Here is a 57,671-nt window from a genome sequence, read left to right on the forward strand (position 1 = left end):
CGAACACAGAAGTTAAGCTTCTAAACGCCGATAGTAGTTGAGGGATCGCCCTCTGCAAGGGTAGGACGTTGCCGCGCGTTATTCCGAATTAGCTCAGTTGGTAGAGCACCTGACTGTTAATCAGGTTGTCGTCAGTTCGAGTCTGACATTCGGAGTATATAAAGAGGTGCTAACATTTGTTAGCACCTTTCTTGTATATAATATATACATAACATTTGCCGGCTTAGCTCAGTTGGTAGAGCATCGGTATCGTAAACCGGCGGTCACAGGTTCAAGTCCTGCAGCCGGCATAAAAGAACTAGGATTTTGATGTCCTAGTTTTTTTATTTTTATATGATTAAATTTTGGTAAAATTGATAAAATTTTAATCAGAGCGTATAATAACCGTTGCTATGATTTTTAATTGTTTGGAGGAGTATTAATTGGATAAAGTTGATAATGATAATCAATCAAAAGGTCTAATTTCATTAACATTAACTGAGTCTCTTGAAAGATTTAGTTACTATGGTATGCAAGCTATTCTTTTGTACTATATGTACTATTCATTAAGTAAAGGTGGTCTGGGATTTAAACCATCCACAGCTGCATCATTATTTGCAATTTATGGATCGCTAAGTTATTTATCTGCTGCTTGTGGAGGGTACATTAGTGATAGAATTCTTGGAGGGAAAAGGACGGTTTCTCTCGGTGCCATTTTAATTATTTTAGGTCAGTTAATCTTAACGATTCCACTCCATAATACAATTTGGTTATTATTTATATCTCTTGTATTTTTAACAGTGGGGACTGGATTATTAAAACCAACAATCACAACGATGGTTGGAAACTTATATGATGAACGATATAACACAAGGGCATATCGTTTTACCATTTTCCTTTCAGGAATTAACATCGGTGCATTCTTAGCTCCAATTATCATTGGTTATATTGGTGTACACGTTAATTTCCATCTTGGATTTTTAATTGGTGCAATCGCAATGGCAATTGGTCTTGCCATTTTTGAAAAGCATACCAATGACTATAACCAAAACAATAGTATTTACACATTAAATCCAATTGAACCTTACGAAATTAAAAAGTTATTTGATCGAGTTATGCTATTCGTTGTATCAATTGCGTTAGTATTCTTATTAATGTATGTTTTTGATGCTTTGAATCTTGAAAATATTATTACGCTTTTAAGTGCAATAACTATTATAGTTCCATTTATTTACTTCTTTGTGATCATTAGTAGTAACCACACAACGCAAAAAGAAAGAAAGGGAATGGTAGTATATGTAATTCTATTCATTTGTGCATCTTTCTTTTGGGGAGTAGAGGAACAAGGACCAATCGTTTTAGCGATGATGGCCAGTGGTAGCACTGATAACGATTTCTATGTATGGAAATACGCCGTTTTATCATTCTTTATTGTTGTTTCATTGGTTATTGGTTACTTCGTACAAAAAAAGAATAGTAGTTCCTTATTAAAAGCATTTACTGCTGTAATTTTACTATTCTTTATCTTATTGGGTATTTTTCATAATGGTGATTTCCATGTTCATATTTCAAGAACATGGTATCAAGCAATCAATCCATTATTCATACTAATCTTTACACCATTATTCGCTAAGTATTGGCACCATAGAGAAAGTAATGCTTTAAAGTCATTCCCACTTGGTGTTATTTTAGCAAGTATTGGATGTTTAATTTTATTTATCCCAATCAAGTTTTTAGCAGGTAGTGAAGTTAATCCATTGTGGATCATTGCCACTGTTGGTATGGTTTGCTTAGGAGAAATGTTAATTTACCCAGTTGGATTATCAGTAACTTATCGTTTAGCTCCTAAGAACTTTCTTTCACAAATGATGGGGGTATGGTACTTGTCAGCAGCTACTGGTCAAGCTATTAACTCTCAAGTTGTGAAATATTTCTCTGTAGATAATGTTAATTATTTCTTAGTACTAGGAAGTATTGGAATTGTTTTATCAATTGTGATGGTAATCTTGTTACATCAAGTTCTACGTGATTTGCACATCAGTAGAAAAATTAAAAAAAGTGCTTAAAAAGTGTTGACTTAAACCGCGATTTTCGATATTATATTATTTGTTGATTGGTTGAGACATACCAATGACATCGCAGTTTTAACACTTGCGATTAGGTAAAAAAGTCATTGACAAGCATCTATGATTTTGCTATTATATTTCTTGTTGATTACATTTTATATCTTTTCGGAGGGGTAGCGAAGTCTGGCTAAACGCGGCGGACTGTAAATCCGCTCCTTCGGGTTCGGTGGTTCGAATCCACTCCCCTCCATTTTTTATTGGGCTATAGCCAAGTGGTAAGGCAACGGGTTTTGATCCCGTGATGCGCTGGTTCGAACCCAGCTAGCCCAACTACTTGAAATGACTAACTTTTATAGTTAGTCATTTTTTTTTATGTTATAATAAACACATCATTTTTTAGTTCTGGAGGTTGCTATGAAAATAGGTTTTATTGGTGTTGGAGCAATGGCAAAGGCAATGATTAAGGGATATATCAATTCTGGTAAAGTTAATGCTAGTGATATATATGTTCATGCTCCACATAAGGAAAAATATCAAGAATTCGCAAAGACTACAGGTATTAACTGTAGCGACAGTAATCAAGAAGTAGCAGCAAGCAGTGACTTGGTTATTTTGGCAACTGGACCAAAACAAGTTGTTGATGTTTTAAAGGATGTTAGAGAAAAACTAAATGGCAAGATTCTAGCTTCAATCGCATGGCAAATTTCTTTAGAACGTTTAGAAGAATTAACTAGTTATGATTTACCAATCATTCGTTTGATTCCAAATGTAAACGTAGAAGTTAACGAAGGAATGCTAATCTATAAAGCTAACGAAAACCTAGTTGATGAAAGAATGGCAGATACTGTTAGCAACTTAGAACTACTAGGTAAGATGATTGAAATTGATGAAGATAAATTCGATGTATCAGGATCATTAATGGGATGTACTCCAGCATACGCTTATTTATTTGCGGACATCTTCAGTCGTAGTGCAGTTAACCATGGCTTAGACAAACAAACAGCGACTCAATTAGCAGCACAAGCTATTTTAGGATCAATGAAGATGATTGAAAAATCTGACAAGTCTCCAAGTGACTTAATTGATGATGTTTGTTCTCCTGCCGGTGGAACTATCAAAGGATTATTAGCATTGAAGAAGAGTGGTTTCGAAAAAGCCGTAATTGATTGTTTTGATGCAACTCAAGAATAGTAATGAAGGGATAGTGAAATAATGGCTTTGCCAATTTATATCCAAATTCATAATGAAATAAAAAAGAATATTGAAGAAGGTAAATGGAAACTAGGTAGTCGTATTCCTTCTGAAAGACAACTATCTACTGAATTTAACGTTAGTCGAATGACTTTAAGACAAGCAATTCAAACGCTTGTTGATGAAGGCATCTTAGATCAACGTGTCGGTTCAGGTACATATGTTTCCAATGAAAAGGTTCAAGAAAAGATGTCAGGGGTTACTAGTTTCACTGACATCATGTTAGCGCAAGGCAAGCTTCCTGCTAGTAAGACCATTTCATATCACACACTAGAACCTTCACTAAGCGAAATCGAAAAGCTCAACATCTCTCAAAATGACAAGGTATTGAGAATGGAACGAATCCGTTATGGTGATGGTGTGCCCATTTGCTTTGAAATCGCCACAGTTCCGGAAAAGATTATCGACGGTTTAAGTAAAGGTGATGTGACAGATTCATTCTACGCATCATTGAAGGAAAAGAAGAACCTAGTGCCGAAAGTATCTAGACAAAACGTTTCAGCAACGCTTGCTTCTGAAAAAATTGCTGAATACTTAGATATTAAAAAGGGTGATGCCATTCTGTTATTAAGACAGGTGACATCACTACAAAACGGCCAACCGTTTGAATACGTTCGTACTCAATACGTGGGCGAAAGATTTGAATTTTATTTAGATAGTAAAAAAAGTACATTCGACTAATATCGATGTACTTTTTTATTTTGCTTCATTCTTCTTTTGTTTCTTTACTAAACGGATGAATTTTGGTAATGCCAACATACGTTTAAAACGGGTGGGTTCTTTGACTAAACGGTATAGCCATTCAATGTGGTGATTGATCCAAAATTGTGGGGCACGTTGAACATGGCCAGATAAAACATCAAAGCTACCACCTAAGCCGATCCATAGTCCATCGTTCACATGACGATATTTTTCGATTAAGTATTCTTGCTTAGGGAAACCTAGAGCTACAAATACCATATCGGGCTGATTTTGCTTTATTTCAGCGGCAATTTCATCACTATCGGTAAAATACCCATCATGATAGCCAGAAACGGTTAAATCTGGGTATTTTTGTGGAATAATCTTCTTCAAGTCAGCGATGACTTCTGGTTTGGCACCCAAAAAGTATGCTGATTTATGATTCTGATTACCCCAGCTTAATAAGTCCAATAGAATGTCGTATCCGGTAATTCTTTCGCTCATATCTGAACCCAAGATATGAGCACCCATAACGATACCAATTCCGTCGGCAACTAGGTAGTCAGATTTTTTAATTGTATCGGTGTATTTTTGATCGTTTAAAGCGTGAACAACGATTTCGGGATTAGCAGTGACGACAAAAGTATTTTCACGTTTATCGATTCTATGCTTGGTGTTATCCATGAAATCATTGAATGAACTGTTTAAAAAATCAAAACCTAAAATATTAACAGTTTTATTTTCCATTGCAATACCTTCAAATAAATTATTATGATTATTTCTTTAATTAATGATAAAATAAAAGACATTAAAATGCGACAAGTATTAGGAGGATTTCATAAAAAATGTCAAATGAATTTGATAATTTAACATTACATACTGATGCATATGAAATCAATATGATGCAAACATACTTCCAAGCAGGTTTGCAAGATCGTCGAGCTGTATTCGAAGTTTACTTTAGAAAAATGCCTTTTGAAAATGGGTTTGCCATCTTCGCTGGATTGGAAAAAGTAATTAAGTATATTAAAGATATCAACTTTACAGATGATGATATTGAGTTCTTACGTTCTCAAAACGAATATACCGAAGAATTTTTAGAATATCTTCGCAACTTTAAATTTACTGGATCAATTCGTTCTTTGGTTGAAGGGGAATTGGTATTCAATAACGAACCAATGCTTCAAGTCGAAGGAAATGTTTGTGAATGCCAACTAGTTGAAACAGCAATTTTAAACATCGTTAACTATCAAACATTGATCGCTACTAAAGCTGCTAGAATTAGAATGGCGGCAGGGGATGACCCATTACTAGAATTTGGTAGTCGTCGTGCTCAAGAAACTGCGGCGGCCATCTGGGGTACAAGAGCTGCTTACATTGGTGGTTTTAACGCCACATCAAATGTTTTAGCAGGTAAGAACTTTAACATTCCAATTAGTGGAACTCATGCTCACTCACTAGTTGAACTATTCCAAGATGACTACAAAGCATTTAAAGCTTACGCACAAAGCCATCGTGAATGTGTTTTCTTAGTGGATACTTTTGATACATTAAAGAGTGGTGTTCCTAACGCCATTAAGGTTGCTAATGAAATGGGCGACAAGATTCATTTCGCTGGTGTACGTATTGATTCCGGTGATATGGCATACTTATCAAAACGTGTCCGTGAAATGCTAGATGATGCTGGCTATCCAGACGCTAAGATTTTTGCCTCAAATGACTTGGATGAAAAAACCATTACTAGTTTGAAGATGCAAGATGCTAAGATTGATGTTTGGGGAATTGGTACTAAACTAATTACCGCATTCGATCAACCAGCACTAGGTGCCGTATACAAGATGGTATCCGTTGAAAATGATAACGGTGAAATGGTAGATACCATTAAGTTATCAAATAATGCTGAAAAGGTATCTACACCTGGTAAGAAGCAAGTTTGGCGAATTACCGAAAGAAAAGATGGTAAGTCAGAAGGAGACTACATCACACTATCTGATGAAAATCCAAATGATGAAGATAGTCTATACATGTTCCATCCTCAATACACTTACATTAACAAGACATTGACTGATTTTGATGCAAGACCATTGTTAAAGGACATCTATAAAGATGGTGAATTAGTTTATGATCAACCAGAATTAGCTGATATCAAACAATATTCAGAAGATGTATTATCATCACTATGGCCTGAGTACAAACGTGAGTTAAACCCACAAGAATACCCAGTTGATTTATCAACCAAATGTTGGAACAACAAGATGAGCATTATCAAGGATGTCCACGATAAAATCAAAAATAAGCAAGACAAGGGTGAATTGTAATGAGAGAAAAGCAAACAGAAATCATTGATGCATTAAAGGTAAAACCATCAATTGATCCAAAAGAAGAAATCAGAAACAGTGTTGACTTTTTAAAGAGCTATCTAAAGAAAAACACTTTCCTAAAGACTCTAGTTCTAGGAATTTCAGGTGGTCAAGATTCTACTTTGACTGGTAAGTTAGCACAAATCGCCATTAACGAAATGCGCGAAGAAACTAATGACGATGAATACAAGTTTATCGCCGTTAGATTACCTTATGGAACTCAAGCTGATGAATCAGATGCAATGGATTCAATTGATTTCATCGAAGCTGACAAGACTATCCGAGTAGATATCAAGCCAGCTGCTGATGCTGCCGTTGCTTCTGTTGAAGCTGATGGAATGGAAATTTCTGACTTCAACAAGGGTAACATCAAGGCAAGACAAAGAATGATTGCTCAATATGCAATTGCTGGTCAAACTCATGGTGCCGTTTTAGGAACCGACCATGCTGCTGAAGCCGTAACTGGTTTTTACACTAAGTTTGGTGACGGTGCTGCTGATATTACTCCACTATGGCGTTTGGACAAACGTCAAGGTAAGGCAATGCTAGCTGAATTAGATGCACCAAAGCATTTATACGAAAAGACTCCAACTGCTGACCTAGAAGATGATCGTCCTGCATTACCTGATGAAGTTGCTTTAGGTGTAACTTACGACGATATCGATAACTACCTAGAAGGCAGAGAAGTTTCAAAAGATGCTGCAGAAAAGATTGAAAACTGGTATATTAAAACAGAACATAAACGTCATCTACCAATTACTATTTACGATGACTTTTGGAAGTAAGAAGGGAATTTTTTAATTATGAAGAAAAACAAGATGGCAATCTATGCTCCATTTTTATCTGATTTAATCACTAACACTAATAAGGTTGGTGAAGAAATGAGTCATGATTACGATCCATTGGAAGAAGCTGTTGCTAACAACGATTACTCATCAATCGATTTAGCAAGCACAAAGGATACTTTCCAAAAGGGTACTGATAAGTACAAAGAATTCTTATCACAACTTGATAACGTAGACGTTCCTGCTAAGGAATTGGGTCGTCACTCAATCCTAAAGGAAGCTTATGCTGATTACGTTAAGGGATGCCAAGATATGGTAGACAGCATCAAAGCTGATACTATTGAAGCAGATGCTTTTAATAAAGCAGGTAAGCTACAACAAGACAGCATTGAACGAGTATTTAAGACAGCTCAAAAGATCATGATGTCAATGTAATAAAAACAAAAGATAGTTGGTAAATATTACCAACTATTTTTTTATCTAAAAATGCAATGATATAATTAAAGACAAACTCAAATAAGAAATGAGATGAACGATTTGGAACAATCAATCATTACAAAAATTAGAAAAGAACTAGGCAGTTATTCAGAAAAACAAATCTCTGCCGTTATTTCCATGTTAGAAGATGGCAATACAGTTCCTTTCATCGCCAGATATCGTAAGGAACGTACAGGCAGTTTGGATGAAGTGCAAATCAGAGAAATTGCCGATGCCAACACAAAAATTACCAATCTAGAAAAACGTAAAGAAGAAGTTCTCCGTTTAATCGAAGAACAAGGTAAGCTAACCGATAAACTAAAATCAGACATTGAAAAAGCCGAATCAATGCAAAGAGTCGAAGACTTGTACCTACCATACAAGAAAAAGAAGAAGACTAAGGCAATGATTGCTAGAGAACAAGGTTTAGAACCATTGGCGAAACTTGTTTTAGCTAACGATGATTCCTTTGTGAATAAGGCAAAAGACTACGTGGATGTAGAAAAAGAATTGAACAATGTTGAAGATGTCTTAAACGGTATTCATGAAATCCTAGCCGAAGATATCGGAAACGATGCCCATTTAAGAGAGTGGATTCGAGAAGATACCAAAAAGCACGGCCAAATTGCCAGCAAGGCCAAGAAGGATGCTGATGAAAAAGACAAAAAGCACGTCTATGAAGATTACTATGAATTCTCACAACCAATTAACCAATTGAAGAACCATCGTGTCCTAGCGTTAAATCGTGGTGAAAACGAAAAGATATTAACCGTCAGCATTGATGTCAATATCAATGTTATTTACAAGTTCTTGCAAGCGGAAACTAACCGTAAGCGTAACGGCAAGTCCGCTGAATTTGTGAAGGATGCTTATGAAGATGCATACGCTCGTTTTATGAAACCAGCCATTGATCGTGAAATCAGAAATGAATTAACCGATGAAGCTGATGAACACGCCATTAATATCTTTGGTCGTAACTTGTATAATCTACTAATGCAAGCACCAATCAAGGGCAAGGTAGTGATTGGTTTTGACCCAGCTTACCGTACTGGATGTAAATTAGCTGCAATTGACGATAACGGGAAGTTCTTGGATAAGTTAGTGATTTATCCACACAAACCAGCAAGTGATGCTAAACGCCAACAAGCAAAAAAACAACTGGTTGATTTCATTAAGAAGAACCATGCCGAAATGATTGCAATTGGAAATGGGACAGCTAGTCGTGAATCGGAACAATTTGTGTCTGAATTAATTAAAGAAAATAATCTACCGGTTTATTACGTAATTGTTAATGAAGCCGGAGCTTCTGTATACTCTGCCAGTCAAAATGCGCGTGATGAATTTCCTGATTTTCACGTTGAAGAACGTTCTGCTGTGAGTATCGGAAGACGACTTCAAGATCCGTTAGCAGAATTGATTAAGATTGATCCTAAGTCAGTTGGGGTTGGTCAATACCAACATGATTTACCCGCAAAACAACTAGATGCTCAATTGGATCGAGTTGTGGAAACTGCCGTTAATAAAGTTGGAGTTAATGTTAATACAGCTAGTCCTGAATTATTAACCCATATTTCTGGAATGACTAAGACTACCGCAAAGAATGTGGTTAAGTTTAGAAATGAAAATGGTGAATACAAGACACGTCAATCCTTATCTAAGGTACCTAGATTAGGACAAAAGACTTATGAACAAGCTATTGGTTTCTTAAGAATCTTAGACGGTAGTAATCCACTTGATAATACAGACATTCACCCGGAAAGTTACAAGATTGCTAACCAAATTGTGGATGAATTGAATTTTAGTTTGGATTCATTGGGAACCAGTGAAATTAATCAAGCTTTATCCACATTCGATGTTGATAAGTTTATTAATGAAAATGGGTATGGAAAGCAAACCGTATTAGACATCATCGATGGATTAAAACGTCCAGGAAGAGACTTCCGTGATAACATGCCAACGCCAGTCCTAAAGCAAGATGTATTGAAGATTGAGGACTTAAAAGAAGGGATGCAACTACAAGGAACAGTTAGAAATGTAATCGACTTTGGTGCTTTCGTTGATGTTGCTGTGAAGCAAGATGGGCTTGTCCACATTTCACAAATGAGTGACCAATTTATTTCAGACCCAAGCAGTGTTGTTTCCGTTGGAGACATTGTTGACGTATGGGTATTATCAGTTGATATTAAGCGTAATCGGATTCAACTAACGATGATTAATCCGGAGAAGTGATAAAATTTAAATGAATGATCAAGAATTACAAACATTGGTGGAAAAGATTTCACAAGAATCATTCGCCAAACCATTTAAGCACCGTGCTTACTTTAATAGTCGTTTAAGAACTACAGGTGGAAGATACCATGTGGCTAGTCATGATATTGATATTAATCCTAAGATGTTAACAGAACATTCGATGGAGATATTGGTAGGGGTGATAAAACACGAGCTTTGCCATTACCATCTACACCTTGCAGGGTATTCTGGTAAGCATAATACCTTGGCTTTTAAACGATTGTTGAAGACAGTGGGAGGATCAAGATTTGCACCGGCACCTGTGGACAAGCGTCCGTTTAAATATGTTTGTACACATTGTGGACAAACTTACCGCCGTAAGCGTAGAATTGACACTCACAAGTATGTATGTGGAAAATGTCGTGGAAAACTAAAACTAGACACTGGAGATGATTAGTTTGGATAAAAAAATAATTATCCGAGTACCTGCTACATCAACAGGAATCGGAGCTGGAATTAACTCAATCGGAATTGCTTTTGGCTTATACTACACAGTCATTGTTGAAGAAGAAATGCAACACTGGCAAGTAAACCATGCGTTAGGTGATGACGTTCCAAACGATGAAAATAACATTATTGTGCAAACCATCCTAAAGGTGGATCCAACAATCAAACCTCACCAATTAACTGTTATGTCAGATGTTCCAATTGGAAGAGGCCTTGGTTCAAGTACTACTGCAATTGTTGCTGGAATCAAGATTGCTAACGCATTAGGGGAATTAGACTTATCACTAGATGATGAGATTAATATTGGTAGTAAGATTGAAGGTCATGCTGATGGTGTAGCATCTGCTTTATTGGGTGACATTACTGTTTCTTACTTTAATGGTGAAATGGCTACAACAGTTAAGACCCAAATTCCAGAGGTTATTAACGCATTAGTATACCTAACTAAGGATGATGGTAGCGACAAAGCTATCTACAAGAACCAAGTTAGCTCTGTAGACGCCGTAAAAGCCAGCAGTGCAACCAATGTGCTAGTGGCCTCATTAATGAGCAATGAATGGACTAAAGCCACTGAAATGATGGAAAATGACGCTATTTACACGGATAACATCTATGAAGTGGTACCAGAACTTGAAACCATCAGAAAACGAGCCCATGAATTGGGAATCTACGGTACGTTCCTAAATCAATCACACCGTTGTGTAATTACATTTGGTACTGAATCTGAATTGAATCAATTACGTGATAGATTGAACGTTGGAAAACTCGATGGAGTGATGAGATTGATTAAGGTAGATCACAGTGGTGCCACTGTACGCGGTGAATAAAAAAATTTAAAACACCTATTGCAAAGTAGGGAAAAATCACATATAATAATATTTGTGATTTTTTATTGCGGCCATGGCGGAATTGGCAGACGCGCAAGATTAAGGATCTTGTCGGGATTAATCCCGGTGGAAGTTCGAGTCTTCTTGGCCGCATTAATGAGAAATCATTATCACATATAATAATATGGCGGTAGTGGTGAAGTGGTTAACACATCGGATTGTGGTTCCGACACGCGTGGGTTCGATTCCCACCTACCGCCCTTTTATTGGGCTATAGCCAAGTGGTAAGGCAACGGGTTTTGATCCCGTGATGCGCTGGTTCGAACCCAGCTAGCCCAACTACTTAAAAAGGAGACATCCAAATGGATGTCTCCTTTTTCTTTGCCTTCATCGATTAATAAAATAGGGGATACAAAAAAGGCTCTGGTATTAACCAGAGCCTTTTATTTTATTATCTGTCATTTGAGTAATTGATTTGAGTTGAAGAACTACTCATAACGCTGGCACCAACACTGTAGTCACTAGTTTGACTTTGTGTTGAGTTTAATGAAGTAAGTTTACTTAATCCAAGACTTTCTCTAATTGAGTTTGAAACGTTTAGAAGTGTGTCTTGAGTTGGTACTTCATAATCAATACCGTCAACAACAGCAGTTTCACCTTGAAGAGTTTGTGACTTGATGTGGTGAGTTGCATTTCCGTATCTTTCACGTAAAGCAACCATATCATCAAACTTCATATCAGTCTTAAGTTTACCTGAGATTGAATTTAGAATTGATTTGTATCTTGGTAATGAAGAAATATTCATACCCTTTAGAACAAGTTTTTGTAGTACTTGTCTTTGTCTTACTTGACGACCGTAGTCACCAGCAGGATCTTGATGTCTCATTCTTGAGTATGCAAGAGCTTGGGCACCATTCAATGTAACTGTCTTACCCTTAACAACGTTCGCAGCACCATAATGGAAAGTTAAAGGAGGAGTAACGGTAACACCACCCACAGCGTTAACCATCTTTTCTAGACCACCCATGTTAATAATTGCATAGAAGTCAATTGGAACGTTTAACAAGTTTTGTACAGTTTGTACGGCACTTGAAGCACCACCAATAGTGTATGCAGCATTAATCTTTTCGTAAGGTTGTGAATCGCCAGGAACAGTAACCTTAGTATCACGTGGGATACTTGTTAGGTAAATTGTTTCTTTTTTAGGATTAACAGTAGCTAGAATCATTGTATCTGTTCTACCTGTGTCATGACGTCCTAGGGCACCAGTATCAGTACCTAGAAGTAAGATTGAAACAGGTTTGTTTTGAGCGATGATGCTAGATACGTTTCTTTCTTTTGTGGATAAACCTGGTTGATAAGCCTTATCCGCAGCATTCTTCATGTTGACATAAACACCATGAGCAATGATTAATCCAGCAACTAGTAGAACTAATGTGACAATAAGAGTGATCCATGCACTCTTATGACTCTTCTTCTTCTTGAAGTGAGGTTGGTTTCCTCTAGTTCTGGAAGCTCTATCGATGTTTTGATTATTGTTTTGCATAAATCAAAAATAGCTCCTTTTTTCTGAATTTCCCCATTATACTACCTATAATTAAGATACGTAAATATAACTTTTATTATAAACTTATTTTTTTAAAAAGAATAATAGTTACGAGATATGTAATAAATTGTAATGTATTTGTTACATTTTTAATAAGGTCGGGGGATATGATATAATTCTGATGTTAATATAAAAAACATCACAACATGAACTTTAAGCTTGTAGTGTATCAAGTTTTTTATAATTTGTAAATTTAAAGGAGCGCGTTTAAAGTTGAAAAAGACTTTTCTGTATGTTTTAATTTCCACATTTATGTTTAGTTCAATGGAAATTGCACTAAAAAGTGTCCAAGGAGTTTTTAGTCCAATCCAATTGAATTTAATTCGATTCTTTATTGGGGGATTAGTATTAATTCCAATCGTGATGAAGAATGGAAAGCAAACATTATTGACGAGTAAATGGAAAAGTTTAGGTGTCTTCTTATTAACTGGATTTTTGTGTGTAGTCGTTAGTATGACGCTATTCCAATTGGCAATCATGTACGATGAAGCATCAACGGTAGCAGTGCTATTTAGTTGTAATCCAGTATTTGCATTACTATTCGCTTTCTTTATTCTAAGGGAAAAGATTAGTCGACTAGGATTTATTTCACTAGTTCTTTCTATTATCGGATTGCTTGTAATAGTTAATCCGGCCAACCTTACCAACCCATTGGGAATTTCATTAGCATTGGGTTCAGCACTAACATTTGGTCTTTACAGCATTGTATCCAGATGGGGTTCACAAGTTACCGGTCAAAATGGATTAGCAACTACTTGCTACACATTTTTAGCCGGATCTGTCGAACTTTTAATTTTAGTATCAATTACAAATATTTCTGCTGTTGCAAACTACATGAATAAGGTAGAATGGTTAAAACCATTCGCAAACACACCAATAATTCATAATATTTCCATGAATTATTTCTGGATTCTATTATTTATTTGTGTCTGTGTTACAGGTGGTGGATTTGCATTCTACTTCCTTGCTATGGAAAGAGCAGGGGTATCAATTGCCTCAATCGTATTTTTCATCAAACCAGGATTGGCACCAATTTTGGCAATGATTTTGTTAGGTGAAAAGATTGCAATTAATACTTGGATTGGAATTGTGATTATTCTAATCGGTTCTGTGATTACGTTTATTGGTAGTCAGATGGAACAAAAGAATGCTGCATTAGAAGAATAAAAAGAGATGATAATATGTCGTATTTAGTAATCATGCGTCATGGTCAAAGTGTTGCCAACGAAAAAAATGTTTTCACTGGTTGGAGTGATGTTGCCTTAACAGAAAAAGGTATTCAACAGGCTCACGATGCTGGTAAGAAGATTAATCAATTGGGAATTGATTTTGATCATGCTCATACTTCGTTTTTAAAACGCGCAATTGAAACGTTGCATATTGTGTTAAGTGAAATTAACCAACAATATATTCAAGAGACTAAGTCATGGCGACTAAATGAACGTCATTATGGAGCGTTGCGCGGTCGTAAAAAAGATGACGTTAAGTTACAATATGGGCCTGAAAAGTTTGCTGAATTTAGACGCAGCTATACAACGGTCCCACCATTGTTGGATCAACCCGATGAAGAGCATAAGTATGAAAAAATCGGTGTGATTGAACCACGTGGTGAAAGTCTAAAGATGGCCTATGAAAGATTGATACCATACTGGCAAGACTCGATTGCTCCTAAGTTATTAGACGGTCAAAACGAGTTGGTAGTTGCCCATGGTTCAACGCTAAGGGCATTAATTAAGTATTTAGATAATATTAGTGATGATGACATTGATCGAGTGGAAGTTCCAAATGGAAAACCAATCGTTTATCATTTCGATGATAAGTTGAATGTAATTAGTAAAAAGACAATATAAAAAGAGCTGATAATTTATCAGCTCTTTTTTTGTGATTTATTTTTCGTTAAATGCAAGTGTTCCCATTGGATCCCATGGATCTAATACAACTGGGTCTTGTTCTTGATTCTTCTTATCTTCTTCAGATAGGTATTTCTTGTTGATAACAACTTGGTAAGTGAAACGTCTGAACCATGACTCACTCATTACAAAGTATCCCTTTGAACCAACTTGGTTACCCCAAGAGTTTTCAATCTTCCACTTAGTAGGTTGACCATCAACGATATCAACACCAGTGATAACCATAGCATGGTTCATAACACTTTGGTGGTAGTCTAGTTGTTCATCTTTACTCATTAATAAATCAATGTCGAATAATTCATCCTTTGAGTATAGGTTGTCGTCCATGATTCCTTTTTTACGATCTGATTCCTTTGAAACGTCGCTTCCGAACCAAACGCTTTCACCGTTCTTTAATTGGGTGATGGTTAGTTCTTCCAGACGATCCATTTCAAGATTTAAATGCTTAACTTGGCGACCATCGATAACGTTACCTAACATATCAACGGTGTAAGTCTTTTCGTATGGTTTGTCTAATGTAGGGGAGTTAATGATTGAAACGTAATCTTCTAGGTTTAAGTTTACGTATTTATCAAAGAACTTCTTTGGAGTTAAATCAGTATCGATGTGGTATTCGTTTTTTTCATCACGGTATTCAAAGTTGAATTCCGAAACAGGTTCACCGAATGAATAGACTAAGACACGGTAAATTTCGCTTAACATTTCGTCTTTTACCTTTTCGATATCTGAACTGTTTTGTGAAACTAGTTCACGTAGTTGAATGGCATCCATTCTTAGCTTTTGGTTTAATACAACGTTTAATTCTGAAGTATCGTTACTTACGGCAGTTTCAACCATTGCTGATTGAGGAACAACACCGTACTTTTCGATTACCGCACATAACATGTCCCATTGACCACCATCTTGTTGTGGTGAATCTAATAGCCATGAAACACGGCGTGAAGTTAATGGTTCATCAGCAGTCTTGATAATGTTTTCTAAGAACCAGTTACATTTTTCAAACTTATCCCAGAAAGTAGTGTAAATTTGTGATAATTCAAAATCACCAGATAAGTTGAAGTTTTTAGCTAGGTTATGACGCATAGTATTTAGCGCTGCGAAAATCCAGCAACGGCCACTATGTTTTTGGTTGGCAACTTCACCAGTATCGATTTCAATTGAAAAGTTTGGCTTCATGTTACCTTCCGCTTCGAAGTTGGCAGCTGAAGAGTTGATACCATTATGGCTTATGGCTCTTTGCATTACCTTAGCTTCTTTACGATCTAATAAATCGTTATGATATTTTTGGATATTTTCATTACTAATACTTTTAGACATCATGATTCCTCCTTGCTTTTATAATATTATATCATTCAGGTCAAATGCTCTTAAGACACAAAAAACCGTGATAATAAGACCTGCTTACTATCACGGCTTTGATTAATTATTTTCTTTTAGCGTCGAATGTTTCTGAATGATCTTCATATCCGACAATTACCATGTCAACAACATCTAGGAACAGACCATGTTCAACGATTCCAGTCATGTTGTTTAGGATGGTTTCAAGTTCGTGGGGATGTTCAATATAACCTAAGTTTAAATCGATAATGTAGTTATCGGCGTGAGTTAATACGTGGCCACCCTTAGCGTTGGTTCTAAAAGTAGGATGGTAACCCATATCGTCTAAACGTTTGAATAGGTGAGTGCTTCCGTATGGAGTAACTTCCAAAGGAAGGGGAAAAGAGCCAAGGTTTTTGGCCATCTTTGTTGCATCGACAATCCAGATGTTTCGATCTGAGTTGATTGCGACAATTTTTTCACGAAGGTGGGCAACACCGCCCCCCTTGATACCTTGGAAATTTTCATCGATTTGGTCAGCGCCGTCAATTGTTAAGTCAATATGGTCAACGTCATCGATACTTTTAACATCAATTCCCAAGTCACGAGCACGCTTTGCTGAGCGGTTGGAAGTTGGAACACCAATAATACGTAATCCTTCTTTGGCTACTCGTTCTCCCAATGCATCCAACAAGTATTTCACAGTTGAACCTGTACCAAGACCAACTGTCATACCATCTTTAATGTATTTGACAGCTTCTTGGCCAGCAACTTTTTTCATTAATTCTTTATCCATAATCCTTTTCCCCTCTAAAATATTCGGTAAAACGACGTTAAATCGACTTTGAATGCATATACATTCAGACGAAAGGTTTCGAACGAAGGTATTAAATATACCTCAATAATACTATATTAATTTTCTATGGTTATCGTGAGTTTGTCAAATAAAATATTTGTATTTAATTGTTAACAGTTTTCATATAAAATACATAGTATAATAATACTAATAAATTAACAGGATGTGTAGATATGAAAAGAGGATTTGAAGTAGTTACAAAGTACAAGGATAAAGGCATCAATCTACCTTATCGTTCTACTAAACAAGCAGCAGGTTATGATATCGAAGCCGGTGTCGATTTTGTATTACCTTCAATTTGGAAATTAGGATTTTTAAAAGTTCTTTGGGCAATTAAGCATGAAAAAGACGTATCTGAAGATGAGATGCAACGTGCAAAGGATGTCTTACGTCCATTATTAGTTCCAACGGGAATTAAGGCTTACATGCAACCAGATGAAATGTTAGTAATTGCTAACCGTTCAAGTGGTCCATTAAAGAGAGGCATGGTTTTACCAAACGGAATTGGTATTGTTGATGCTGATTACTATGGTAATGAAAGCAACGAAGGTGAGTTGTTTGTTCAAATGACTAACTTTGGATTACTAGACAGAAAGATTAAGAAGGGTGATCGTATCGCTCAAGGTATTTTTGTACCATTCTTAACAACTGATGATGACTCCAACAAGGGTACTAAACGAATTGGTGGTTTTGGTTCATCAGGAGAATAAATAACGAATTAAAGAAAGGAAATTAATGTGGCTAAAGTAAAGACCCAATTTGTTTGCGAAGAATGTGGATACATTTCACCAAAGTACTTGGGACATTGTCCTAACTGTGGAAAATGGAACACATTTGAAGAACAAACTGTTCAAAAAGAAACATCGAGTTTGAAATCGACTCACCGAATGGATTTCAATGGTCAGCAAACAAAACCACAACTAATTAAAGATGTTAAGTTCGAAAAGGAATCACGTTTTGAAACTGAATCCCAAGAATTTAACCGTGTATTAGGTGGCGGAATTGTTCCGGGCTCATTAATTTTAATTGGTGGGGATCCTGGTATAGGGAAATCCACACTGTTACTTCAAATTTCTGGCCAATTAGGTGCTAAGGACCAACGCGTCTTGTATGTATCTGGGGAAGAAAGTGCCAGTCAAATTAAGCTAAGAGCGGAACGTTTATCCGTTAATGGTTCCAACATGTATCTATATCCAGAAACTGATATGGGTGCCATCAAGTCTGCCATTGATGAGATTAAACCAGATGCAGTGGTAATTGACTCTGTTCAAACCATTTCTGAGCCAGAGGTTGATTCCGCAATTGGTTCCGTTTCACAGGTAAGAGCAATTACCGCTGATTTAATGTCCATTGCAAAGACCAATGGAATTACAATCTTTGTGGTTGGCCACGTTACTAAGGGTGGTTCAATTGCCGGACCTAAGACTCTGGAACACATGGTTGATACTGTTTTATACTTTGAAGGGGACATGCATCATTCATATCGTATCTTAAGAGCTGTAAAGAACCGTTTTGGTTCAACCGACGAATTAGGAATCTTTGATATGCAAGAATCGGGATTACGAGAAGTCGCTAATCCATCAGAGGTCTTCTTGGAAGAACGTTTGAAGGACGCCAATGGTTCAGCAATTGTTGTTTCAATTGAAGGAACCAGACCAATCCTAGTCGAAATTCAAGCCTTGGTAACACCATCTGTATTTGGGAACGCCCAAAGAACAGCTACCGGGATTGACCGTAACCGTGTAGCCGTTTTAATGGCTGTGCTTGAAAAACGTGCCGGACTAATGCTACAAAACCAAGATGCCTTCTTGAAGGCGGCTGGTGGAGTTAAGTTAAACGAACCAGCGATTGACTTGGCCGTAGCAATTAGTGTGGCATCAAGTTACAAGAATAGGGGAACCGACCCTAGTGAATGTTACATCGGTGAAATTGGTTTAACTGGTGAAATTAGACGAGTTAACCGGATTGAACAACGTGTTTTAGAAGCTCAAAAACTGGGCTTTAAGCGCGTATTAATACCAAAACATAATATGTCAGGATGGACTGCACCAGACGGAATTGAAGTCGTTGGTGTATCCACACTGGCTCAAGCGATTAAAATCGCACTTAACTAACACATACTGAGGAAGATAATAATGAAAAAAATTGATCGATTTACGGTTATCCAATTTATATTTGTCATTTTAGGAGCAACGTTAGGGGTAATTTATCTACCCGTTATTTGGCATGCATTGTGGGAAAACCCTTCAATTTTATTAAATAATGCACTAGTTGATTCAGTAATTGGCGCCATTGTTTTCTATATTCTTTCATTGTTTGTTGTTAAACGAATCATGAATGCAATGAGTCAGGTTGAAAAACAATTGTCACAAAAGAATCCATTCTATATTTTGATGGGGACTTTAGGGATGATTATTGGATTGATTTTAGCGACTTTAATTTCAATCGTTTTATTTAGAACGCCTTATTTAATCACTAACTTAATCTTACCAGCTCTATTAATGATTACTTTTGGATACCTAGGTTTTCTATTGGGAACTACTAAGTTAAATGATTGGCGCAAAATTTTTAGAGTTAGTTTGAAAAAAGGTGGCAACGCCTTAACTAATTCTTCAAACCGCAATAACATTAAATCAATTAAAATTTTGGACACCAACATTTTGATTGATGGTCGTATCTACGAAGTAGCAAAGACTGGATTCATTGAAGGAACATTACTAGTTCCTAAGTTTGTCTTATATGAATTACAATACATTGCAGATTCAGCGGACAGTCAAAAGCGCATTCGTGGTCGTCGTGGTTTAGATATTTTAAATAAACTACAAACCGAAAAGATTATGCCAATTGAAATCACAGATCAAGACTATGACAATATTAAAGAAGTCGATAGCAAGCTAATCAGATTGGCTAAGGATTTCAATGGTTCAATCATTACTAATGATTACAACTTAAACAAGGTTATCCAATTCCAAAAGGTTAACGTCTTAAACATTAACGAATTGGCTAATTCACTAAAGCCAAGATTTGTTCCGGGTGAACATCTTGAAGTTATGATTTTGAAAAAGGGAACCGAAAGAAGCCAAGGGGTTGCATTCTTGGATGATGGAACTATGGTTGTTGTTGAAGAGGGTAAGAACCATCTAAACGAACGACTATCTGTTGAGGTAACCAGTTCAATTCAAACAGATGCTGGTAAAATGATTTTCGCTAGAATTGATGATAAATAAAAGGTTATAGATACCTTTAGATTTTTACTGAGCACTTTATTTTTATCGATAATAATTGTAAAATTAGAATGTTATTCTAAGAATTTATAAAAAAGAGGAGAAAATATCATTGGCTAATAAGAAAATTCGTGTTAGATATGCACCAAGTCCAACCGGACATTTACACATTGGTAATGCTAGAACAGCAATTTTTAATTACCTATTTGCTAGACATAATAAAGGTAAGTTTATTATCCGTATCGAAGATACTGATACTAAGCGAAACGTAGCTGATGGTGAGAAAAGTCAGTTAGACAACTTAAAATGGCTTGGCTTAGATTGGGATGAAGGTCCAGACAAACCTGGTAAGTTTGGTCCATACAGACAATCCGAAAGACGTTCAATTTACGATCCATTGATCCAACAACTATTGGATGAAGACAAGGCTTACTACTCATACAGAACAGAAGAAGAACTAGAAGCTGATCGTGAAGAACAACGTGCAAAGGGCATTATGCCTCATTACGAATATGAATACGCTGGTATGTCTGAAGAAGAAATTAAAAAATCAATGGCTGAATCAGAAGCTAAAGGTTTGAAACCAGTTATTCGTTTCAGAGTACCAAAGAACAAGACTTATGCATGGGACGATGTTGTTAAGGGTCATGTTGAATTTAACTCTGATACTATTGGCGGAGACTTCGTTATCGTAAAACGTGACGGAATGCCTACTTACAACTTCGCGGTTATTATTGATGACCATGAAATGCAAATTTCACACGTATTCAGAGGTGACGACCACGTTGCTAATACACCAAAACAATTAATGATGTACGAAGCATTTGGTTGGGAAGCTCCTGTATTCGGTCACATGAGTTTGATTACTAGTGCCGACACCGGTAAGAAACTAAGTAAACGTGATGAATCAATCATTCAATTTATCGAACAATACAGAGACCTAGGGTACCTACCAGAAGCAATGTTTAATTTCATTACTTTATTAGGTTGGTCTCCAAAGGGTGAAGATGAAATCTTCTCACAACGTGACTTCATCAAGATGTACGACGAACACCGTCTAAGCAAGTCACCTGCTAATTTCGATAACAAGAAGCTTGAATGGATTAACAACCAATACGTTAAGGCTGCTGATGAAGACGTTGTTATGGACTTAGCATTACGTCAATTAATCGCAAAGGGTAACATTCCTGAAAACCCAGATGCTTTAACTATCGAATGGGCTCGTAAGTTAATCAATACTTACAAGCAACAAATGAGCTACATGGCTCAAATCAACTCAATGGCTGACGTATTCTTTAATGAACCAGCTAAGGTTTCTGGTGAAGCTCTTGAAGAAATTCAAAACGAAACTGCACCAGTTGTTCTAAAGGCCTTCGCTGAAAAGATTAAGGATGTTCCAGTTTTCGATAAGATTGAAATCCTAAAGACAATTAAGGAAATTCAAAAGGAAACTAAGATCAAGGGACGTCAACTATGGATGCCAATCAGAATTGCTGTTACTCACGAAAGTCACGGTCCTGAACTACCTGAATCAATCGAATTGATTGGTAGAGAAAAGGCTCTAAAACACATTGATGAAACATTAAAACAAATCAATCAATAATAAATAAGGCTCGCTAAAGCATGCTTTGGCGGGCTTTTTTATTTGAATTTATCCTAATATAGAAGCTATTATTATGATAGAATGAAGTAAGTATAAAAAATAGGAATAGGGGTGCCATTAATGCTAAGGATCTATAATACATTAACTCAAGAAAAAGACGTATTTAAGCCAATTAAGTCAAGAACAGTTGGTATGTATGTCTGTGGTCCAACAGTATATAACTATATTCATATTGGAAACGCGCGTAGTATTGTTGCTTTCGATACTATTCGTCGTTACTTTGAATATTGTGGTTACCAAGTGAATTACATTTCTAATTTTACGGATGTTGATGACAAATTAATTAATGAAGCTAAAGAAGAAAACAGTACAGTAATGGATATTGCTAACAAGTACATTGAAGCTTACAAAGAAGACGTGGCTGCATTGAACGTTGAACCAGCAACTGTTAATCCAAGAGCTACTGATAACATTGATGGAATTATTCAATTCGTAAAAGAATTGGTTGATGATGGTTATGCATATGCTGTTGATGGCGATGTTTACTATCGAGCAAGAAAGTTCAATGATTACGGTCATTTATCACACCAAAGTGTAGATGACTTGGAATCTGGAGCTAGCCAACATGTCTCTGAAGAAGAACTTTCCAAAAAAGAAGATCCAATTGATTTTGTTTTATGGAAGGCTGCTAAACCAGGAGAAATCTCATGGGATTCGCCATGGGGTCAAGGTCGTCCGGGTTGGCACATTGAATGTTCAGTAATGTCTACCAAGTACTTGGGTAACACAATTGATATCCATGGTGGTGGTGAAGATTTGAAGTTCCCTCATCATGAAAACGAACGTGCACAAAGCGAAGCCAAAACTGGTGAAAAGTTTGTTAACTATTGGATGCACAATGGTTTTGTTACCGTTGGTGATGAAAACGAAAAGATGAGTAAGTCACTAGGTAACTTTGTGACAGTTCACGATATTGTTAAGAGAGTAGATCCTCAAGTTGTTAGATTCTTGATGTCCACTACACAGTACCGTCGTCCAATTCAATACAACGAAACTAATTTACAGGCTGCCGAAAACAACCTAAACAAGTTAAGAAATGCATACAATAACTTGAAGTATCGTTTAAGTGATGCCTCAGATATTATCGATATGAAACTAGAACAAGAAATCAGACAAATTCAAGCAGATTTCCAAGATGCAATGGATGATGATTTCAATGCGCAAAACGGAATTGACTGTGTATACGAACTAGCTAAGCTTGGTAACATGTATGCCCAAAGACCTGAAGTAGGTAAGGATACTGTTAACCTAATTATTGATAAATTAGAAAAGATGGCTTCTATTTTTGGTGTTGTCTTCAAGGAAGAAACATTAGATGACGATTCAGTTCAAGCATTGATTGATGAACGTAACAAAGCTAGAAAGAATAAAGACTTCGCAAGAAGTGATGAAATTAGAGATCAACTACGAGATCAAGGGATTATCTTAGAAGATACTGCTCAAGGTACTCGTTTCAGAAGGGAATAAATGATGGAAAACCAGAATGTGGATTATAAACAGTTAAATGGAATCGCATTAGCATATCTTGGCGATTCAATTTACGAAGTTTTCGTAAGAAAGCACCTTTTAAACTTAGGTATTACTAAGCCCAATCGCCTACAAAAGGCAGCTAGAAAGTACGTGTCAGCAAAGGCTCAAGCAGCATTAATCGATTTAATGATTGAAGACGACATTCTAACCGATGAAGAAGATGCAGTGTTCAAGAGAGGTCGTAATGCTAAGAGTTACACACATGCTAAGAACACTAGCGTTTTGACTTACCGCCATTCAACTGGTTTTGAAGCCATGATGGGGTATCTTTCATTAAGCAAACAAGATGATCGTTTAGAAGAACTATCTAATTGGTGTATTGAACAAGTCGATGCTGGGAGGCCAAAATATGAAGACTAATGACCAAAGCGAATTTATAATCGGACGCCATCCGGTTGTTTCTGCATTAAGAGGAAAACAAGAAATCAACAAAGTTTTCCTACAAAACGGAATCAAGAAAGACGAAAAAAGTGTTGAAGAAATCATCAAACTAGCTAAGCAAAAGCACCTAGTAATCTCAACTGTGCCAAAGCAAAAGCTAGACTTACTTTCAGATAATCAAAATCACCAGGGGGTGGTTTTATCAATCTCACCATACAAATATGCAACCATTGATGAATTATTTGAAAACTCAGCAAAACAAGATGTACCACCATTCTTTTTAATTCTTGATAACATTGAAGATCCTCACAACCTGGGTTCAATTATCAGAACAGCTGATGCTGCCGGTGTTACTGGTGTGATTATTCCAAAGCACCGTGCCGTTGGCTTAACATCAACAGTTGCTAAGACGTCTGCTGGTGCGATTGAAAGAATTCCGGTTGCTAGAGTGACTAACCTAGTTAACACTGTTAATGACTTAAAACAACAAGGTGTATGGGTATTTGGAACCGACGTGAAAGGTGCTGATTACCGTCGTTGGGATGCCAAGGGACCTGTTGCCGTAATCATTGGGAATGAAGGTAAGGGAATTTCACCACTTCTTAAGAAGAATGTGGATGAAATGTTAACCATTCCAATGGTTGGTCAATTACAAAGTTTAAATGCCAGTGTTGCTGCTAGTTTATTAATGTATCAAGCTTATAATTCAAGAAATCCACTATAAGAAGGATTAAGCCAATGAAAAAACAATTATTATTAATCGATGGATATAACGTCATCGGAAATTGGCCTGAATTGAATAAGTTAAAGCTAGATAATCGTTTGGCTGATGCCAGGGATGAATTAATTAATATCATCTCAGAGTATAAAAAGTATCGTGACTTAGATATGAAAATCATTTTCGATGCAATGTATGTTCCAGGATTATCAAAGAAAGATAAGAAGCATAACTTAGACATCATTTGGACTAATAAAGATGAAACTGCTGATAGTTATATCGAAGCATACGCTCGTCAAAAGCAATCTAGATTTGTCCAAGTGGTTGTAGTAACTTCTGATCAAGCTGAACAATGGACTGTTTTTTCAGCAGGGGCTTTGAGAATATCTGCACGAGAACTACTTCGCGATGTTGAACGTTCTAGACGAGAAATTAAGACTCAAGTTAGCAGTTATACTAACCAATTGACTGGTCGTAGAACTCCGTGGTCTGATGACCAGTTGTTAAGATTGGAAAAGTTAAGAGATAATTTAACAAACGATTAAATACTATATATATTTATAACGATTTGTAGGAATATAAATGAACAAATATTCGCTTGTTTATGATTATGTAACTATATAAATTATTTTATGTAATTATAATCAGAGGTGAATATGTAATGAGCTTTGACCAAAATAATATTGATATAAAACTAATTCTTGATTTTAAGAACAACGGCAATGAAGAGTCACTGCAAAAGTTGTTTGATAAATATAAACCGTTGGTGAATAAAGTGTGGCGTAATTATTACCTGCACGATATGGACATTGACGATTGGTATCAAGAATCAATGCTTGTGATGATAAAAAACATTCGTAACTATGATGTAAACCATAAAGCAACATTTGGCACCTTGTACCAAATTAGTTTAAGACATCACTTGTATGACATCTTAAGAAAAAGAAAAGCTAAGAAAAGAATGCCAGTTGATAAAATGGTTTCATATAATGCTAATGAGTCGTACTTTCAAAATAGCTTGAAAGATAGAATTTTTTTAACTCCTGATCAGTCAATGAATATGAAAATTTGTTATGAAGAGTTAATTGCTAGACTATCGCCTCTGGAATCAGAAATCGCATTCTGTTATTTGGAAGATTTGATTAATGAAAACAATTTTTCTATCAGAAGATTGAAGATGTCATTGGCAAGACATCCAGAAAATGCTACAAATGTTGTTGATAATTGTATTGCAAGAGTCAAAAATAAGTTAAAAAAGATTGTCAAAAAGGTTTATGATTAGCTACTGCCATAAATTGACTATCAAAAATATAAATGCTATTATGAATTTATTAAAAAAGGGGGATGTAAACGATGTCACAGCAAAAGGTTGCTTTACAATGTGAAATCTGTGGATCCCGTAATTACACAACTTCGGTTGGTAATAATCATGAAAATCGATTAGAAGTAAAAAAGTATTGTAAACATTGTGGCAAGTCTACGATGCATAAAGAAACACGTTAGTGGAGGAAAAATATGAAATTATTTAAGTTCTTTAAGAGTGTTGGTACTGAAATGAAACTAGTTGTATGGCCTAATGGTCACCAAACTAGAATTGACACTACCATCGTAGTATCAATGTCAATTATCTTCGCAATCTTCTTTGCAATTGTTGACTGGGCAATTCAATCAGGATTACTATACCTATAATTTACGGTTTTAAATTATAGTAAATAGTGATATTATAATAGGTAGTTTGAAACTTCGTGAGTGCGGAGTTTTTTTATTTTGCAAAAAATCATAAAGGGAGCTAATTTTAATGGAATCAGCAGAAAAGCAATGGTATGTTATTCATACTTACTCAGGATACGAAAACAAAGTTAAGGCAAACCTTGATTCACGTAAGGAATCAATGGGTATGTCAAACTTTATCTTTAGAGTAGTTGTTCCAGAAACAGAAGAACACGAAGTTAAAGATGGTGTAGACAAGGCTAAGATGGAAAAAACTTTCCCTGGTTATGTTCTAGTAGAAATGGTTATGACTGACGAAGCATGGTACATCGTTAGAAATACCCCAGGTGTTACTGGATTTATCGGATCACATGGTCAAGGAAGTAAGCCAACTCCATTGCTACCAGATGAAGTAGAACTAGTTCTAAGTCGTCTTGGTGTTTCTCAAGAAAAGCAAGAATTGGATGCTGAAGTGGGAGACACAATTACTATTATTGACGGTGCATTTGCCGATCTTTCAGGTAAGGTTATCGAAAAAGATGACGAAAAAGGTAAGTTGAAGGTTAATATTGATATGTTCGGTCGTGCAACTACTGCTGAACTTAACTTTAACCAAGTACAACCAATTAGATAAAAATTTGGGTTGTTAAAAATATTTAAACGTGATATATTATTTGTTGTATGTTTACGCATACTTAAGTGGGAGGAGAAATCTCATCTCCAATTTTTACCACACACGGACTTAAGGAGGTATGTCTCGTGGCTAAAAAAGTAGCTAACGTAGTTAAATTGCAAATTCCTGCGGGTAAAGCAACACCTGCTCCTCCAGTTGGACCTGCATTGGGTCAAGCTGGTATTAACATTATGGGATTCACTAAGGAATTCAACGCTCGTACTGCTGATCAAGCAGGATACTTGATTCCAGTTGTGATTTCTGTATATGAAGATCGTTCATTCGATTTCATTACTAAGACACCACCTGCTTCAATTCTATTGAAGAAGGCTGCTGGTGTTGAACATGGTTCCGGTGAACCAAACACTAACAAGGTTGCTAATGTAACTAAGGACCAAGTTAAGGAAATCGCCGAAACTAAGATGAAAGATCTAAACGCAGCTGATGTTGAAGCCGCAATGCGTATGATCGAAGGTACTGCACGTAGTATGGGATTCACTGTTGAAGGTTAATTCAACATTCGTTTCTATACTGTAGTACCATAACACCTATTATTTAGGTGTTATGTGGGAGGTTTATCCGTTACAACCACAATTGCAAGGAGGAAAACACAGATGGCTCAAAAAAGAGGTAAAAAGTATCAAGATGCTTTAAAACAAGTAGACCGTAACAAGGCTTACTCAGTTGAAGAAGCTGTTGATCTTGTAAAGAAAATTGATTTTGCTAAGTTCGATTCAACTGTTGAAGTTGTATTTAACTTAAATGTTGACACTAAACAAGCTGATCAACAATTACGTGGTGCTGTTGTCTTACCAAACGGTACAGGTAAAGACCAAAAAGTTGTTGTATTTGCTAAGGGTGACAAGGCTAAGGAAGCTGAAGAAGCCGGCGCTGACTTTGTTGGTGAAGCAGACCTAGCTGAAAAAATCCAAAACGGTTGGTTAGACTTTGATGTTGCTATCGCAACACCAGACATGATGGCTCAAGTTGGTCGTCTAGGTCGTGTTCTTGGACCAAAGAACTTAATGCCAAACCCTAAGACTGGTACAGTTACTATGGATGTTAAGAAGGCCGTATCTGATTCTAAATCAGGTAAGGTTACTTACCGTACTGACCGTGACGGAAACGTTGCTGTTATCATCGGTAAGTCATCATTCGATGCTGACAAGCTAGTTGGTAACTTCAAGGCTATTGAAGACTTGATTGTTAAGAACCGTCCAGCTTCAGTTCGTGGTACTTACATCAGTAACCTATCAGTTTCAACAACCTTTGGACCTGGTGTAAAGGTTGATCTAGAATCATTCTAAAGTTAAGTAATTAATTTGGAATTTGAAAATCCCTATTGACCAAAGTTTATATATATAGTAAACTACTATTTGTTATAAAAATTGATATCTACCTAAGACTTGGGTGGTACTTGTACCTTAATATCCCAACGAGGACACTTAAAACGGTTTCTCTATGTCTAGGTGGCATAGGGATTTTTTATTAAATCCCAAAAAATATTGGGAGGTGAAACAATGCCAAAGAAAGAAGTAATCGACGCTAAAGCTAAACGTGTAGAAGCTGTTACAGAACAATTCAACAATGCTACTACTGCTATTGTTGTTAACTACCGTGGTTTAAACGTTGCTGAAGTAACTGACCTACGTAAGCAATTACGTGATGCAGGTGTTTCATTCAGTGTTATCAAGAATAACATTGCTGTACGTGCATCTAAGGAAGCAGGTTACGAAGAATTAGGTGACTTATTCAAGGGTCCTACTGCCGTAGCATTCTCTGATGAAGATCCTATTGCTCCAGCTAAGGTATTAAAGCATTTTGCTGATAACACTGACGCTGTTGAAATCAAGGGTGGTATTCTTGAAAACAAGATTGCTACTCTACAAGAAATTGACGAATTCGCTTCATTACCAAGTCGCGACGAATCAATTTCTATCCTTGCAAGCATGTTACAATCACCTGTTCGCAAGTTTGCTATTGCTGTTAAAGCAGTTGCAGAAAAGGGCGATGGCGACGCAGCCTAAGCTCATAATATAAAATTATAACTATCCAAATTGGAGGAAATTAAAATGGCTTTTGATAAAGATAACATTATTGAACAAATTAAAGAAGCTTCAATCTCTGACCTAAACGACTTAGTTAAGGCAATTGAAGAAGAATTCGACGTTACTGCTGCTGCAGTTGCTGCTCCAGCTGCTGGTGGTGCTGATGGTGCTGCTAAGGACTCATTCACTGTAGAACTAACTTCTGCTGGTAGCCAAAAGGTTAAAGCAATCAAGGTTGTACGTGAAATCACTGGTCTAGGTCTAAAGGACTCAAAGGACTTAGTTGATGGTGCTCCTTCAGTAATTAAAGAAGATGCTAAAGAAGACGAAGCTAACGACATCAAGGCAAAACTTGAAGAAGTTGGTGCAGAAGTTACTCTTAAGTAATTTCTCTTTAAAAGAACGTGTGATTTATCATACGTTCTTTTTTTTGTACATATTTTGATATAAAGCCTTGTGCCAACAATTATTAATTGAGATAATAGTAGTAATAAGATTTATGGAGGAAACATAATTGAAAGCTTTATTTAAGAAATGTGGAGATTGGATCAATCGACATATGACTTTGGTTAAAGTCTTATTCGTGGTGTTCGTTTTGGCTGTTGTTGTACACGTTATTTTTTCTGTTTCAAAAGAAATTAGTGGAAGACAAATGGCGGAAAGTTTTTCAAGACTATCACCCATGTCGATTGTTATCATGATAATTTTGGGATTCATTGCGGTTTCACCGATGTTAATATATGATTTCACAATTGTTGATTTTCTACCGGGTAAATTCAAAAAGTCCTATATCGTAAAAACAGGGTGGATTACTAACACACTAACAAACATTGCTGGTTTCGGTGGTGTTTTGGGTGCAAGTATGCGTTCAAGTTTTTACAGTGAAAACGCGACTAAAAAACAAATATTATATGCAATCTCTAAGATTGTTATTTTCTTATTAGCCGGACTATCCACATATTGTTGGGTAGCTATCATCATGATGTTTAGTTTTGGATTTGGAACTAATAGTCATGACTGGTGGTGGTGGATTGTTTTAGTTCTTGGTGGGCTATACTTCCCAATTTTATTTATCATCACTAGATTAAATGATTCTGATTATTTCAAAGATTTAACCGCTAAACTAGAGATTCAATTAATCGTTGGATCATGTTTAGAATGGTTAGGATGTGCTGGATTATTTATGGCAATTGGTGCATTTATGCATCAACCAATTAACCTACTAGCCGTATTTCCAGTATTCGTTGTTGCAAACGTAGTTGGGGTTGCTTCATTGGTTCCTGGGGGACTTGGAAGTTTTGAAGGTACAATGCTGGTTGGTTTAATGTTCATTGGTGTTAAACCAAGTGATGCAGCGGTTTGGTTAATTTTATACCGTGCTTTCTACTACATTTTCCCAGTTCTATTAGGAATTATCTTCTTGGTAATTGATGTATTCCAACGTTTCAACAACTTCTTAGACGGTATTCCAAAGCTAATTTTACAAAGATTAGCACATATGTTTATCACCATTTTTATGTACTTCTCTGGAATTATGATGCTATTGCTAGCAGTTATTCCAAACTTAGTATTGGTCAACAGGTTCTATATCTCATTAGAACCATATTCGTTCTATTTCCTAGATCAATTAAGTACTGTAATTGTTGCTTTTCTATTAATTGGTTTCGCTCGTGGATTTGGTTCCAAAGTGAAAAAGGCATTTTGGCCAACTGCGGTTATTTTAGTAGTTGCCTTATGGAACACATTATGGAAAGAAGACTTTCCAGTTAATATGGTAGTAATGACTATCATTATTCTTGGATGCCTATGGTTAAGTTACAATGTCTTGTATAGACAAAAGTTCACCTATTCATGGGGTCATGCACTGATTGATTTACTAATATTTGTTAGTGCCTTTATCGTTTACCTAATTATTGGTCTATTAACAAACTTCAAGTTTGCTGTATTCCACTGGACAAACTCATATCTATTACCATCACCACAAGTATGGTTTGCTGGTCTATTAGGATTAATTTTAGCTTTCCTAATCTTAGTTCTAACTTTCCGTTTCTTATCATACTCAAAGGTTGAATGGTTAAACCAACCATTTGATGGTGATAGGGTTTCTAACGTTATTCATGAATTTGGTGGAAACGAAGTAAGTCATTTAGCTTATGTTCGTGATAAGAGCATCTACTTCTACCAAGAAGATGGCAAAGATCAACTATTCTTCATGTACAAATGTCGTGCTAACAAGATTATTATCATGGGTGAACCAATTGGTAATATGGATAAACTTGAAGATGCAATAGATAAGTTCATTGAAGATAGTGACAACATCGGTTATTCACTTGTTTTCTATGAAATCGGTGAAGAATTAACAATGTTACTTCACGAAAAAGGATTTAGTTTTACCAAAGCAGGGGAAGAAGGTCACGTGGCTTTGGATACTTTCTCAATTGCTGGTAAAAAGCATCGTGGTGAAAGAGCCTTGATGAATAAATTCGACCGTGATGAATATAAATTTGAAATTATTCAACCACCATTCTCAACTTCATTTATTGATGAATTAAGAGAGGTATCTGATAACTGGCTGAAGGGTAAACCAGAAAAAGGATTCTCATTGGGATACTTTGACAGTTACTACTTAAACCAAGCACCAATCGCTGTAATGAAAGATAAGGACAACAAGGTTGTTGCCTTTGCTAACATTATGCCAACCGGTGATCATGAAATGACATCAATTGATTTGATGAGATCAAGCGAAGATGCACCATCAGGAATCATGGATGGAATTTTCATTAACTTGTTCAACTATGTAAAGGATGAAGGATACAAGTACTTCAACCTTGGAATGGCTCCATTATCAAATGTTGGTGAATCTAGATATAGTTTTATTGACGAAAAGATTTCTAACTTAATCTACAAGTACGGAACTGCATTCTACAGTTTCCAAGGATTAAGATCTTACAAGGAAAAATATGTTAGTGAATGGACACCTAAGTATATTTCATACCGTCGTGGAAACTCACTAGTATTCACAATGCTTCAATTACTAGTATTGGTAAATGAACATGTTGAAGATACACCATGTGAAAAGAAATCAATTTGGAAGAAATTATTCAAAAAATAGGCTGTTTTAGCCAACTTAAATTGAGTAAATAAAAAATACCCGATATAGATATTAAAAATTCTATACCGGATATTTTTTTGCATATACTGGAACAACAAAAGAGGATGAAGTTTAATTACTTCATCCTCTTTTGTTTATGATTATTTGTTATCTTTTGGATACCAAATCTTGTAATCGTCATCCTTCATAGCTTCAACTTCACCTAGACGGTAACCGTTACCGACTTGTGAGAAGAAGTCATGGTTAGCTGTTGATGTTGAGATACCATTCATAACGATTGGGTCAACGTCTTCAGCGTTATCAGGGAATAGTGGATCTTGACCTAAGTTCATAAGTGCCTTGTTAGCATTGTATCTAATAAACTTCAATACGTCGTCAGTCCAACCAACTTGATCATATAGAATGTGAGTGTACTTTTCTTCGTTTTCGTATAAGTCATATAAGAAGTTGTACATCCAATCCTTTAAGTCTTGTTGTTCGTTTCCACCTAATTGGTTGAAACCAAGTTGGAACTTGTAACCAATGTAAGTACCATGGACAGATTCATCACGAAGAATTAACTTAATGATTTCGGCAACGTTAGGTAACTTGTTGTGACCTAAGTACCATAGTGGGGTGTAGAAACCGGAGTAGAATAAGAATGTTTCTAGGAATACACTTGAAATCTTTTTCTTTAGTGGGTTTGAATCATCATGATATAAATCATAAATCTTCTTAGCTTTGTTTTGAAGGAATTCTTCTGAATCACTCCAGTCAAAAATTTCTGAAATTTCGTCAGGAGTGTTGAGAGTAGAAAAGATTGATGAGTAACTCTTAGCATGGACAGATTCCATGAATTGAATGTTGTTTAAAACAGCAGTTTCGTGTTGAGTAGCAACATCTTTTCTAAGTGCGGCCATACCGTCTTGTGATTGTAGGGTATCAAGTAAAGTTAGACCACCAAAGACATGACCAACTAGCCATTTGTGATCGTCATCTAACGTTCTCCAATCAGCTAAATCGTTAGATAAAGGGATTCTAGTATCTAACCAGAATTGTTCGGTTAGTTTTTCCCATGTCGCTTTATCAATTTGGTCGCTTACAGCATTCCAGTTGATAGCTTTGTAATTATCCATTGTATAAATTCTCCTAACTAATTAGATTGAACAACTTTCACATTCGTTAACACCGACTTCTTGGTTATCATCAGTGTATGTTCTGACATAGTATAGTGACTTAATGCCTTTAGCGTGAGCATAGTTACGTAGGATAGTTAAATCACGAGTAGTCATTTTATCAGTTCTACCGTTCTTCCATTCGTATAGACCTTCAGGAATTGTTGAACGCATAAATAGAGTAAGACTCATACTTTGATCAACATGTTTTTGAGCAGCAGCATAAGTATCAATAACTTTTCTCATGTCAATGTCATAAGCTGACTTGTAGTACTTAAGAGTTTCGTTTGATAGGTATGGAGCTGGGTAGTAGATTTTACCAGTCTTTGATTCATATCTTTCTTCGATACGACTAATGATAGGGTGCAAACTAGCAGTTGAATCATTAATGTATGAGATTGAACCATTTGGAGCAACAGCCATTCTGTTTTGGTGGTATAAACCATCCTTCATAACAGCTTGTTTTAGTTCTTCCCAATCGCTTTGGTTTGGAACAAAGATGCCATCGAATAGTTCTTTTACGCGATCTGATTTTGGACCCCAGTCTTCGGTAGTGTATCTATCGAAGTATGAGCCATCAGCATATTTACTCTTATCAAAGTTGTGGAAAGTTTCGTGTCTTTCCGCGGCAATCTTGTTAGATGCGACTAAAGTCCAGTAGTTTAATAGCATGAAGTAAACACCAGTGAATTCGATTGCTTCGTCAGAACCGTATTCAATTTGGTTTTTAGCTAAGAAACTGTGAAGACCCATTCCACCAAGACCAATACTGTGTGATAGGGCGTTACCACGTTGGATTGATGGAACAACGTTGATATCTGAATGATCAGTAACGAAAGTTAAGGCACGAACCATTGCGTCAACTGACTTACCAAAGTTAGGGCTAGCCATTAAGTTAACGATATTAGTTGAACCTAAGTTACATGATACATCAGTACCAAGTTTTTCGTAGTGTTGTTCGTTATCAACAGTAGAAGGTTCTTGTACTTGCATGATTTCTGAACATAGGTTACTCATAACAATCTTACCGTCAATAGGGTTTTCCTTGTTAACAGTATCGATGTTAATAATGTAAGGGTAACCTGATTCTTGTTGTAATTTACTAATTTCAGTTTCTAGTTCACGAGCGTTAATCTTAGTCTTCTTGATTTCATCGTTTGCGACCATGTTGTCGTATTCTTTGGTGATATCAACGTATGAGAATGGCACGCCGTAAATTCTTTCAACGTCGTATGGACTGAATAGGTACATTTCATCATCGTTTTGAGCAAGTTCATAGAACTTGTCAGGAACAGTAACAGCAAGTGAAAGAGTCTTAACACGAATTTTTTCATCGGCGTTTTCTTTCTTAGCTGATAGGAATGAGATGATGTCTGGATGGAATACGTTTAGGTAAACGGCACCAGCACCTTGTCTTTGTCCTAGTTGGTTTGAGTATGAAAAACTGTCTTCTAGAAGTTTCATAACTGGAACAACACCAGAAGCAGCACCTTCGATATGCTTGATTGGATCACCAGCAGCACGTAGGTTAGAAAGGTTAATTCCAACACCACCACCAATACGTGATAGTTGTAGAGCTGAGTTAATAGTTCTACCGATTGTGTTCATATCGTCAGTAGGTTGAATTAAGAAACATGATACGAATTCACCACGACGTTTTCTTCCTGCATTTAGGAAAGAAGGGGTGGCTGGTTGGTATCTTTGGTGAACGATTTCATCTGCCAAGTTCATAGCAAGTTCTTCATCGCCATCAGCGAAGTATAGTGCGTTGATAGCCACACGGTCGATGAATTGTTCTAGGTAGTAGTTACCATCATCAGTCTTTAGGGCATATTGAGCATAGAATTTGTATGCAGCCATAAAAGATTTGAATTTGAAGTTTTGACTCTTCAAGTAGTCGTAGATTTTTTCAATAAATGAAAAGTCATACTTCTTAATGAATTCTTCTTCAAGGTAATCATTATCGATTAGAAAATCGAATTTTTCTCTTAGAGAACCAAATTTTTTAAGGTTAGGTTCAACGTTTTCTTTGATGAAGGCTTCAAGCGCTTCTTTATCTTTATTTAATTGAATCTTATCATCCTTAGGGATGTTAATTTCATTATTTAGGTCGTAATATGTTACGTCCTTCAAATCTTTCAACGACATGTTTAAACCACACTTTCATTAGTAAAATTAAACTTTAGAAAAAATATGGCGAGACCATTAGCGGTTTCGCCAAAAACGACATTTTATATTATAATGAATAATACGTAATTTGAATTAAGCTAATTGGCTTAATTGATCTGGTCTAAATCCGGAAATTGAGTCAATACCATCTGCTTCCACAACTGGTAGTGACATAAATCCTTTTGATTTTAAGTATGAAACATATTCGGGTTCTTCGTTAATGTTTCTTTCAATAAAATCAATATCGTGTTCGCTTAAAAAGCGCTTAGTCATTTTGCATTGCATGCAATTATTCTTTGAGTATACAGTTACTTGTGCCATGGTATTGCTCCCTTTCTTTTGATGAAATATGTATTACATTTCAATCGAAATATGTAAGATATTTCCCTTTAATTTATATATAAAAGTTTACACCAGAACAGAAAAAAATCAAATAAAAAACACCATATTTAGTGGTCGAAATGTTCCTAATCTACTAGATACAGTGTCTTAGCGAATTTAAAATTTTTTTACGAGGATCTGATTTGAAATGAACGAATTTTATTATACACCTAATCCACATGTTGTACACGAACTTCATACATGGAATTTTGATTTATTAAATAACACATTGACCTTTACCACTGATAACGGGGTTTTCTCAAAACGAACTGTTGATTTTGGTTCAAAAACTTTAGTCGAAAGTGTTAATTTTGATAAAATTCCTGATGGAAATGTTTTAGATTTAGGATGCGGATATGGTCCAATGGCAATTGCTTTAGCCAAGCATTATCCTGATAGAACATTTGAAATGGTAGACGTGAACAACCTAGCACTAGAGTTAGCTGTTAAGAATGCAGAACAAAACCATGTCTCAAATGTTAATATCCATAATTCTAATGTTTATGAAAATGTTTCTGATAAATTTGCCGCAATTATTACCAACCCACCAGTAAGAGCTGGTAAAGATGTTGTAGATGGAATGATTTCTGGAGCAGTTGATCATTTATTGCCAAATGGGACACTAACTGTGGTATTACAAAAGAAGCAGGGTGCACCATCTGCTAAGAAGTTAATGCAATCATTATTTGGCAATTGCGAAATCATCAAGAAGAACAAGGGCTACTATATATTGGAAAGTGTATTTAATGGATAAGACAAAAGAATACTATATGAAAGAAGCTTTATTCGAAGCTAAAAAAGCATACATGATAAACGAGGTGCCAATTGGGGCAATCGTTGTTAAAGACGGTGAGATTATCGGTAGAGGTCATAATCTCCGTGAGTTAAGCAATAATGCATTAGATCATGCTGAAGTCGTGGCCATTGATGAAGCATGTCGTCGTTTGCATAGCTGGCGTTTGGAAGACTGTGATTTATATGTAACGATTGAACCATGTTTGATGTGTGCGGGAGCCATCATCAATTCCAGAATCAAAAATGTTTACTACGGTGCCACTGATTTGAAGGCGGGTGCTGCCGAAAGTCTATATCATGTGTTAGAAGATAGTCGATTAAATCATCAGGTTAATGTATCAGGAGGATTATTAGCTGATGATGCTAAACATTTAATGAAGTCTTTTTTCAAAGCAGCACGCAAAAGAAGCAAAGAAGCAAAGAAAAAGAGAAATAAGCTTGAAAAATAATCCTGAATAAGTTAATATAATTATTGCCGCAAGGCCTTGAAGCAAAGTTGTGTTTACGAACCGTGTCAGATCCGAGAGGAAGCAGCACTAAGTATTCTACGCTTGTGCTTCTTGTTTTTTATACAAATAAACTCCTAGTCAAATGCTGGCTAGGAGATTTTTTTATCTATGATGTAAAAACGATAATGGAATAATTATTGAATAGAATATATAATGTAAGTAACTAGTTTTTTGAAAGGAAGTTTTCCATGAGTTACCAAGCTTTATACCGTGTATGGAGACCGCAACGTTTTGACGATGTGATTGGTCAAGATGTTATTACCACCACATTGAAAAATGCGATTGTCACCAATCAATTGAGTCATGCTTATTTATTTGCAGGTCCTAGGGGAACTGGAAAAACTTCCGCTGCGAAAATTTTGGCAAAGGCAATTAACTGTCCAAACCAAAAAGATGGGGAACCCTGCAACGAATGTGAAATTTGTGAAAGCATTACAAACGGAACACTAAATGATGTTATCGAAATTGATGCAGCCTCAAACAATGGGGTTGAAGAAATTAGGGATGTTAGAGATAAGGCGAAGTATGCGCCAACTCAAGCAACCTACAAAGTATACATTATTGATGAAGTTCATATGCTATCAACAGGGGCTTTCAATGCATTACTAAAGACATTGGAAGAACCACCTGCACACGTTATTTTCATTTTAGCCACAACCGAACCACAAAAGATTCCGGCTACCATCATTTCGCGTGTTCAACGTTTTGATTTCAAACGAATCACCGCAAATGACATTTTAGGTAGAATGGAATTCATCTTAAATGATAAAAAGATTGATTATGATGACAAGGCACTAAAGGTAATCGCCAAAGCCGCAGAAGGTGGGATGCGTGATGCCCTAAGTATTTTGGATCAAGTATTATCATTTGGGTTCGATAAGGTCACTTACGAAAATGCATTGCAAGTAACTGGTAGCGTGACCAAATCATTACTATCAAAATATTTAACTAATGTTGTGAACCACGATGTTAAGGATGCGCTATCCGATGTCAGACAAATGCTAGAATCTGGTAAAGATGCAGCTAGATTTGTCGAAGACTTAATCAAGTACTGCCAAGACATCTTGTTATACCAACAATCACCTGAAATGGTCGAAGAATCAGAACTAGGTGTGATTGATGAAGAGTTCAAGCAACTAACATCAATTGTGGATGCGCAAAGAGTTTACCGTATGATTGTCGATTTAAACGACATTCAAAACCAAATGAGATACACAATGCATCCCGATGTTTATTTAGATGTATTGACCGTTAAGTTATCCACTGATAGCCAACAAGATGCTAGTCAAGCACAACCACAGACTGTTGTACAAACTGCAAGTGCTTCAAACGTCGATAATCAATTGGTTCAACAATTGAAGGATCAAGTAGCTAGTTTACAAAAACAAGTCGAAGAACTAACCAAGAATGGAGTTGCTGCTAATAACGGTAGTAATTCCGCTAGCGAACCTGATAGAAGACCGGCTGCCAAGAAGCCATCAGGTAGCTTAAGCAATGCTAGGGTTAACCTAACTAAGATTTATCCAGTCTTGGATAACGCCACTCGTCAAGATTTAACCAACATTCAAAATATTTGGGATGAATTATTGAGTGGATTAGACGTAACCAAACGAGCATTGATGAATGTTTCTAAACCAGTGGCTGCTAGTCACGATGGTGTGGTTGTTTCATTCGAATATCCATTCCTATTCCAAAAGGCAAGTACCGATGAGGAACTACAAGATGCCCTTGGTAATGGATTAGATAGAATTTTGAGCTACGTTCCTGACTTTGTATTCATTCCTGCTGAACAATGGCCTGAAATCAGAAAGGGTTACATTGTTGCCCAAAAGAATAGTGGAAAAGAAGTTAGAGAAGAATCTGAAAATTCAAGTGTTGAAAATTCGGACCAAAACGATGATAATAATAATGAAAAACAAGACAATGAACCCAAAATAGTTAAACAAGCAACACAACTTTTTGGTGAAGATATAATAGATGTAAAAGATGATTAAGGAGCTGTTATAGTTATGATGAACGGAATGAACATGGGAAAGATGATGAAACAAGTTAAGCAACTACAAAAACAAATGGGTGCTGAACAAGAACAAATTAACAACACTGAATTTGTTGGTAAGGCCCCTGAAGACATGGTAGTTGTTACTTTCTCAGGTGACCGTAAGATGAAGGACATGAAGATTAAACCCGAAGCATTGGATCCAGAAGACCCAGACATGACTTCAGATTTAGTAATCAGTGCCGTAAACGATGCACTTGCACAAATTGAAAAGACTACTCAAGATTCAATGGGTAAGTACACTAAGGGAATGGGAATTCCAGGAATGTAATTTAAATAAAGAAGGTTAATTATGCAATATCCTGAACCAATTGCTAAGTTGATCGACAGTTTTATGCGTCTACCAGGGATTGGGCATAAGACAGCGATTAGACTGGCATATTTCGTAGTTGATATGAACAAAGATGACGTTGCTAAGTTCTCTTCAGCATTGAAGGAAACAAAGGACAAGTTGATGTATTGTTCAATTTGCGGAAATTTAACTGATGAAGATCCATGTGTTATTTGTCGAGACAAGACGAGAGATCAATCGACTGTCTTGGTTGTTGAACAACCAAGAGACATCATGGTAATGGAAAAAATGAAAGATTATCATGGTTTATATCATGTATTAAATGGTGTCTTATCTCCAATCGAGGGAAAAGGACCAGAAGATTTAAATATTAAAAGCCTGATTAAACGTTTACAAAGCGATGAAGCAATTAAAGAAATTATCATTGCCACAAACGCTACTCCTGAAGGAGAAGCAACTGCAATGTATCTATCACGTTTAGTTAAGCCAGCCGGAATTAAAGTAACTAGATTAGCACATGGTTTATCAGTTGGTAGTGATATCGAATATGCTGATGAAATGACGCTTTCTAGAGCCGTTTCTGGTCGAACTGAAATGTAGGAGTGAATACTGATGTTAGGATTTTCAAGATTTTCACACAACGTAGGAAAACAATATGATGAATTTCTATTGGATTCTATCGATCGTGCTAAGTACCAATGGGATCAAGCTACTGAAACCCAAGAAGCAATTTATGAAGTTGATGGGGAAATTGTTGCCCAAACTCGTTTAGCTCGTGAAAAATATTTATTTTTATATCGAGAAGCAAGAGAAAGAAAAGTTTCCAACAATCGTATTCAATCTTCTGTTATTGATTACTAAAGGTGTCTTTATTCTTTGGAATAAGACGCTTTTTCTTTGTTGTTTATTTGTTGAAACGAATAAATTAAAGTACAATGAGATAGAAAGATGAAAGTAGGGGTATAGTATATGGCTGGAAAATTTATCACATTCGAAGGCACAGATGGTGCGGGGAAAACAACCATCTTAAACATGGTATTAGATTACTTAAAGGAAGAGATGAGCGATAAATTGGTTACCAGCAGAGAACCTGGAGGTAACCCAATCGCTGAAAGTATTCGTGAAGTTATTCTGGACCGTAAAAATGTTGATATGGATAAACGAACTGAGGCATTGTTATATGCAGCGGCGCGTCGCCAAAATATTGAACAAACAGTGAAACCAGCAATTGCGGATAACAAGTTAGTTATTTGTGATCGTTACCTTGATAGCTCAATTGCTTATCAAGGTGGGGGTAGAGAAATTGGTGAAGATGCAATTAATCAAATGAACCAATTTGCCACTGAAGGTTTCTTGCCAGACCTTACTATCTACTTTAATCTTCCAGTAGAAGAAGGATTAAAGCGTATTGCTAAAAATAGGGCTGAAGAGGAAGTTGATCGATTGGACGTTGAAACAATTGACTTTCATAATCGAGTTCATGCAGCATACCAACGTTTAGCAAAAGCAAATCCAAAGCGTATCAAATCAGTTGATGCAACACAATCAATTGATGATGTATATCAAAATGTTTTAGAAATTTTGCAACCATATTTAAATGAATTTAAAAAATAGGGACGTGATTTTGAATGAAACTTTTAATTGTAATTGTGCAAAATAAAGATGCTAATAAACTACAAAATGCATTTGCTAAGAATAATGTTCATCAAACCAAATTATCAACGACTGGCGGTTTCCTAAAATCAGGAAATACTACCTTTATGATTGGGATTGAAGATGAACGAGTAAATGATGTTTTAGATATTATCAAAAAGGTTTCAAGTAAGCGTGAACAATACATGACACCTCCAGTGAACTTGGATGGTGGAGTTTCAGATTCATCATATCCAGTTAAGATTGAAGTAGGTGGCGCTACTGTAATGGAAATGCCAATGGATAATTTTTATCGATTCTAATGGGGGAAGAACATGACCGAAAATCAAGTGATTGCAGAGACTGAAAAAAAGCAAAAACCACTGATGAACCAATTTTTACAAGTGGTGAACAATCACGAATTATCCCATTCCTACCTATTCAATGGTGAAGAAGGGGTCGGAAAGTTATCATTAGCGTTGTTTATAACAATGAGAATGTTTTGTAAGAACGTTTCCGATGATTCAATGCCCTGTGGACATTGTGATGAATGTCGTAGAATCGCAGAACAACAACATCCAGATGTTGTAATCATTAAACCAGAAGGATTGAGTATCAAGGTTGATCAAATCAGATACTTAAAATCTGAATTTTCTAAAAGTGGTTTAGAAGGAAACCAAAAGTTCTTCATTGTTTGTGATGCTGAAAAGATGACTACAGGAGCAGCAAACAGCTTGTTAAAGTTTATTGAAGAACCTGTAGCTAATATAGTTTCGTTTCTACTAACTACCAATAAGAACTTAATACTACCAACCATTATCTCAAGAACTCAGGTGGTTGATTTAAATCCGTTAAATACTAAAATGTTTAACGAGGAATTAACTAATCTAGGAGTGATTCCCAGTCAGTTTAAAATCATTAAACGACTAACCAATCAAATGTCGACTGTCCAAGAATGGCAGGAAGATGAATGGCTAACTAAGGTGATTTCTGCAATTAGTCAGTGGTTTAGTATGCTGGTACAAAGGGATAATACTTCATTCGTTCTGGTACAAAGTAATATTATGCCGTTAGTTAGTGATAGTAGTAAACGCCAAGTAATTATTGATATGCTGCTCTCAATATTTGAAGATGTTTTAGATGCTAAGTATACTGGAAGTAAGGATTACAACTTCCCAAAGCAAGCCCAAAATATTGAACAATTGAGCCAAAGCATCAATGAGGCTAAATTAATTCAAATTATGGAAGTAATCTTGAATTGTAATAATCAAATGGCAGTAAACGTTAGTTTCCAAAATATATTAGAGGCTACTACATTAAAAATTATGAAAATACTAAATAGTTAAATGGGGTGAAATTGTTTGGAGAAACGTGAATTATACGATGGAATTCAGGATTTAGAATCACAAACTGAATTGATGTTGAGCCAATTTGCTGAAGTTCGAAAAGCATTAACTGAAGTAATGGAAGAAAATGCAGAACTAAGAATTGAAAATCAACATTTACATGATTTCATCAATGAACAAAAAGAAAATGTGGAAAGCGATAATAAGAAGAGTAGACCACGTTCATCTAAATCTCGTGAAAACTTGGAACACTTATTTAACGAAGGATTCCATGTCTGCATCGAGTTTTATGGATCACATCGTGAAAACGATGAAAGTTGTATTTTCTGTAATGAAATCTTAAATCGTTAATCTGGAGGAGTCCAAGTGCAAGAACAACATAGCTTTACCGCTAACCAAGATAAAGGAATATTATATCTAGTTCCAACACCAATCGGAAACCTAGATGATATGACTTTTCGTGCAATTAAGACACTTAAAGAAGTTGATTTAATTGCTGCGGAAAACCCTAGTCATACACAACAATTACTAAATCATTTTGAGATTGATACCAAGAAAATCAGTTTTAGAGAAGATAACAAAGGCTACCGTATTGATGAATTGGTACAAACTTTAAATGAAGGTCAAAATGTTGCTCAAGTTAGTGACGCGGGGATGCCATCAATTAGTGATCCTGGTCAAGAACTAGTGAAAGCATGTGTTGATAATGATATTAATGTTGTGCCACTTCCCGGAGCAAATGCTGGATTAACAGCGCTAATTGCTTCCGGACTGGTTCCACAACCATTTTATTTCTTTGGATTTTTAAATCGAAAGAATAGTGATCAGATTAGCGAACTAGAGGAACTTAACCAACATAGTGAAACGTTGATTTTCTATGAAGCTCCTCATCGTTTGAACAAGACTCTTAAGAATATGCAAAAGGTATTCGGTTCCGACCGCCAAGCGGTATTGTGCAGGGAACTAACCAAGAAGTTCGAAGAATTCGACCGTGGTAGCATTTCTGAACTAATCGAATGGACCGAAGCAAATCAAATTCGTGGTGAGTTCGTGGTAATTGTTGATGGTAATAAAAATGCCACCCAAGAAAACCAGGAACAAGATGAGTTGGCTGGATTATCCATACAAGAACAAGTTGACTTGTTTATTGGTAAGGGCATGAAGACCAATGCAGCAATCAAAGAGGTTGCTAAGTTACACAAAGTTAAAAAACAAGAGATTTACAATATCTATCACGAAATCTAGGAGTGAATAATAATGGAAAACCAACCAACTGTTTTTAGTGAAAAACATCGAGTTACCTACTATGAAGCTGATTTTACTCGTCGTATGACCATTGCGATGATGCTAGATGTTATTATTTTAGCTTCTGAAGACCATAGTGATAAGCTTGGTGTCGGTGCTGAATTTGTCCGCCAGTTCGGAGTTACTTGGGTTGTTATTCAATACGATGTTCATATTAACCGTATGCCAGTGGTTGATGAAAATATCACCATTAACACTAAATCAAAGTCATACAACAAGTACTTTGCCTACCGTGAATTCACCATTGAAAGTGAATCCGGTGAAGTGTTAATGCACATGACTGGTCTATGGGCAGCAATGAACTACAAGGAAAGAAAGATTGCTTCGATTCCAAAGGAAACAGTGGAACCATTTGGTGCTGAAAAGGTTAACCAAGTTCCTAAGATGCCTAAACCACAAAAGGTTCAATATAACGAAGAAACTAAACAAAGCTTCCGCGTAAGATATACAGATATTGATTCAAACCAACACGTAAACAATGCTCATTACATGGATTGGATGGTAAACGTCTTACCAGCTGACTTCTTGACCAACCATACGCCAACTCATTTCTTATTAAGATACGAAAATGAAGTTAAATATGGTTCAACCGTAGAAAGCTACTACGACATGGAAGAACAAGAAGATGGTTCAATTTTAACTAAGCATGAAATTATGAGTGGCGACAGTCATTCTGCAATTGCCAACATTACTTGGCGCAAAAATGATTAAATATTTCTGGGTGTGTTCATTTTTATTATGGAGACACCTATTTTTTTGTTATAATTTATTTTAGAATTATTACGTATATTAATAAAGTTATTAGGGAGACGGAAAAACAGGATGAAAGTATTGTCTTTAGATACATCCAATCGACAACTAACTGTTGCTATTTTGGATGACAATCAAATATTAGCGACAGAAACAACTACTGTTCATCAAAAGCATGCGGAATATTTACTTCCAATTATTGATGAACTAATGAAAAAGGTGGACTTAATACCATCTGACTTACAAAGAGTTGTTGTGGCAGACGGTCCAGGATCATACACTGGAATCAGAATTGCGACTGCTACAGCTAAAACTTTGGCATACACTTTAGAAATTGAACTAGTTGGTGTATCAAGTTTGCAGACTCTAGCGCTAAACATTAAGCAAGAAGGCAGTCTGGTAATGCCAATTTTTGACGCTAGAAACAATAACGTTTTTTCTGGACTTTACGAAATTAAGAATGGCATTCCAGAAAACGTCTTAGAGGATTGTCATACTGACTTTGATAAATGGTTAGACAGAATCGATAGCAAAGATAAGACTGTATATGCTGTCGGTACCGACGCACCACATTTTGAAGATGCATTGAAGAAGAAGTTCGATGACAAAGTTATTTTTACTGATAGTTTTGATAACTTGCCACAAGCTGCTAGATTAGGTTTATATGGCCAAACATTAGAACCTGTAAAAGACATTCATGCATTTGTACCAAGATATTTACGTTTGACTAAAGCTGAAGCAGATTGGAAACAAAATCATCCCGGGGAAGAAGTTACTTCATATGTTGAAAAAGTTAATTAATTGGTATCAGAAAAAACTTGTGAATACCGCGCACCTAATGAAAAAGGAACACTTAAATATCAAGAACCATATCGTAAAGATTAATGGCGATAAGTTTTACTTGGCTAAAGCAATGGTTACCGATATTCCAGAAATGGTTGATATCGAACGTGACGTCTACGATGGTAAGGCACCATGGACTGACGAAGCATTTTTACCTGAGCTAAAGCCACGCTTGGATCGTTTTTATTTACTATTACGTCAAGAAGATGAACTAGTTGCCTTTATTGGTAGTTCTTTAAACGATAAACAAGGTGACTGTCATATTTCAAACGTTGCTGTAAAACCAGAGTACCAAGAGCGAGGATTAGGTTACTTCCTAATTGCTAAGATTATCAAGAAGGCTCGTCAGTTGAATTACAAGACTGTTTCTTTGGAAGTAAGAATTAGTAACGTAAAAGCTCAAAGATTGTATTCTGACTTAGGGTTCAAACAAGTTGGTGTAAAGAAGGATTACTACGACGGTGATCACGAAGATGCCGTTGATATGGTTTTAGATTTAAGTCTATACGAAACTATTCCAAATAACTTTGGAATTTAATGAAACGAGGTTTTTTTGTGCAACCACATATAATTATGTCTTTTGAATCTAGTTGTGATGAAACTAGTGTGGCCATTATCGAAGATGGCGAAAAAATATTATCAAACGTTGTTGCAACGCAAATCAATAGTCACAAGCGATTTGGTGGAGTGGTTCCAGAAGTCGCAAGTAGACATCACATTGAACAAATTACTATCTGTGTTGAAGATGCAATGAAACAAGCTGATGTTTCATACGATGACATCGACGCAATCGCTGTGACATATGGTCCCGGGTTAGTTGGAGCACTATTAATTGGTGTTACTGCTGCCAAGACCATTGCATGGGCTCATAATATCCCATTAATTCCTGTTAACCATATTGCCGGTCACATCTTGGCTAGTCGTTTTGTTACCAAGATTAACTATCCAGCTTTGGCATTAGTTGTTTCCGGTGGCCATACTGAATTAGTCTTAATGAAAGAAGAGGGCGACTTTAAGATTATCGGTGAAACTAGGGATGACGCTGCTGGTGAAGCATACGATAAGGTTGGTCGAGTGTTGGGAATTAACTACCCAGCCGGCCCTAAAGTTGATGCAATGGCAGCCGAAGGTAAGGATGCCTTTGACTTCCCACGTGCGATGGAAAAAGAAGATAACTTCGACTTTTCATTCAGTGGATTAAAGAGTGCGTTTCTAAACACTACTCACCATGCTGATCAAATTCATGAAGAATTGGATAAGAACGATTTGGCGGCTAGTTTCCAAAGTGCCGTCGTTGATGTTTTAGTCGATAAGACCACTAGAGCATTACAAGACTATCCAGTTTCTCAATTAATCTTGGCTGGTGGAGTTGCCGCTAATAAGGGGCTTCGCAGTGCTTTAGAAGAGGCGATTGATAAGATTGATACAACTGAATTAATCAAGGTACCAAACAAACTTTGTGGTGATAACGCCGCAATGATAGGTGCAGCCGGATACGTCATGGCAAAGAAAAATGTCTTTGCTGGCGTTGACTTGAATGCTGATCCAAGTTTGGAATTTGACCTTTTAGAAGATGAAGAATAAAAAAAGATGAATCCGTTTTGGATTCATCTTTTTTATTTTATTCAAGTTCCATCATTGCATTTTCCCAATTGGTTTCAATCTCTTCAATCTTTGCGTTGATATCGGTTAGTTTAGCTTGTAAATCATTAAGTTTTCCAATGTCATTTAAGTTTTCAGGTTTAACCATTTCTGCTTCAATGGCTGTTTTATCCTTTTGAGCATCGTCAAGTTGTGATTCCAAATCCTCAACTTGACGTTTTAGTTTTCTTTGCTGCTTTTGCAACTCTTTGTTAGCAATGAATTCTTTTTGATTTTGTGACTTTGGCTTTGTATCGAAAACATCTTCAGTCTTAGCTTGTTCTTCTTTTTTGTGTTCCTCAATGGCCGCTTGTTCTTCCTTCTTTTCAACATAATAGTTGTAGTTACCAAGGAATAGTTCACTACCATCAGGGGATAGTTCAACGATTTGGGTGGCTAACTTATTGATGAAGTATCTATCGTGAGATACGAATAAAATGGTCCCATCAAAGTTGATTAATGCATTTTCCAACACTTCACGACTATCGATGTCCAAATGGTTGGTAGGTTCATCCAGGATTAAAAAGTTATCGTGATTCATTGATAACTTAGTTAAGACTAGTCGGGCTTTTTCACCACCAGAAAGATTACCGACCACTTTTTCAACGTCTTCACCAGAGAACAAGAAACTACCTAGAATTGAACGAATACGTTGTTCAGGATAAGTAGGATAGTCGTCCCAAATTTCATTTAAGACAGTCTTGTTAGGGTGTAAGTTATCTTGATGTTGATCGTAGTATCCGATTTGGACGCCGGTACCTCGTTCAATCTTACCAGATTGTAGTGGTAATTGCTTCATGATGGTCTTTAGCAATGTTGATTTACCAATTCCGTTTGGTCCGATTAATGCGACAGCTTGATTACGTTTAACATCAATATTGATGTTTTTAGATAGAATCTGATGATCATATCCGATTGCGGCATCACGCACATTTAAAACGACGTTTCCGCTTTGCTTTTCAGGCGTAAATGAAAGACGTGCTGATTTATCATCGCGCGTTGGTGCGGCGATTTTTTCCATTTTCTCCAACTGAGTTCGTCTGGATTGAGCTCGTTTGGTAGTGGATGCACGGACGATATTTTTATCAACAAAATCTTTCATCTCTTTGATTTTCTTTTGTTGTTTTTCGTATTCCTTTAGTTGATGTTGGTAATTAAGTTGCTTTTGTTCAACATAACTAGAGTAGTTCCCCACATAATGGGTCATGTGACCTTGTGTTAAATCGTAGACTTGATCGACAATCTTATCCATGAAGAAACGGTCATGGGAAATTATTAGAAGGGCACCATGATAACTCTTTAGATAATCTTCCAACCAACTGATGGTCTTAACATCAATATGGTTGGTAGGTTCGTCTAGAATTAATAGGTCCTTCTTTTGTAGAAGTAATTTCGCCATTGCTAGTTGGGTTTGTTGACCACCAGACAATTCGCTAATCTTATGGTCGTACATTTCCTCACCAAAGCCAAAACCGTTTAGCACAGCTTTGATTTCAGCTTGATAAGAAAAACCATTCTTAGCAGAAAACTCAGCTTGAAGTTGATCATAAGTTTGTGAAACTTCGTCTAGCTTATCTGGATCCGAGTTAATGTTTGGATCGGCCATTTTGTTTTCGTATTCGTGAATTTTATTTTCTAAAGCGATTAAATCAGCAAAAACATTGGTCATTTCTTCAATGATGGTGGCATCAGAAGTAAGGCCAGTATTTTGGGCTAAGTACCCAATTGTGATACCTTTTTTGGTGGTGACTTCGCCTTCATCGATTGGTTCATCGCCCAAAATCATTTTCACTAAGGTTGACTTACCAGCACCGTTTCTACCAACCAAGGCAACTTTACTGTTTTCTTCGATACTCAAGTTAACGCTTGTGAAAAGATCTTGCCCACCAAATCTCTTTGTCATTTTATTTGCTTGTAAAATAATCATAAAATTCACCTCCTAATTATCTTGTTTTATCAGTAATATTCACTATTTTAGCATATTATCCCCGATAAATTAAAATGTTCAATCTTTTTTAGTAGATGATAATATTTTCACAAACTTTGTTTTTATGATAGAATACATAAATGTTATGAAAGATTCGGGAGGGAACATTTTGGATATTAAAATTCCTAGGGCAACGGCTAAAAGATTGCCTATGTATTATCGATATCTTAGCGGTTTACATGACGCGAAAATAAAGAGAATATCCTCTAGTACTTTTGCTGAAGCAGTTCAAGTTGATTCAGCAACCATTAGAAGAGATTTATCTTATTTTGGAGCTCTTGGAAAACGTGGATATGGATACGAAGTTGATAATTTATTAGACTTCTTCAAGAAGATTCTAAATCAAGATCACTTAACAAATGTTGCATTAGTCGGTTTAGGTAATTTGGGTCAAGCCTTACTACACTTTAATTTTCATAAAGATAGTAACGTAAGAATCTCAGCTGCCTTTGATATTCATGACGACATGATTAACACTGTTCAAAGTGGTGTACCAGTATACGATGTTAAAGACTTACAAGAACAATTAAGAGATCAACAAATTGAAGTAGTTATTTTTACTGTTCCAGCAACCGTAGTTCAAGATTTGTGTGATGAAGCCGTAAAGGGTGGAGCAAAAGGTATCATGAACTTTACTTCAAAACGTTTATCAGTTCCCAAAAATGTCAGAGTACAAAACGTTGATTTAACTAACGAATTACAAACATTAATTTACTTCATTGAACACTATGAAGGTGAATAGGAAAGATGAGCCATTGGCCCATCTTTTTTTGTAGGATTATATCGTGTAGGGTTTAAAATTCTTGCATATGAATCTAAAAAATAATATATTATTTATAGTGATTAGCACTTATAATAAATGACTGCTAATACTGATAAAAGACATTAAAAAAAGTGAGGTCAAGCAAAATGTTAAAACCATTGGGTGATCGTGTAATTATTGAAGCACAAGAAGCTAAAGAAGAAACAGTTGGAGGCATTGTGTTAGCAAATAATGCTAAAGAAAAGCCACAAACTGGTAAAGTTGTTGCCGTTGGAAACGGTAGAGTTTTAGACAATGGCCAAACTGTTACACCAGAAGTTAAGAAGGGTGACGAAGTTGTTTATGACAAGTATTCAGGTACTTCAGTAGACTACGATGGTCAAAAATATTTAGTACTAAAAGAAAGCGACATTTTAGCAGTCGTTGAATAAAAAGAAAAACTTATTATGGGGTGAATAAAAAATGGCTAAGGAAGTTAAATTCTCAGAAGACGCAAGACGTTCAATGCTAAGAGGTGTTGATAAACTTGCAAACACTGTTAAGACTACATTAGGACCAAAGGGTAGAAACGTTGTTGTTGAACAATCAACAGGAACACCAAACATTACTAATGATGGTGTTACAATCGCTAAGTCAATTGAACTACCAAATCATTTTGAAAACATGGGTGCTAAGTTAGTATCAGAAGTTGCATCAAAGACTGATGACATTGCCGGTGACGGTACTACAACTGCAACTGTATTAACTCAAGCAATCGTTAACGAAGGTATGAAGAACGTTACTGCTGGTGCCAACCCAGTTGGTGTTCGTCGCGGTATCGAAAAGGCAACTGAAGTAGCCGTTGAAAAGCTACACAAGATGTCAAACGAAATTAAGAGCAAGAATGACATTGCTCAAATCGCTTCAATTTCAGCTGCTAACCCAGAAGTTGGTGAACTAATCGCCGACGCAATGGAAAAGGTTGGAAACGATGGTGTTATCACTGTTGAAGATTCACGTGGTGTTAACACAACTATGGACGTTGTAGAAGGTATGCAATTTGATCGTGGGTACATGTCACAATACATGGTTACCGACAACGACAAGATGCAAGCTGACTTAGACAACCCATACATCCTAGTTACTGACAAGAAGATTAACAACATTCAAGAAATCCTACCAGTACTACAATCAGTTGTTGAACAAGGTCGTTCACTTCTAATCATCGCCGATGATATTGGTGGTGAAGCACTACCAACATTGGTACTAAACAAGATGCGTGGTACTTTCAACGTTGTTGCTGTTAAGGCTCCTGGTTTTGGTGACCGTCGTAAAGCTCAACTACAAGATATTTCAGTTCTTACAGGTGCTACTTTAATCACTGACGACTTAGGATTAAACCTAAAGGACGTAACTATTGACCAATTAGGTCAAGCAAACAAGGTTAACGTTACTAAGGATGACACTACAATCGTTCAAGGTGCCGGTGACAAGGACCAACTTGCAGCACGTGTTGCTGAAATCAAGAACCAACTAGAAACTACTACATCAGAATTCGACAAAGAAAAGCTACGTGAACGTTTAGCTAAATTAGCCGGTGGTGTTGCTGTTATCCGTGTTGGTGCAGCCACAGAAACTGAACTAAAAGAACGTAAGTACAGAATTGAAGATGCATTGAACTCAACTAGAGCTGCCGTTGAAGAAGGATTTGTTCCTGGTGGTGGTACAGCCTTCATCAACATCCTAAAGGATTTAGAAGAAATTCCTGCTGAAGGTGACGAAAAGACAGGTGTAAACATTGTTTTACGTGCCCTAGAAGCTCCAGTTAGACAAATCGCCCACAATGCCGGAATTGATGGTTCAATTGTTGTTGAACATTTAAAAGGCAAAGAAATGGGTATTGGTTTCAATGCTGCTACTGGTGAATATGAAGACATGGTTAAGGCCGGAGTTGTTGACCCAACTAAGGTATCAAGATCAGCACTTCAAAACGCTGCATCTGTATCAGCATTACTATTAACTACTGAAGCAGTTGTTGCCAATCTACCAGAAGAAAAGAAAGATCCAATGAATCCTTCAATGGGTCCAATGATGTAACAAAAAAGGTTCCCTGTGGGAACCTTTTTTGTTTTGCCTTGTTTTTAATCTATTACATTTGTATAATTTATTAATAGTAATATAAAACGAAAGGATAACGACTATGCTAAAATTCGAAATTATCGTTTCTCTGTTCGCGACAATGCTAATTTCTGCTGTGGTAACACCGTTCATTAGAAAGCTAGCATTTCGCTGGGGAGCTATTGATAGTCCAAATAAGCGAAGAATGAATAAAATTCCAATGCCGACATTAGGGGGATTGGCAATATTTTTTTCGTATACGATTGCAACGATGTTTCTATTAAGAAGCCAGATGCCAACCCACCAACTTTATGGAATGTTTGCGGGTCAGGTAATTATCATTATTACAGGAATAATCGATGATATTATTGTCTTAAAGCCTCGCCAAAAGGTATTTGGAATTAGCTTGGCAGCAATCATTGTTTATTTCTTCGGAAATATTCAAATGAGTAATGTATCATTACCATTCATTGGAACTTTTAGTTTGGGATGGTTAAGTTTACCGGTTACTCTAATTTGGATTTTAGCAATCACTAATGCCGTTAACTTAATTGACGGTCTAGATGGATTAGCAACAGGGGTGGCAGTTATTGCTTTGACCACCATGGGAATTACCGGGTTCTTCTTCCTAAATGTTGGAAACGTTTATGTTTCAATCATGATTTTTGCACTAGTTGCAGCATGTTTAGGATTTTTACCTTATAACTTTTTCCCAGCTAGAATTTATCTAGGGGATACTGGTTCATTGTTCATCGGTTTCATGATTTCAATCTTCTCATTGAACGGATTGAAGAATGCGACATTTATTACCGTAATTATTCCAGTGATTATCCTTGGTGTTCCAATCACTGACACAATTTACGCAATCCTACGTAGAATGTTAAACAAGCAACCAATTATGCATGCAGACAAACGACACTTACATCACCGTTTGATGCAAATCGGATTGACTCATCGTCAAACTGTATTAGTAATCTATGGAATTGCTTTGATTTTCTCATTCATTTCATTGCTATACCCAATCTCAACAATTTGGGGTTCAATATTACTAACGATTGCAACGTTAATCGGTTTGGAACTATTCGTTGAATCAATCGGTTTAGCGGGTAAGGATAGACAACCATTACTAAACGCAATTAAAAAAGTCGTTAAAGAAAACACAAGTAAAGATAACCACTAAAAAAAGAATGGCCATTTGGTCATTCTTTTTTGTATGGATCATAATCAACTTCAAAGTATTTTTCATCGCCATCGTGCATTTCCACACGACCGTTTAGTAAATCAATCACTTTTTGTTTAAATTCTTCAATCTTGGGATTATCAATGGCAACAATCACAGACACCTTGTCGGTATATTGAGTATCGATAATGTTAATTCCGTTTTCTTCTAAATGATAATTTAATTGATCAAACAGGTTATAAGCAACCTCGATGGTGATTTCTGTTTGTAAAATCTTTTTAACGATGCCGACGTGTTCGATGGCTTTGGTGGTGGCATTACTATAAGCACGGATTAAACCTCCAGCACCTAACTTAATTCCACCGAAGTATCTAGTGACAACGGCAGCAGTGTTGTGAACACCGATGTTTTTTAACGCTTCTAGTATTGGCACACCAGCAGTTCCTGATGGTTCACCATTATCACTAGCGCGTTGAATTGAATCGTCTTGGCCAATCACATAGGCATGACAGTTGTGAGTGGCTTTTTTATGTTCTTCTTTGACGCTATTAACGAAAGCAATTGCTTCTTCTTCATTTGAAACTCTAGCGATTGAACAGATAAACTGCGATTTTTTGATATCAATCTCGTTGATACCATTTTCTTTAATTGTGAGATAATCTTTTTCCATTTAAATGTTTTCACCTCAGAAATTAGCTTTTTTCGTACTTAATTATGGTGATAATTATGATTAAAGATGTTTCTGAATTATATGGCAGACAAATCAACGCCACGATGGTTGATAAAAACCTTTTAGATAATTCAATTGTTCATAAATACGTTCCAATTAAGGTTAACAGTAACAATATCTATTGTAAACGATGCGGACAAAAAACGCCCGTAAACAGGTGTAAATTGCCCAACAATAATTATTATTGTCCGGTTTGCATTAATTTGGATCGGGTAACTAAAAGTATTCCATTAGTGTATGCAGACGAACCAAATGATTTTGCAATTAAGCAGCCGGTCTTAACGTGGCAGGGCCAATTAACTAACGAGCAGGAAAAGTGTTCTAAAGATATTATCGAAGTCTTTGATAACAACAAGACACACCTATTATGGGCAGTTACTGGGGCAGGTAAGACGGAAATGCTGTTTAAAGGAATTGAAAAAGCGCTAACTAAGGGCAAACGAGTCTGCATTGCATCACCGCGAGTAGACGTTTGTGTTGAACTTTACCCGAGAATTAAGGAAGCGTTTGCTAACACATCGATGATTCTTTTACACGGCCGTAATCCACAACCATATCACTATGCGCAGCTGACGATTTGCACAACACATCAACTATTGCGATTTTATCGGGCTTTTGATGTCTTGATTATTGATGAGGTTGATTCATTCCCATTTGTAAATAATGAGGGACTACATTTTGCTGTCGACAATGCAACGAAAGAAAAGAGTGCCAAACTGTTTTTAACGGCCACACCGACTAATCTAATGACCAAGAAAATCAAGACAAACAAGTTAACCGCTAGCTACTTACCAATTCGATTTCACCGGCATCTATTACCTGAGATTAAATTAAAGTATACAAAGAAGTGGCGTGAGAATTTGAAGAAACAAAAGCTGCCAAGAATACTGTTGCATAAGATTGACGAAAAGGTTAAAAGAAACCAACGATTTTTGTTGTTTGTGCCCCGCATTGCTGATTTAAAACCAATCAGTGATATTTTGGCAAAACAGTTTGACGTCAGTAAATGGGAGACCGTCTTTTCTAGTGATGACAAACGAATGGAAAAGGTATCCGATATGCGTGAACAACGTAAGCTATTTTTGATTACTACCACTATTTTAGAAAGAGGTGTTACTTTTCCTGGAATCGATGTAATTGTGTTTGGGGCAGAAGACGAGGCCTTTTCGACATCATCATTGGTACAAATAGCAGGAAGAGTGGGGAGAAAACGTGATCTACCAACTGGTGAAGTTTTATTTTTAGCAGAAGAAAATACATTGGCAATTAAAAGTGCCATTAATCAGATCGAGTATATGAATAAGAAGGCGAAAAGGCTAAATGGATAGCTGTCTGCTATGTAATAAGGTGATGATATATGACATGTCACTTTCTTTTTTATTGAGTTTTAAAAGACTACCAAAGAGATATGTTTGTGCAGAATGTATGAACCGATTTGTGAGAATCGACCAGACTAAAACTTGCAAGTATTGTGGCCGTCAGATGGATAAGCCTGGAATATGTATTGATTGTCAGAAGTGGCATCAACTAGGGGAGGATTTTGTTAATCAATCTATCTTTCAATACAACGACGCGATGAAAGATTTTATGCATCGTTATAAGTTTGTCGGAGATTATCAGCTACGAATGATTTTTCAAGAAGAAATTAGAAAAGTGATTAGAAAAGATGTATTAATAGTTCCAATTCCAATTAGTACAGAAACAGAGATTAGTCGCGGATTTAACCAAGTTATTGGACTGCTAGGTGATATTGAATATGAAAACGCGTTAATGGTGAAAAGCAGTCATAAAGTGCGCCAATCTTCGCTTAATCGTAAGCAAAGGATCAGTAATAAACAGATTTTTTCGATTAATCCAAAAAGCATATCCGCTATAACGAATAAAAAAGTATTATTAGTAGATGACATTTACACGACTGGAACCACAATTAGACATGCTAAAGACATTCTTATGGAAAATGGTGCCAAACGAGTTTTAGGATTAACATTATGTCGATAAGATAAGTTATTTCTATATAATAGCTATTTTTTTAGAAGAATTAGATAATCTGTTTTTAAAAATGATAATTAAATGTTAGAATAAGAAAGATAGAATTTATATAAAACGAATAAAACATTAAAAACTAATTCACGGAAGGAAAATAAACAAATGGCTAACATTTTAAGAAAATGGGTCGAAAGCGATAAGCGTGAAGTTAAAAGACTTAGTAAGATAGCTGACAAGGTTGAAGCATATGCCGATGAAATCAGCAAATTAAGCGATGACGAACTAAAAGCTAAAACCCCAGAATTTCAACAACGTTATCAAGATGGGGAAACTCTTGATGACTTACTACCAGAAGCATTTGCAGTTGCCAGAGAAGGTGCTACTCGTGTATTAGGTTTGACTCCTTTCCATGTTCAAATCATGGGTGGAATTGTTCTACATGAAGGTAACATTTCAGAAATGAAGACTGGTGAAGGTAAGACATTGACTGCCACTATGCCAGTATACTTAAATGCATTAGCTGGTAAGGGTGTTCACGTTATTACTGTTAACGAATACCTATCACAACGTGATGCTGAACAAATGGGTGAACTATACAACTGGTTAGGTTTATCAGTAGGTGTTAACTTAACTGAAAAGAGCCCAGAAGAAAAACGTGAAGCATACAATGCCGACATTACTTACTCAACTAACAGTGAAATCGGTTTTGATTACTTACGTGATAACATGGTTGTTTACAAAGAAGACATGGTTCAAAGACCTTTGAACTTTGCTATCGTCGATGAAGTTGACTCCATCTTAATTGATGAAGCTAGAACTCCATTGATTATTTCAGGACAAGCTAAAGGTTCATCAGAACTATACATGCAAGCTGATCAATTTGCTAAGACATTAAAGGAAAAAGATGACTTCAAGATTGACTTGGAATCAAAGACTGTTTCTCTAAATGATCAAGGAATTGAAAAGGCTGAAAAGTACTTCAACTTAAAGAACCTATATGACACTGATAACACAGCATTGACTCACCACATTGATGAAGCTTTGCGTGCTAACTACATCATGATTAAGGATAAGGATTACGTTGTTTCTGACGACGAAGTACTTATCGTTGATTCATTTACTGGTCGTATCATGGACGGTCGTCGTTTCTCTGATGGATTACACCAAGCCATTGAAGCTAAAGAAGGCGTAACCATTCAAGAAGAAAGTAAGACAATGGCCAATATTACTTACCAAAACTTATTCAGAATGTACAGCAAGCTTGCTGGTATGACTGGTACTGCAAAGACAGAAGCTGATGAATTTAGAGAAATCTACAACATGGACGTTATCTCAATTCCAACCAACAGACCGGTTGCCAGAGTGGACGAACCTGACTTGTTGTACCCAACTCTACAATCAAAATTCGATGCTGTAGTAGATGAAATTAAAGAATTACACGATAAGGGACAACCAATCTTAATTGGTACTGTTGCCGTTGAAACTTCAGAATACATTTCAAAACGTTTAGACGATGCTGGTATTAAACACGAAGTGCTAAATGCCAAGAACCATGCTAAAGAAGCTGAAATCGTCGCAAATGCTGGTCAAAAGGGTGCGGTAACTATCGCCACCAACATGGCCGGTCGTGGTACTGATATTAAATTAGGACCGGGTGTTGTTGAATTAGGTGGACTTGCCGTTATTGGTACTGAAAGACACGAATCCAGACGTATCGATAACCAATTACGTGGACGTTCAGGACGTCAAGGTGATCCAGGTCTATCACAATTCTACCTATCACTAGAAGATGACCTAATGCGTCGTTTCGGTTCTGATAAGATTAAGAACTTTTTGGAAAGAATGAAAGTTGATGGTGATTCTGCTGTTATTAAGAGTCGTTTAATCACTAAGCAAGTTGAATCAGCACAAAAACGTGTTGAAGGTAACAACTATGATTCAAGAAAACAAGTTCTACAATATGATGACGTTATGAGACAACAACGTAGCGTTATTTATAACGAAAGATACCAAGTAATCACTGAAGATAAGTCATTGGATTGGGTTATGAAACCAATGGTTAAGAGAACAATCAACCGCATTGTTAACTTACACACTCAAGGTGACAAGAAGGACTGGGATTTAAGTACTATTCTAGACTTTGCT

General features: G+C 36.3%; 59 protein-coding genes, 7 tRNA genes, 1 other RNA gene and 1 other annotated feature (1 of these 68 running past the window's edge). Of the genes, 58 read left to right on the top strand and 9 right to left on the bottom strand.

The window, feature by feature from the left end; all coding sequences use genetic code 11:
- The first annotated feature begins 82 nt into the window (after positions 1 to 82).
- The 7 genes from JUD45_RS03405 to JUD45_RS03435 all read left to right on the top strand — a co-directional run bounded on the left by JUD45_RS03405 (position 83) and on the right by JUD45_RS03435 (position 3,977).
- A tRNA-Asn gene (locus JUD45_RS03405) sits at positions 83 to 155 on the top strand.
- A gap of 62 nt (positions 156 to 217) precedes the next feature.
- A tRNA-Thr gene (locus tag JUD45_RS03410) sits at positions 218 to 290 on the top strand.
- A 132-nt stretch (positions 291 to 422) separates the two neighbouring features.
- On the top strand, positions 423 to 2,045 hold the full coding sequence (locus JUD45_RS03415; RefSeq protein WP_138727031.1) for a peptide MFS transporter: 1,623 nt from the start codon (positions 423 to 425) through the stop codon (positions 2,043 to 2,045).
- A gap of 167 nt (positions 2,046 to 2,212) precedes the next feature.
- A tRNA-Tyr gene (locus tag JUD45_RS03420) sits at positions 2,213 to 2,295 on the top strand.
- 8 nt (positions 2,296 to 2,303) lie between these two features.
- Positions 2,304 to 2,375: transfer RNA gene (locus JUD45_RS03425), tRNA-Gln, on the top strand.
- Positions 2,376 to 2,459: 84 nt separating this feature from the next.
- Entirely contained in the window at positions 2,460 to 3,236 is a 777-nt protein-coding gene (gene proC / locus JUD45_RS03430) for a pyrroline-5-carboxylate reductase (RefSeq protein WP_138727030.1), read from the top strand.
- 21 nt (positions 3,237 to 3,257) lie between these two features.
- The gene (locus JUD45_RS03435; protein ID WP_138727029.1) at positions 3,258 to 3,977 is read left to right on the top strand and encodes a GntR family transcriptional regulator; all 720 of its coding nucleotides are present in this window, start codon (positions 3,258 to 3,260) and stop codon (positions 3,975 to 3,977) included.
- Between the two features lie 15 nt (positions 3,978 to 3,992).
- On the opposite strand, the gene JUD45_RS03440 is transcribed toward JUD45_RS03435, so the two are convergent.
- On the bottom strand, positions 3,993 to 4,730 hold the full coding sequence (locus JUD45_RS03440; protein ID WP_438800469.1) for a WecB/TagA/CpsF family glycosyltransferase: 738 nt from the start codon (positions 4,728 to 4,730) through the stop codon (positions 3,993 to 3,995).
- Positions 4,731 to 4,822: 92 nt separating this feature from the next.
- Between JUD45_RS03440 and JUD45_RS03445 the strand changes: the two genes are divergently transcribed.
- The 9 genes from JUD45_RS03445 (at position 4,823) to JUD45_RS03485 (ending at position 11,501) form a co-directional block, all read left to right on the top strand.
- Positions 4,823 to 6,295 carry a nicotinate phosphoribosyltransferase gene (locus JUD45_RS03445; protein ID WP_203619691.1) on the top strand — a complete coding sequence of 491 codons (1,473 nt, stop codon included), beginning with the start codon at positions 4,823 to 4,825 and terminating at the stop codon, positions 6,293 to 6,295.
- A complete protein-coding gene (nadE, locus tag JUD45_RS03450; RefSeq protein WP_138727026.1) occupies positions 6,295 to 7,122 on the top strand; it encodes an NAD(+) synthase in 828 nt (275 codons plus the stop codon). The genes JUD45_RS03445 and nadE overlap by 1 nt, the downstream gene beginning before the upstream one ends.
- Before the next feature lie 18 nt (positions 7,123 to 7,140).
- A complete protein-coding gene (locus JUD45_RS03455) occupies positions 7,141 to 7,557 on the top strand; it encodes a hypothetical protein (RefSeq protein WP_138727025.1) in 417 nt (138 codons plus the stop codon).
- A gap of 102 nt (positions 7,558 to 7,659) precedes the next feature.
- Entirely contained in the window at positions 7,660 to 9,828 is a 2,169-nt protein-coding gene (locus JUD45_RS03460; RefSeq protein WP_203619692.1) for a Tex family protein, read from the top strand.
- Between the two features lie 10 nt (positions 9,829 to 9,838).
- Entirely contained in the window at positions 9,839 to 10,285 is a 447-nt protein-coding gene (locus JUD45_RS03465; RefSeq protein WP_053791529.1) for a SprT family protein, read from the top strand.
- A 1-nt stretch (position 10,286) separates the two neighbouring features.
- Positions 10,287 to 11,162 (top strand): homoserine kinase, encoded by an 876-nt coding sequence (locus JUD45_RS03470; protein ID WP_236018481.1) that lies wholly within the window; start codon positions 10,287 to 10,289, stop codon positions 11,160 to 11,162.
- Positions 11,163 to 11,229: 67 nt separating this feature from the next.
- Positions 11,230 to 11,315: transfer RNA gene (locus JUD45_RS03475), tRNA-Leu, on the top strand.
- A 34-nt stretch (positions 11,316 to 11,349) separates the two neighbouring features.
- A tRNA-His gene (locus JUD45_RS03480) sits at positions 11,350 to 11,422 on the top strand.
- A 7-nt stretch (positions 11,423 to 11,429) separates the two neighbouring features.
- Positions 11,430 to 11,501: transfer RNA gene (locus tag JUD45_RS03485), tRNA-Gln, on the top strand.
- A gap of 112 nt (positions 11,502 to 11,613) precedes the next feature.
- Here JUD45_RS03485 and JUD45_RS03490 read toward each other — a convergent pair.
- Entirely contained in the window at positions 11,614 to 12,708 is a 1,095-nt protein-coding gene (locus JUD45_RS03490) for an LCP family glycopolymer transferase (RefSeq protein WP_138727023.1), read from the bottom strand.
- 273 nt (positions 12,709 to 12,981) lie between these two features.
- Here JUD45_RS03490 and JUD45_RS03495 point away from each other — a divergent pair, with 273 nt between their 5' ends.
- Positions 12,982 to 13,935, top strand: coding sequence for a DMT family transporter (locus tag JUD45_RS03495; protein ID WP_203619694.1), 954 nt, complete (start codon positions 12,982 to 12,984; stop codon positions 13,933 to 13,935).
- Positions 13,936 to 13,949: 14 nt separating this feature from the next.
- Positions 13,950 to 14,618, top strand: coding sequence for a 2,3-bisphosphoglycerate-dependent phosphoglycerate mutase (locus JUD45_RS03500; protein ID WP_203619695.1), 669 nt, complete (start codon positions 13,950 to 13,952; stop codon positions 14,616 to 14,618).
- A gap of 36 nt (positions 14,619 to 14,654) precedes the next feature.
- Here the strand turns inward: JUD45_RS03500 and JUD45_RS03505 are convergent, their stop codons facing one another.
- Both JUD45_RS03505 and rpiA read right to left on the bottom strand, forming a co-directional pair.
- Positions 14,655 to 15,995, bottom strand: coding sequence for a C1 family peptidase (locus tag JUD45_RS03505; protein ID WP_203619696.1), 1,341 nt, complete (start codon positions 15,993 to 15,995; stop codon positions 14,655 to 14,657).
- 106 nt (positions 15,996 to 16,101) lie between these two features.
- Entirely contained in the window at positions 16,102 to 16,791 is a 690-nt protein-coding gene (rpiA, locus tag JUD45_RS03510; protein ID WP_034531888.1) for a ribose-5-phosphate isomerase RpiA, read from the bottom strand.
- A gap of 233 nt (positions 16,792 to 17,024) precedes the next feature.
- Between rpiA and JUD45_RS03515 the strand changes: the two genes are divergently transcribed.
- The 17 genes from JUD45_RS03515 (at position 17,025) to mprF (ending at position 31,910) form a co-directional block, all read left to right on the top strand.
- The gene (locus JUD45_RS03515) at positions 17,025 to 17,561 is read left to right on the top strand and encodes a dCTP deaminase/dUTPase family protein (protein WP_203619697.1); all 537 of its coding nucleotides are present in this window, start codon (positions 17,025 to 17,027) and stop codon (positions 17,559 to 17,561) included.
- 27 nt (positions 17,562 to 17,588) lie between these two features.
- Complete coding sequence (gene radA, locus JUD45_RS03520) at positions 17,589 to 18,965, top strand: DNA repair protein RadA (RefSeq protein WP_034534706.1); 1,377 nt, start codon at positions 17,589 to 17,591, stop codon at positions 18,963 to 18,965.
- A gap of 21 nt (positions 18,966 to 18,986) precedes the next feature.
- Positions 18,987 to 20,078: a PIN/TRAM domain-containing protein gene (locus JUD45_RS03525; protein WP_203619698.1), complete on the top strand. Its 1,092-nt coding sequence runs from the start codon at positions 18,987 to 18,989 to the stop codon at positions 20,076 to 20,078.
- A 109-nt stretch (positions 20,079 to 20,187) separates the two neighbouring features.
- The gene (gene gltX / locus JUD45_RS03530) at positions 20,188 to 21,678 is read left to right on the top strand and encodes a glutamate--tRNA ligase (protein ID WP_187155812.1); all 1,491 of its coding nucleotides are present in this window, start codon (positions 20,188 to 20,190) and stop codon (positions 21,676 to 21,678) included.
- A gap of 120 nt (positions 21,679 to 21,798) precedes the next feature.
- Positions 21,799 to 23,205: a cysteine--tRNA ligase gene (gene cysS / locus JUD45_RS03535; protein WP_203619699.1), complete on the top strand. Its 1,407-nt coding sequence runs from the start codon at positions 21,799 to 21,801 to the stop codon at positions 23,203 to 23,205.
- The gene (locus JUD45_RS03540) at positions 23,206 to 23,628 is read left to right on the top strand and encodes a Mini-ribonuclease 3 (RefSeq protein WP_138727015.1); all 423 of its coding nucleotides are present in this window, start codon (positions 23,206 to 23,208) and stop codon (positions 23,626 to 23,628) included.
- The gene (gene rlmB, locus JUD45_RS03545) at positions 23,618 to 24,373 is read left to right on the top strand and encodes a 23S rRNA (guanosine(2251)-2'-O)-methyltransferase RlmB (RefSeq protein ID WP_034531897.1); all 756 of its coding nucleotides are present in this window, start codon (positions 23,618 to 23,620) and stop codon (positions 24,371 to 24,373) included. The genes JUD45_RS03540 and rlmB overlap by 11 nt, the downstream gene beginning before the upstream one ends.
- Before the next feature lie 14 nt (positions 24,374 to 24,387).
- The gene (locus tag JUD45_RS03550) at positions 24,388 to 24,912 is read left to right on the top strand and encodes an NYN domain-containing protein (RefSeq protein WP_203619700.1); all 525 of its coding nucleotides are present in this window, start codon (positions 24,388 to 24,390) and stop codon (positions 24,910 to 24,912) included.
- Positions 24,913 to 25,028: 116 nt separating this feature from the next.
- Positions 25,029 to 25,649 carry a sigma factor gene (locus tag JUD45_RS03555; protein ID WP_138727013.1) on the top strand — a complete coding sequence of 207 codons (621 nt, stop codon included), beginning with the start codon at positions 25,029 to 25,031 and terminating at the stop codon, positions 25,647 to 25,649.
- Positions 25,650 to 25,720: 71 nt separating this feature from the next.
- Entirely contained in the window at positions 25,721 to 25,870 is a 150-nt protein-coding gene (gene rpmG / locus JUD45_RS03560; RefSeq protein WP_138727012.1) for a 50S ribosomal protein L33, read from the top strand.
- A 12-nt stretch (positions 25,871 to 25,882) separates the two neighbouring features.
- Positions 25,883 to 26,056: a preprotein translocase subunit SecE gene (gene secE, locus JUD45_RS03565; RefSeq protein WP_034531900.1), complete on the top strand. Its 174-nt coding sequence runs from the start codon at positions 25,883 to 25,885 to the stop codon at positions 26,054 to 26,056.
- A 109-nt stretch (positions 26,057 to 26,165) separates the two neighbouring features.
- Positions 26,166 to 26,711 carry a transcription termination/antitermination protein NusG gene (gene nusG, locus JUD45_RS03570; protein ID WP_034531901.1) on the top strand — a complete coding sequence of 182 codons (546 nt, stop codon included), beginning with the start codon at positions 26,166 to 26,168 and terminating at the stop codon, positions 26,709 to 26,711.
- A gap of 125 nt (positions 26,712 to 26,836) precedes the next feature.
- Entirely contained in the window at positions 26,837 to 27,262 is a 426-nt protein-coding gene (gene rplK / locus JUD45_RS03575) for a 50S ribosomal protein L11 (protein WP_203619701.1), read from the top strand.
- Between the two features lie 102 nt (positions 27,263 to 27,364).
- Positions 27,365 to 28,057 carry a 50S ribosomal protein L1 gene (gene rplA, locus JUD45_RS03580; protein WP_034531903.1) on the top strand — a complete coding sequence of 231 codons (693 nt, stop codon included), beginning with the start codon at positions 27,365 to 27,367 and terminating at the stop codon, positions 28,055 to 28,057.
- 73 nt (positions 28,058 to 28,130) lie between these two features.
- Positions 28,131 to 28,246 (top strand) — a sequence feature (ribosomal protein L10 leader region).
- A 24-nt stretch (positions 28,247 to 28,270) separates the two neighbouring features.
- Positions 28,271 to 28,777 carry a 50S ribosomal protein L10 gene (gene rplJ / locus JUD45_RS03585; protein WP_034531904.1) on the top strand — a complete coding sequence of 169 codons (507 nt, stop codon included), beginning with the start codon at positions 28,271 to 28,273 and terminating at the stop codon, positions 28,775 to 28,777.
- A gap of 45 nt (positions 28,778 to 28,822) precedes the next feature.
- Positions 28,823 to 29,185: a 50S ribosomal protein L7/L12 gene (gene rplL, locus JUD45_RS03590; RefSeq protein WP_138727011.1), complete on the top strand. Its 363-nt coding sequence runs from the start codon at positions 28,823 to 28,825 to the stop codon at positions 29,183 to 29,185.
- Between the two features lie 127 nt (positions 29,186 to 29,312).
- Positions 29,313 to 31,910 (top strand): bifunctional lysylphosphatidylglycerol flippase/synthetase MprF, encoded by a 2,598-nt coding sequence (mprF, locus tag JUD45_RS03595; RefSeq protein ID WP_187155810.1) that lies wholly within the window; start codon positions 29,313 to 29,315, stop codon positions 31,908 to 31,910.
- A gap of 140 nt (positions 31,911 to 32,050) precedes the next feature.
- Here the strand turns inward: mprF and nrdF are convergent, their stop codons facing one another.
- The 3 genes from nrdF to JUD45_RS03610 form a co-directional block, all read right to left on the bottom strand.
- On the bottom strand, positions 32,051 to 33,025 hold the full coding sequence (gene nrdF / locus JUD45_RS03600; RefSeq protein WP_041152513.1) for a class 1b ribonucleoside-diphosphate reductase subunit beta: 975 nt from the start codon (positions 33,023 to 33,025) through the stop codon (positions 32,051 to 32,053).
- Between the two features lie 21 nt (positions 33,026 to 33,046).
- A complete protein-coding gene (gene nrdE / locus JUD45_RS03605) occupies positions 33,047 to 35,212 on the bottom strand; it encodes a class 1b ribonucleoside-diphosphate reductase subunit alpha (RefSeq protein ID WP_187155809.1) in 2,166 nt (721 codons plus the stop codon).
- Between the two features lie 114 nt (positions 35,213 to 35,326).
- Positions 35,327 to 35,554: a redoxin NrdH gene (locus tag JUD45_RS03610; RefSeq protein WP_034531908.1), complete on the bottom strand. Its 228-nt coding sequence runs from the start codon at positions 35,552 to 35,554 to the stop codon at positions 35,327 to 35,329.
- 208 nt (positions 35,555 to 35,762) lie between these two features.
- On the opposite strand from JUD45_RS03610, the gene JUD45_RS03615 reads away from it, so the two are divergent.
- The 16 genes from JUD45_RS03615 to tsaD all read left to right on the top strand — a co-directional run bounded on the left by JUD45_RS03615 (position 35,763) and on the right by tsaD (position 46,726).
- Positions 35,763 to 36,368, top strand: a complete 606-nt coding sequence (locus JUD45_RS03615) for a class I SAM-dependent methyltransferase (protein ID WP_203619702.1) — start codon at positions 35,763 to 35,765, stop codon at positions 36,366 to 36,368.
- Positions 36,361 to 36,858 carry a tRNA adenosine(34) deaminase TadA gene (gene tadA / locus JUD45_RS03620; RefSeq protein WP_203619703.1) on the top strand — a complete coding sequence of 166 codons (498 nt, stop codon included), beginning with the start codon at positions 36,361 to 36,363 and terminating at the stop codon, positions 36,856 to 36,858. The genes JUD45_RS03615 and tadA overlap by 8 nt, the downstream gene beginning before the upstream one ends.
- 27 nt (positions 36,859 to 36,885) lie before the next feature.
- Positions 36,886 to 36,982: signal recognition particle sRNA small type (ffs, locus tag JUD45_RS03625), an RNA gene on the top strand.
- Positions 36,983 to 37,106: 124 nt separating this feature from the next.
- Positions 37,107 to 38,912 carry a DNA polymerase III subunit gamma/tau gene (gene dnaX / locus JUD45_RS03630; RefSeq protein ID WP_138727007.1) on the top strand — a complete coding sequence of 602 codons (1,806 nt, stop codon included), beginning with the start codon at positions 37,107 to 37,109 and terminating at the stop codon, positions 38,910 to 38,912.
- A 15-nt stretch (positions 38,913 to 38,927) separates the two neighbouring features.
- A complete protein-coding gene (locus JUD45_RS03635) occupies positions 38,928 to 39,245 on the top strand; it encodes a YbaB/EbfC family nucleoid-associated protein (protein WP_034531912.1) in 318 nt (105 codons plus the stop codon).
- Positions 39,246 to 39,266: 21 nt separating this feature from the next.
- Entirely contained in the window at positions 39,267 to 39,866 is a 600-nt protein-coding gene (gene recR, locus JUD45_RS03640; RefSeq protein ID WP_034531913.1) for a recombination mediator RecR, read from the top strand.
- A 12-nt stretch (positions 39,867 to 39,878) separates the two neighbouring features.
- Positions 39,879 to 40,127 carry a YaaL family protein gene (locus tag JUD45_RS03645; protein ID WP_034531914.1) on the top strand — a complete coding sequence of 83 codons (249 nt, stop codon included), beginning with the start codon at positions 39,879 to 39,881 and terminating at the stop codon, positions 40,125 to 40,127.
- 108 nt (positions 40,128 to 40,235) lie between these two features.
- A complete protein-coding gene (tmk, locus tag JUD45_RS03650) occupies positions 40,236 to 40,880 on the top strand; it encodes a dTMP kinase (RefSeq protein WP_138727006.1) in 645 nt (214 codons plus the stop codon).
- A 14-nt stretch (positions 40,881 to 40,894) separates the two neighbouring features.
- Positions 40,895 to 41,221, top strand: a complete 327-nt coding sequence (gene darA, locus JUD45_RS03655; RefSeq protein WP_034531916.1) for a cyclic di-AMP receptor DarA — start codon at positions 40,895 to 40,897, stop codon at positions 41,219 to 41,221.
- Between the two features lie 12 nt (positions 41,222 to 41,233).
- On the top strand, positions 41,234 to 42,244 hold the full coding sequence (holB, locus tag JUD45_RS03660) for a DNA polymerase III subunit delta' (RefSeq protein ID WP_138727005.1): 1,011 nt from the start codon (positions 41,234 to 41,236) through the stop codon (positions 42,242 to 42,244).
- 15 nt (positions 42,245 to 42,259) lie between these two features.
- The gene (locus JUD45_RS03665; RefSeq protein WP_138727004.1) at positions 42,260 to 42,595 is read left to right on the top strand and encodes a DNA replication initiation control protein YabA; all 336 of its coding nucleotides are present in this window, start codon (positions 42,260 to 42,262) and stop codon (positions 42,593 to 42,595) included.
- Positions 42,596 to 42,610: 15 nt separating this feature from the next.
- The gene (gene rsmI / locus JUD45_RS03670; protein ID WP_138727003.1) at positions 42,611 to 43,489 is read left to right on the top strand and encodes a 16S rRNA (cytidine(1402)-2'-O)-methyltransferase; all 879 of its coding nucleotides are present in this window, start codon (positions 42,611 to 42,613) and stop codon (positions 43,487 to 43,489) included.
- 12 nt (positions 43,490 to 43,501) lie between these two features.
- Positions 43,502 to 44,260: an acyl-[acyl-carrier-protein] thioesterase gene (locus tag JUD45_RS03675; RefSeq protein WP_053791546.1), complete on the top strand. Its 759-nt coding sequence runs from the start codon at positions 43,502 to 43,504 to the stop codon at positions 44,258 to 44,260.
- Positions 44,261 to 44,371: 111 nt separating this feature from the next.
- Positions 44,372 to 45,100: a tRNA (adenosine(37)-N6)-threonylcarbamoyltransferase complex dimerization subunit type 1 TsaB gene (gene tsaB, locus JUD45_RS03680; protein WP_138727002.1), complete on the top strand. Its 729-nt coding sequence runs from the start codon at positions 44,372 to 44,374 to the stop codon at positions 45,098 to 45,100.
- A complete protein-coding gene (rimI, locus tag JUD45_RS03685; RefSeq protein ID WP_138727001.1) occupies positions 45,081 to 45,680 on the top strand; it encodes a ribosomal protein S18-alanine N-acetyltransferase in 600 nt (199 codons plus the stop codon). Before tsaB ends, rimI begins: the two co-directional genes overlap by 20 nt.
- Entirely contained in the window at positions 45,680 to 46,726 is a 1,047-nt protein-coding gene (tsaD, locus tag JUD45_RS03690) for a tRNA (adenosine(37)-N6)-threonylcarbamoyltransferase complex transferase subunit TsaD (protein ID WP_138727000.1), read from the top strand. Before rimI ends, tsaD begins: the two co-directional genes overlap by 1 nt.
- A 37-nt stretch (positions 46,727 to 46,763) precedes the next feature.
- Here tsaD and JUD45_RS03695 read toward each other — a convergent pair whose 3' ends face one another.
- Entirely contained in the window at positions 46,764 to 48,710 is a 1,947-nt protein-coding gene (locus JUD45_RS03695) for an ABC-F family ATP-binding cassette domain-containing protein (protein WP_138726999.1), read from the bottom strand.
- 166 nt (positions 48,711 to 48,876) lie between these two features.
- On the opposite strand from JUD45_RS03695, the gene JUD45_RS03700 reads away from it, so the two are divergent.
- From JUD45_RS03700 to JUD45_RS03715, 4 genes are all read left to right on the top strand, one after another.
- Positions 48,877 to 49,512 carry a redox-sensing transcriptional repressor Rex gene (locus JUD45_RS03700; RefSeq protein WP_034532012.1) on the top strand — a complete coding sequence of 212 codons (636 nt, stop codon included), beginning with the start codon at positions 48,877 to 48,879 and terminating at the stop codon, positions 49,510 to 49,512.
- A gap of 167 nt (positions 49,513 to 49,679) precedes the next feature.
- A complete protein-coding gene (groES, locus tag JUD45_RS03705) occupies positions 49,680 to 49,964 on the top strand; it encodes a co-chaperone GroES (protein ID WP_034531925.1) in 285 nt (94 codons plus the stop codon).
- A 31-nt stretch (positions 49,965 to 49,995) separates the two neighbouring features.
- Entirely contained in the window at positions 49,996 to 51,609 is a 1,614-nt protein-coding gene (groL, locus tag JUD45_RS03710; RefSeq protein ID WP_053792505.1) for a chaperonin GroEL, read from the top strand.
- 103 nt (positions 51,610 to 51,712) lie between these two features.
- Positions 51,713 to 52,810: a glycosyltransferase family 4 protein gene (locus JUD45_RS03715; RefSeq protein ID WP_225424294.1), complete on the top strand. Its 1,098-nt coding sequence runs from the start codon at positions 51,713 to 51,715 to the stop codon at positions 52,808 to 52,810.
- A 19-nt stretch (positions 52,811 to 52,829) separates the two neighbouring features.
- Here the strand turns inward: JUD45_RS03715 and JUD45_RS03720 are convergent, their stop codons facing one another.
- The gene (locus JUD45_RS03720; RefSeq protein ID WP_138726998.1) at positions 52,830 to 53,480 is read right to left on the bottom strand and encodes a YigZ family protein; all 651 of its coding nucleotides are present in this window, start codon (positions 53,478 to 53,480) and stop codon (positions 52,830 to 52,832) included.
- Between the two features lie 263 nt (positions 53,481 to 53,743).
- On the opposite strand from JUD45_RS03720, the gene JUD45_RS03725 reads away from it, so the two are divergent.
- From JUD45_RS03725 to secA, 3 genes are all read left to right on the top strand, one after another.
- The gene (locus JUD45_RS03725; RefSeq protein WP_236018482.1) at positions 53,744 to 54,868 is read left to right on the top strand and encodes an ATP-dependent helicase ComFA; all 1,125 of its coding nucleotides are present in this window, start codon (positions 53,744 to 53,746) and stop codon (positions 54,866 to 54,868) included.
- A 154-nt stretch (positions 54,869 to 55,022) separates the two neighbouring features.
- Positions 55,023 to 55,538: a ComF family protein gene (locus JUD45_RS03730; protein ID WP_190238370.1), complete on the top strand. Its 516-nt coding sequence runs from the start codon at positions 55,023 to 55,025 to the stop codon at positions 55,536 to 55,538.
- A 150-nt stretch (positions 55,539 to 55,688) separates the two neighbouring features.
- A protein-coding gene (gene secA, locus JUD45_RS03735) for a preprotein translocase subunit SecA (protein WP_138726995.1) crosses the window boundary here: on the top strand, positions 55,689 to 57,671 show its 5' portion. 381 nt of this gene lie beyond the right edge of the window; the window shows 1,983 of its 2,364 coding nt (coding positions 1–1,983); it begins with the start codon at positions 55,689 to 55,691; the stop codon falls past the right edge of the window.

It is taken from the genome of Apilactobacillus nanyangensis (assembly GCF_016861915.1).
In the GTDB taxonomy this organism is placed as follows: domain Bacteria; phylum Bacillota; class Bacilli; order Lactobacillales; family Lactobacillaceae; genus Apilactobacillus; species Apilactobacillus nanyangensis.

What these genes read in the sequence shown, in the direction of transcription:
- JUD45_RS03730 (WP_190238370.1), top strand. Translation starts at nt 55,023, where the DNA reads ATGGATAAGCCTGGAATATGTATTGATTGTCAGAAGTGGCATCAACTA.
- JUD45_RS03540 (WP_138727015.1), top strand. Translation starts at nt 23,206, where the DNA reads ATGATGGAAAACCAGAATGTGGATTATAAACAGTTAAATGGAATCGCA.
- JUD45_RS03525 (WP_203619698.1), top strand. Translation starts at nt 18,987, where the DNA reads ATGAAAAAAATTGATCGATTTACGGTTATCCAATTTATATTTGTCATT.
- nrdE (WP_187155809.1), bottom strand. Translation starts at nt 35,212, where the DNA reads ATGTCGTTGAAAGATTTGAAGGACGTAACATATTACGACCTAAATAAT.
- JUD45_RS03610 (WP_034531908.1), bottom strand. Translation starts at nt 35,554, where the DNA reads ATGGCACAAGTAACTGTATACTCAAAGAATAATTGCATGCAATGCAAA.
- dnaX (WP_138727007.1), top strand. Translation starts at nt 37,107, where the DNA reads ATGAGTTACCAAGCTTTATACCGTGTATGGAGACCGCAACGTTTTGAC.
- nadE (WP_138727026.1), top strand. Translation starts at nt 6,295, where the DNA reads ATGAGAGAAAAGCAAACAGAAATCATTGATGCATTAAAGGTAAAACCA.
- tadA (WP_203619703.1), top strand. Translation starts at nt 36,361, where the DNA reads ATGGATAAGACAAAAGAATACTATATGAAAGAAGCTTTATTCGAAGCT.
- groES (WP_034531925.1), top strand. Translation starts at nt 49,680, where the DNA reads ATGTTAAAACCATTGGGTGATCGTGTAATTATTGAAGCACAAGAAGCT.
- rimI (WP_138727001.1), top strand. Translation starts at nt 45,081, where the DNA reads ATGTTGAAAAAGTTAATTAATTGGTATCAGAAAAAACTTGTGAATACC.
- tsaB (WP_138727002.1), top strand. Translation starts at nt 44,372, where the DNA reads ATGAAAGTATTGTCTTTAGATACATCCAATCGACAACTAACTGTTGCT.
- proC (WP_138727030.1), top strand. Translation starts at nt 2,460, where the DNA reads ATGAAAATAGGTTTTATTGGTGTTGGAGCAATGGCAAAGGCAATGATT.
- holB (WP_138727005.1), top strand. Translation starts at nt 41,234, where the DNA reads ATGACCGAAAATCAAGTGATTGCAGAGACTGAAAAAAAGCAAAAACCA.
- JUD45_RS03720 (WP_138726998.1), bottom strand. Translation starts at nt 53,480, where the DNA reads ATGGAAAAAGATTATCTCACAATTAAAGAAAATGGTATCAACGAGATT.
- rlmB (WP_034531897.1), top strand. Translation starts at nt 23,618, where the DNA reads ATGAAGACTAATGACCAAAGCGAATTTATAATCGGACGCCATCCGGTT.
- JUD45_RS03435 (WP_138727029.1), top strand. Translation starts at nt 3,258, where the DNA reads ATGGCTTTGCCAATTTATATCCAAATTCATAATGAAATAAAAAAGAAT.
- rplA (WP_034531903.1), top strand. Translation starts at nt 27,365, where the DNA reads ATGGCTCAAAAAAGAGGTAAAAAGTATCAAGATGCTTTAAAACAAGTA.
- JUD45_RS03555 (WP_138727013.1), top strand. Translation starts at nt 25,029, where the DNA reads ATGAGCTTTGACCAAAATAATATTGATATAAAACTAATTCTTGATTTT.
- tsaD (WP_138727000.1), top strand. Translation starts at nt 45,680, where the DNA reads ATGAAACGAGGTTTTTTTGTGCAACCACATATAATTATGTCTTTTGAA.
- groL (WP_053792505.1), top strand. Translation starts at nt 49,996, where the DNA reads ATGGCTAAGGAAGTTAAATTCTCAGAAGACGCAAGACGTTCAATGCTA.
- rplJ (WP_034531904.1), top strand. Translation starts at nt 28,271, where the DNA reads ATGCCAAAGAAAGAAGTAATCGACGCTAAAGCTAAACGTGTAGAAGCT.
- JUD45_RS03490 (WP_138727023.1), bottom strand. Translation starts at nt 12,708, where the DNA reads ATGCAAAACAATAATCAAAACATCGATAGAGCTTCCAGAACTAGAGGA.
- nusG (WP_034531901.1), top strand. Translation starts at nt 26,166, where the DNA reads ATGGAATCAGCAGAAAAGCAATGGTATGTTATTCATACTTACTCAGGA.
- JUD45_RS03645 (WP_034531914.1), top strand. Translation starts at nt 39,879, where the DNA reads ATGTTAGGATTTTCAAGATTTTCACACAACGTAGGAAAACAATATGAT.
- JUD45_RS03695 (WP_138726999.1), bottom strand. Translation starts at nt 48,710, where the DNA reads ATGATTATTTTACAAGCAAATAAAATGACAAAGAGATTTGGTGGGCAA.
- JUD45_RS03675 (WP_053791546.1), top strand. Translation starts at nt 43,502, where the DNA reads ATGGAAAACCAACCAACTGTTTTTAGTGAAAAACATCGAGTTACCTAC.
- JUD45_RS03515 (WP_203619697.1), top strand. Translation starts at nt 17,025, where the DNA reads ATGAAAAGAGGATTTGAAGTAGTTACAAAGTACAAGGATAAAGGCATC.
- recR (WP_034531913.1), top strand. Translation starts at nt 39,267, where the DNA reads ATGCAATATCCTGAACCAATTGCTAAGTTGATCGACAGTTTTATGCGT.
- JUD45_RS03505 (WP_203619696.1), bottom strand. Translation starts at nt 15,995, where the DNA reads ATGTCTAAAAGTATTAGTAATGAAAATATCCAAAAATATCATAACGAT.
- JUD45_RS03445 (WP_203619691.1), top strand. Translation starts at nt 4,823, where the DNA reads ATGTCAAATGAATTTGATAATTTAACATTACATACTGATGCATATGAA.
- JUD45_RS03500 (WP_203619695.1), top strand. Translation starts at nt 13,950, where the DNA reads ATGTCGTATTTAGTAATCATGCGTCATGGTCAAAGTGTTGCCAACGAA.
- JUD45_RS03635 (WP_034531912.1), top strand. Translation starts at nt 38,928, where the DNA reads ATGATGAACGGAATGAACATGGGAAAGATGATGAAACAAGTTAAGCAA.
- JUD45_RS03615 (WP_203619702.1), top strand. Translation starts at nt 35,763, where the DNA reads ATGAACGAATTTTATTATACACCTAATCCACATGTTGTACACGAACTT.
- rplL (WP_138727011.1), top strand. Translation starts at nt 28,823, where the DNA reads ATGGCTTTTGATAAAGATAACATTATTGAACAAATTAAAGAAGCTTCA.
- nrdF (WP_041152513.1), bottom strand. Translation starts at nt 33,025, where the DNA reads ATGGATAATTACAAAGCTATCAACTGGAATGCTGTAAGCGACCAAATT.
- darA (WP_034531916.1), top strand. Translation starts at nt 40,895, where the DNA reads ATGAAACTTTTAATTGTAATTGTGCAAAATAAAGATGCTAATAAACTA.
- JUD45_RS03455 (WP_138727025.1), top strand. Translation starts at nt 7,141, where the DNA reads ATGAAGAAAAACAAGATGGCAATCTATGCTCCATTTTTATCTGATTTA.
- secE (WP_034531900.1), top strand. Translation starts at nt 25,883, where the DNA reads ATGAAATTATTTAAGTTCTTTAAGAGTGTTGGTACTGAAATGAAACTA.
- tmk (WP_138727006.1), top strand. Translation starts at nt 40,236, where the DNA reads ATGGCTGGAAAATTTATCACATTCGAAGGCACAGATGGTGCGGGGAAA.
- rpmG (WP_138727012.1), top strand. Translation starts at nt 25,721, where the DNA reads ATGTCACAGCAAAAGGTTGCTTTACAATGTGAAATCTGTGGATCCCGT.
- JUD45_RS03715 (WP_225424294.1), top strand. Translation starts at nt 51,713, where the DNA reads ATGCTAAAATTCGAAATTATCGTTTCTCTGTTCGCGACAATGCTAATT.
- JUD45_RS03465 (WP_053791529.1), top strand. Translation starts at nt 9,839, where the DNA reads ATGAATGATCAAGAATTACAAACATTGGTGGAAAAGATTTCACAAGAA.
- rpiA (WP_034531888.1), bottom strand. Translation starts at nt 16,791, where the DNA reads ATGGATAAAGAATTAATGAAAAAAGTTGCTGGCCAAGAAGCTGTCAAA.
- JUD45_RS03550 (WP_203619700.1), top strand. Translation starts at nt 24,388, where the DNA reads ATGAAAAAACAATTATTATTAATCGATGGATATAACGTCATCGGAAAT.
- cysS (WP_203619699.1), top strand. Translation starts at nt 21,799, where the DNA reads ATGCTAAGGATCTATAATACATTAACTCAAGAAAAAGACGTATTTAAG.